This window comes from Pseudoalteromonas aliena SW19 (assembly GCF_014905615.1).
GTDB classification, from domain to species: Bacteria; Pseudomonadota; Gammaproteobacteria; order Enterobacterales; family Alteromonadaceae; genus Pseudoalteromonas; species Pseudoalteromonas aliena.
In genome coordinates this window covers 57,672-115,342 of sequence record NZ_AQGU01000026.1, presented here as the reverse complement: position 1 = coordinate 115,342, position 57,671 = coordinate 57,672, and the positions used below count along the sequence as shown (strand labels likewise).

41 protein-coding genes and 5 tRNA genes (2 of these 46 cut by a window edge) are annotated in these 57,671 nt (G+C 38.9%); 29 read left to right on the top strand and 17 right to left on the bottom strand.

The genetic code is table 11. The annotated features are described in order from the left end of the window. From hppD to bcsR, 9 genes are all read right to left on the bottom strand, one after another. A protein-coding gene (gene hppD, locus PALI_RS11765; RefSeq protein WP_077538966.1) for a 4-hydroxyphenylpyruvate dioxygenase crosses the window boundary here: on the bottom strand, positions 1–223 show its beginning. The gene continues 824 nt to the left of window position 1, outside the view; only the first 223 of its 1,047 coding nucleotides appear in the window; it begins with the start codon at positions 221–223; the stop codon falls past the left edge of the window. A 304-nt stretch (positions 224–527) separates the two neighbouring features. After that, entirely contained in the window at positions 528–3,269 is a 2,742-nt protein-coding gene (locus PALI_RS11760; RefSeq protein WP_193155973.1) for a metallophosphoesterase, read from the bottom strand. Positions 3,270–3,383: 114 nt separating this feature from the next. Continuing rightward, positions 3,384–4,814: a peptide MFS transporter gene (locus PALI_RS11755; protein WP_077537363.1), complete on the bottom strand. Its 1,431-nt coding sequence runs from the start codon at positions 4,812–4,814 to the stop codon at positions 3,384–3,386. 257 nt (positions 4,815–5,071) lie between these two features. Then, positions 5,072–8,890 (bottom strand): cellulose synthase subunit BcsC-related outer membrane protein, encoded by a 3,819-nt coding sequence (locus tag PALI_RS11750; protein ID WP_193155972.1) that lies wholly within the window; start codon positions 8,888–8,890, stop codon positions 5,072–5,074. Continuing rightward, the gene (bcsZ, locus tag PALI_RS11745; RefSeq protein WP_193155971.1) at positions 8,881–10,011 is read right to left on the bottom strand and encodes a cellulose synthase complex periplasmic endoglucanase BcsZ; all 1,131 of its coding nucleotides are present in this window, start codon (positions 10,009–10,011) and stop codon (positions 8,881–8,883) included. Before bcsZ ends, PALI_RS11750 begins: the two co-directional genes overlap by 10 nt. Then, a complete protein-coding gene (gene bcsB / locus PALI_RS11740) occupies positions 10,011–12,257 on the bottom strand; it encodes a cellulose biosynthesis cyclic di-GMP-binding regulatory protein BcsB (RefSeq protein ID WP_193155970.1) in 2,247 nt (748 codons plus the stop codon). The genes bcsZ and bcsB overlap by 1 nt, the downstream gene beginning before the upstream one ends. After that, complete coding sequence (gene bcsA, locus PALI_RS11735) at positions 12,250–14,916, bottom strand: UDP-forming cellulose synthase catalytic subunit (RefSeq protein WP_193155969.1); 2,667 nt, start codon at positions 14,914–14,916, stop codon at positions 12,250–12,252. The genes bcsB and bcsA overlap by 8 nt, the downstream gene beginning before the upstream one ends. Then, positions 14,916–15,629 carry a cellulose biosynthesis protein BcsQ gene (gene bcsQ / locus PALI_RS11730; RefSeq protein WP_138584400.1) on the bottom strand — a complete coding sequence of 238 codons (714 nt, stop codon included), beginning with the start codon at positions 15,627–15,629 and terminating at the stop codon, positions 14,916–14,918. The genes bcsA and bcsQ overlap by 1 nt, the downstream gene beginning before the upstream one ends. A gap of 13 nt (positions 15,630–15,642) precedes the next feature. Then, positions 15,643–15,840, bottom strand: coding sequence for a BcsR/BcsP family cellulose biosynthesis protein (bcsR, locus tag PALI_RS11725; protein ID WP_138584401.1), 198 nt, complete (start codon positions 15,838–15,840; stop codon positions 15,643–15,645). 103 nt (positions 15,841–15,943) lie between these two features. On the opposite strand from bcsR, the gene bcsE reads away from it, so the two are divergent. The 5 genes from bcsE to PALI_RS11700 all read left to right on the top strand — a co-directional run bounded on the left by bcsE (position 15,944) and on the right by PALI_RS11700 (position 21,643). After that, on the top strand, positions 15,944–17,560 hold the full coding sequence (gene bcsE, locus PALI_RS11720) for a cellulose biosynthesis protein BcsE (RefSeq protein WP_193155968.1): 1,617 nt from the start codon (positions 15,944–15,946) through the stop codon (positions 17,558–17,560). 1 nt (position 17,561) lies between these two features. After that, the gene (locus PALI_RS11715) at positions 17,562–17,738 is read left to right on the top strand and encodes a hypothetical protein (protein WP_171037458.1); all 177 of its coding nucleotides are present in this window, start codon (positions 17,562–17,564) and stop codon (positions 17,736–17,738) included. Then, positions 17,735–19,315 carry a cellulose biosynthesis protein BcsG gene (gene bcsG / locus PALI_RS11710; protein WP_193155967.1) on the top strand — a complete coding sequence of 527 codons (1,581 nt, stop codon included), beginning with the start codon at positions 17,735–17,737 and terminating at the stop codon, positions 19,313–19,315. The genes PALI_RS11715 and bcsG overlap by 4 nt, the downstream gene beginning before the upstream one ends. Positions 19,316–19,454: 139 nt before the next feature. Beyond that, positions 19,455–21,011: a transcriptional regulator TyrR gene (gene tyrR / locus PALI_RS11705; RefSeq protein WP_077537372.1), complete on the top strand. Its 1,557-nt coding sequence runs from the start codon at positions 19,455–19,457 to the stop codon at positions 21,009–21,011. Between the two features lie 95 nt (positions 21,012–21,106). Then, on the top strand, positions 21,107–21,643 hold the full coding sequence (locus tag PALI_RS11700; protein ID WP_077537373.1) for a thioesterase family protein: 537 nt from the start codon (positions 21,107–21,109) through the stop codon (positions 21,641–21,643). A gap of 68 nt (positions 21,644–21,711) precedes the next feature. Here the strand turns inward: PALI_RS11700 and PALI_RS11695 are convergent, their stop codons facing one another. Then, a complete protein-coding gene (locus PALI_RS11695; protein WP_193155966.1) occupies positions 21,712–22,365 on the bottom strand; it encodes an OmpW/AlkL family protein in 654 nt (217 codons plus the stop codon). A 263-nt stretch (positions 22,366–22,628) separates the two neighbouring features. On the opposite strand from PALI_RS11695, the gene dapE reads away from it, so the two are divergent. Further along, entirely contained in the window at positions 22,629–23,819 is a 1,191-nt protein-coding gene (gene dapE, locus PALI_RS11690; RefSeq protein WP_193155965.1) for a succinyl-diaminopimelate desuccinylase, read from the top strand. Between the two features lie 154 nt (positions 23,820–23,973). Here dapE and PALI_RS11685 read toward each other — a convergent pair whose 3' ends face one another. Further along, positions 23,974–25,686, bottom strand: a complete 1,713-nt coding sequence (locus PALI_RS11685; RefSeq protein ID WP_193155964.1) for a GNAT family N-acyltransferase — start codon at positions 25,684–25,686, stop codon at positions 23,974–23,976. Positions 25,687–25,848: 162 nt separating this feature from the next. Here PALI_RS11685 and PALI_RS11680 point away from each other — a divergent pair, with 162 nt between their 5' ends. Beyond that, on the top strand, positions 25,849–26,769 hold the full coding sequence (locus tag PALI_RS11680; protein ID WP_193155963.1) for a 2-hydroxyacid dehydrogenase: 921 nt from the start codon (positions 25,849–25,851) through the stop codon (positions 26,767–26,769). 98 nt (positions 26,770–26,867) lie between these two features. After that, a complete protein-coding gene (locus tag PALI_RS11675; RefSeq protein WP_182700797.1) occupies positions 26,868–27,011 on the top strand; it encodes a hypothetical protein in 144 nt (47 codons plus the stop codon). A gap of 125 nt (positions 27,012–27,136) precedes the next feature. Here the strand turns inward: PALI_RS11675 and mnmC are convergent, their stop codons facing one another. Next, positions 27,137–29,146 carry a bifunctional tRNA (5-methylaminomethyl-2-thiouridine)(34)-methyltransferase MnmD/FAD-dependent 5-carboxymethylaminomethyl-2-thiouridine(34) oxidoreductase MnmC gene (mnmC, locus tag PALI_RS11670; protein ID WP_193155962.1) on the bottom strand — a complete coding sequence of 670 codons (2,010 nt, stop codon included), beginning with the start codon at positions 29,144–29,146 and terminating at the stop codon, positions 27,137–27,139. Positions 29,147–29,324: 178 nt separating this feature from the next. Here mnmC and fabB point away from each other — a divergent pair, with 178 nt between their 5' ends. The 10 genes from fabB (at position 29,325) to purF (ending at position 44,684) form a co-directional block, all read left to right on the top strand. Continuing rightward, entirely contained in the window at positions 29,325–30,536 is a 1,212-nt protein-coding gene (gene fabB / locus PALI_RS11665) for a beta-ketoacyl-ACP synthase I (protein ID WP_193155961.1), read from the top strand. A gap of 109 nt (positions 30,537–30,645) precedes the next feature. Beyond that, complete coding sequence (locus tag PALI_RS11660; RefSeq protein ID WP_193155960.1) at positions 30,646–31,767, top strand: 4-phosphoerythronate dehydrogenase; 1,122 nt, start codon at positions 30,646–30,648, stop codon at positions 31,765–31,767. 47 nt (positions 31,768–31,814) lie between these two features. Continuing rightward, positions 31,815–32,831, top strand: a complete 1,017-nt coding sequence (locus PALI_RS11655) for an aspartate-semialdehyde dehydrogenase (RefSeq protein ID WP_193155959.1) — start codon at positions 31,815–31,817, stop codon at positions 32,829–32,831. Positions 32,832–33,175: 344 nt separating this feature from the next. Next, a complete protein-coding gene (locus PALI_RS11650; protein ID WP_193155958.1) occupies positions 33,176–38,479 on the top strand; it encodes a FimV/HubP family polar landmark protein in 5,304 nt (1,767 codons plus the stop codon). 224 nt (positions 38,480–38,703) lie between these two features. Continuing rightward, positions 38,704–39,498, top strand: coding sequence for a tRNA pseudouridine(38-40) synthase TruA (gene truA, locus PALI_RS11645; RefSeq protein WP_077538968.1), 795 nt, complete (start codon positions 38,704–38,706; stop codon positions 39,496–39,498). A 155-nt stretch (positions 39,499–39,653) separates the two neighbouring features. Next, entirely contained in the window at positions 39,654–40,529 is an 876-nt protein-coding gene (gene accD / locus PALI_RS11640) for an acetyl-CoA carboxylase, carboxyltransferase subunit beta (RefSeq protein ID WP_193155957.1), read from the top strand. Positions 40,530–40,554: 25 nt separating this feature from the next. Then, the gene (gene folC / locus PALI_RS11635; RefSeq protein WP_193155956.1) at positions 40,555–41,820 is read left to right on the top strand and encodes a bifunctional tetrahydrofolate synthase/dihydrofolate synthase; all 1,266 of its coding nucleotides are present in this window, start codon (positions 40,555–40,557) and stop codon (positions 41,818–41,820) included. 11 nt (positions 41,821–41,831) lie between these two features. Beyond that, a complete protein-coding gene (locus PALI_RS11630) occupies positions 41,832–42,449 on the top strand; it encodes an SPOR domain-containing protein (protein ID WP_182700792.1) in 618 nt (205 codons plus the stop codon). Positions 42,450–42,644: 195 nt separating this feature from the next. Next, a complete protein-coding gene (locus tag PALI_RS11625) occupies positions 42,645–43,139 on the top strand; it encodes a CvpA family protein (protein WP_077537386.1) in 495 nt (164 codons plus the stop codon). An 18-nt stretch (positions 43,140–43,157) separates the two neighbouring features. Next, positions 43,158–44,684, top strand: coding sequence for an amidophosphoribosyltransferase (gene purF, locus PALI_RS11620; protein WP_077537387.1), 1,527 nt, complete (start codon positions 43,158–43,160; stop codon positions 44,682–44,684). A gap of 274 nt (positions 44,685–44,958) precedes the next feature. Here the strand turns inward: purF and PALI_RS11615 are convergent, their stop codons facing one another. Next, positions 44,959–45,558 carry a Yip1 family protein gene (locus tag PALI_RS11615; RefSeq protein WP_077537388.1) on the bottom strand — a complete coding sequence of 200 codons (600 nt, stop codon included), beginning with the start codon at positions 45,556–45,558 and terminating at the stop codon, positions 44,959–44,961. Between the two features lie 203 nt (positions 45,559–45,761). Between PALI_RS11615 and miaE the strand changes: the two genes are divergently transcribed. Then, positions 45,762–46,523 (top strand): tRNA isopentenyl-2-thiomethyl-A-37 hydroxylase MiaE, encoded by a 762-nt coding sequence (gene miaE / locus PALI_RS11610; protein WP_193155955.1) that lies wholly within the window; start codon positions 45,762–45,764, stop codon positions 46,521–46,523. A gap of 2 nt (positions 46,524–46,525) precedes the next feature. Here miaE and PALI_RS11605 read toward each other — a convergent pair whose 3' ends face one another. The 3 genes from PALI_RS11605 to PALI_RS11595 all read right to left on the bottom strand — a co-directional run bounded on the left by PALI_RS11605 (position 46,526) and on the right by PALI_RS11595 (position 48,684). Then, positions 46,526–47,311, bottom strand: coding sequence for a transporter substrate-binding domain-containing protein (locus PALI_RS11605; protein ID WP_193155954.1), 786 nt, complete (start codon positions 47,309–47,311; stop codon positions 46,526–46,528). 54 nt (positions 47,312–47,365) lie between these two features. Next, complete coding sequence (locus PALI_RS11600; RefSeq protein WP_182700789.1) at positions 47,366–48,103, bottom strand: UDP-2,3-diacylglucosamine diphosphatase; 738 nt, start codon at positions 48,101–48,103, stop codon at positions 47,366–47,368. An 89-nt stretch (positions 48,104–48,192) separates the two neighbouring features. Continuing rightward, positions 48,193–48,684: a peptidylprolyl isomerase gene (locus PALI_RS11595; protein WP_077537392.1), complete on the bottom strand. Its 492-nt coding sequence runs from the start codon at positions 48,682–48,684 to the stop codon at positions 48,193–48,195. Between the two features lie 155 nt (positions 48,685–48,839). On the opposite strand from PALI_RS11595, the gene cysS reads away from it, so the two are divergent. Further along, entirely contained in the window at positions 48,840–50,219 is a 1,380-nt protein-coding gene (cysS, locus tag PALI_RS11590) for a cysteine--tRNA ligase (RefSeq protein ID WP_193155953.1), read from the top strand. Positions 50,220–50,290: 71 nt separating this feature from the next. Here the strand turns inward: cysS and folD are convergent, their stop codons facing one another. After that, positions 50,291–51,145, bottom strand: coding sequence for a bifunctional methylenetetrahydrofolate dehydrogenase/methenyltetrahydrofolate cyclohydrolase FolD (gene folD, locus PALI_RS11585; RefSeq protein WP_077537394.1), 855 nt, complete (start codon positions 51,143–51,145; stop codon positions 50,291–50,293). A 353-nt stretch (positions 51,146–51,498) separates the two neighbouring features. Here folD and PALI_RS11580 point away from each other — a divergent pair. From PALI_RS11580 to lon, 9 genes are all read left to right on the top strand, one after another. After that, positions 51,499–51,575: transfer RNA gene (locus PALI_RS11580), tRNA-Pro, on the top strand. Between the two features lie 58 nt (positions 51,576–51,633). Then, positions 51,634–51,710, top strand: a tRNA-Arg gene (locus tag PALI_RS11575). 23 nt (positions 51,711–51,733) lie between these two features. Continuing rightward, a tRNA-His gene (locus PALI_RS11570) sits at positions 51,734–51,809 on the top strand. A 15-nt stretch (positions 51,810–51,824) separates the two neighbouring features. Then, positions 51,825–51,901: transfer RNA gene (locus PALI_RS11565), tRNA-Pro, on the top strand. Between the two features lie 71 nt (positions 51,902–51,972). Next, positions 51,973–52,049: transfer RNA gene (locus PALI_RS11560), tRNA-Pro, on the top strand. 377 nt (positions 52,050–52,426) lie between these two features. Next, positions 52,427–53,731 carry a trigger factor gene (gene tig, locus PALI_RS11555; RefSeq protein WP_193155952.1) on the top strand — a complete coding sequence of 435 codons (1,305 nt, stop codon included), beginning with the start codon at positions 52,427–52,429 and terminating at the stop codon, positions 53,729–53,731. A 164-nt stretch (positions 53,732–53,895) separates the two neighbouring features. Continuing rightward, entirely contained in the window at positions 53,896–54,513 is a 618-nt protein-coding gene (gene clpP / locus PALI_RS11550) for an ATP-dependent Clp endopeptidase proteolytic subunit ClpP (protein WP_077537396.1), read from the top strand. 132 nt (positions 54,514–54,645) lie between these two features. Next, entirely contained in the window at positions 54,646–55,929 is a 1,284-nt protein-coding gene (clpX, locus tag PALI_RS11545) for an ATP-dependent protease ATP-binding subunit ClpX (RefSeq protein WP_193155951.1), read from the top strand. A 150-nt stretch (positions 55,930–56,079) separates the two neighbouring features. Continuing rightward, positions 56,080–57,671 carry the 5' portion of an endopeptidase La gene (lon, locus tag PALI_RS11540; protein ID WP_077537398.1) on the top strand. 766 nt of this gene lie beyond the right edge of the window, so 1,592 of the gene's 2,358 nt are visible here — the first part of the coding sequence; it begins with the start codon at positions 56,080–56,082; its stop codon lies off the right edge, out of view.

Below are 57,671 nucleotides of genomic sequence, written 5' to 3'. Positions count from 1 at the left end.
GTCCGTGACTTTTAGCAAATTCGGCAGAAAAACCTTCGCGCTCGTTATTTAATAAAAAATGAATATCGTTTTGGTTATAATAAACAATGTCTTTACCTTTGAATTTTTTAAGCTTAGAGAAGCCAAAATCAGTAAATACTTTATCCATATAATCTGCATCAGGTGTGGCGTATTCAGTAAATTCGATACCCACTAAACCTAAATAATTATTTACTTCACTCATTATCATTACTCCCGCAATTAAGCACTGCGATTATGTGTTGTTGTCATATTGCAGTAGATAATCAACCAGAATTTTGCTTAGGGGAAGAGGGCGGCACTATTTAATATGCAGTCGATGTGTAAATTTTATAGGACGGTTATTACTAAGTAATGTGTTTGCAATACAGTTAAATGAATTGAGGTACTGTGGCAATAACTTATATTGCAATAAAAAGACCTCAACGTATTGTTTTTAAATAATATAAATTGCTATTGTGCTGCGTAAAAGCCCCTTTTTTAGTGAGTGATTAAAAGTTTACTTGTACTTAATTGTTTACAGTTAGAGACGCGTTACCAAAGAACTTGTTACGTTGCTCTAACCAAAGGTTAGGTTTTATAACAGGTGCGGTTTGATAATGGCGTTCAATTGCTTGATTCAGAACACGTGTTGATTGCTCAAAGGTTAGTTTTTGCTGTGCGGTGCCCATACTTTTTATTTCATCGCGGGTCATAGCATGGCCAGCATAAAGCAGCGCATTTAAATAACCAGGTACTGTTTCAAAATTGTTATCGGTAAATAAAAGCACTGATTTATTGAGTGCCCAACGGCGATTAATTTCGCCATCTTCTTTTACGCCTACGAGTTCACCGTCAATATATACTTCAAATACGCCATTTGTAGGTGCTGCGTAGAAAACAAATGCAACGCGGTGCCATGTATCTGGTTGAGTATTGCCAAAGTAGCCACTGTCGCTTGTTGACTTTCCGTAGCCGCCACTTGGGTCGATAAAGATATCTGCATCGTCCTCAAGGTAATTACTGGTTTCTGCTTGTATTACCGCGCGGTAAATATCGCTGCCTTCTGAAGGCCAATACAAGTCCATTACAAGTGTATAATCAGAGACCATTCCTTCATTTGCAAAATCACCGTTTGCAGCTGTATTGAGGTCAATCAATAACCCTTCAGTAGGAGAGTGCCTTGAAAAAGCCATTACACCAGAGGGGCCATCTCTCAAATCTGATATGTTTAGCTCGGTTGTGGTTTTATATTGAGTCTCTTCAGGGCCCCAATCTGTTGTTTGTGGGTCGAAATAACTTAGTACCGAAGGACCGAAGTCTGGCGTTAGCGGGCTTGCGTCATTATTAAAATTCCATACCGTAATATCTGTTTTATTATCACATGAAAATAGTTGATTGTTTGTATCAAGGTATAAACATTGGCTGGTTCTAAAGCGTGCATACTGATCGAGCAACCACCACGCTTCAGCAATTGGCTCTACATTTGAGAAAGTCACACCGTTAAAAAATAAATCAGCATTTAAAGCCGCACCTTTAAATAAAGCTACGTCGTAATTTTCTGTCGCTTTTATATCTTCGGGCTTTAGTAAAAACCAGTTAGGTTGACTGGCAAACATAGCGGTTAAATCACTGCCTGATACGGTGACTTTATAAATAGAATTAAATCCAGGTGTATTTGATGGCTGCCTCTCTACGTAAAAGGCTTTGTGGAAATCTTCTTGCGTGAGGGTACCCGGTGTCCAACGCTTTTGTACAAGTTCAGGGTTCAAAAGTGCTGCGCTAATTGAGCTCGAATGCAGTGTGGCTAAGGCGGTTATTTCAGCTAATTGCAAGGGACTAGGGTAATTTTCTGAAATAGCGATTTCTGTTTGTGCATCAGGAGCGTAGCGACCCATAATCGCATTAATTGCTTGTTGAGTTGTTTCATCGAGTTCGCTGACACTCTCGGTTTCAACTGTTTTATAATCAACAATAGGCGCAAACTTATCAGCTAAGTTAAACTTAAGTGTTAAATCGGTAATACCTTTAGCATAGAAATCGGGCTGAACAATAATAGCGCCGTTATCTAACGTCTCGTAGCTTTCACCGCCGTGGGTATGACCACCAAGCACTAAGTCGATACCCGCTACATTGGTTGCCATTTCGGTATCAAGGCCTACACCTAAATGACTGAGCATGACAATATAATCTACGTCGCCGCGATATTGGCTTACAATACTTTGTGCAATCTGCTGCCACTGCCAACTCATTTTAAATTGTTTTATAAAATCAGGGATTGGTTCATCTTGAATTGGTTCATCAAGTTCATTCCATGGCACAGAAGTCATCCCAAATACGCCAAGTGTAATACAACCCGCTTGTACTTTTGCAAACCCCACAGCTGCAAAATCTTGGAGCTGCTGACCTTCGTAACGCGTATTACTTGCCAGTACGATGGCATTCTCGTCTTGTGAATAATTTAATAATTTTTCTGGGCCCCACGCGTAATCATGATTTCCAACAACGCGGACATCAAATTGCATCGCTTTAATTGCTTCTTCGGTTGCGATGCCTTGCGATAGCTGTTCAGCAACAGTGCCTTTTTCATAGTCATCACCACCGTTTGTAAATAAAGTATGAGGTGTTTGACTTGCTGCCTGATTGTAATAGGCTTTTATTCGGCTGAAGTATTGTTCTTGATAGCCAAAACGAGCATGTAAATCTGCAACGTGGACAAACCTTACTGACTGCTCTGTTGCGTTAGCGTCGCAAGTTGGGCCGATATTTGCGAAAGCTTCATTGCGCTGCATTTGTATTGCATAGGTACCAAGTTGATCCACTTGTGCGCTGACTAAACCTTCAGTAACGACTGAATTATTTATATTGACCCATGTGTCGCCAGTTAATCGTGCAATAAATAATTGGCCACCCAGCGCGTATGCTTGAGGTATTTTGATACCGATAGTCGCTGAACTTGTAAATGTGAGTGTGTTTGGTGTCAGGGAATGAATATCTGAGATGATATTTTGGGCTGTTGTTGTTTCATCAGCTACAATGTTTGTGTAAGTAATATCAGTATTATTAGCAACTGCGTTAGCGGGAATCGTAACCGTAAAGTTTTCGTCATCGAGCGTGGCTGATAAACCGGAGGAGACAGTAACATTAAGTTGGCTAGGCTTTGGCGGATCGTTTGGGTTTGGAGTAACAGCGTCACCAGAACCACCGCAAGCGCTTAAAAGTAGAACTAAAAAGGCCAAGCATTTTGCACGAAAAAAAGTAGACGTTTGCATGGTTTGCTGTTCCTAATGCCAGTGTAATGTTTATCTAAACATTGTATCAGCTAACAGAAAACCTATAAAGTGATAAGAGAACCTCCCCTGTAAAAGTACAGAGGAGGTTAATTGTTACTGTTTGTTAGCCGTAACTTCTAGTTCTTCAGCTAAAATATGTTCATGTGTATGAGGTTCGTGTTGACCCTCTGCACCATGCATCCATTTAACTAATTTATCACTTAGTAAATACATAATCACAGCCGATATAACGGCTGTAGCACCTAGGCCAATAAAGATACCAAGTGCATTGTCTAGCGCTTCTTCACCTTCACCTAAGTATGAACCTACAAAGCCAGCAATTTTGTTTGCTACAGCAGTACATAAGAACCAAATACCCATAAGCATCGATGCTAAGCGTAGTGGTGCTAGTTTACTTACCATTGATAAACCAATTGGAGACAAGCATAGCTCACCTAACGTATGGAATAAGTAAAAAAGAACTAACCACATCATGCTAATTTGAAGCGTGTCACCTTGACCTTGAGTCATAAGCGCAAGGATCATAGTTAAAAAGCCTAGCGCTAAAAAGATTAGGGCAATAGCAAATTTAACCGGTGAATTAGGCTCTTTTTTATCAAGTTTTAGCCAGATAATTGCAACCAATGGCGCAAAAACAATGATAAAAATTGAATTTAGAGATTGAAACCATGATGCCGGAATTTCAAAATTAAATAGCATACGATCAGTATAGTCATTCGCAAAAAGGTTCATTAAGCCACCAGCCTGTTCAAAACCCATCCAGAAAATGATACTAAATACACTCATAGTAAAAATAACTTTAATACGGTCGGTTTCAACTTTAGTAAGCGGAACTTTAGTATTTGAAGTTGATTGCTCTCGAGCAAGCTTTGCTGCAGGTACAACCCCAATATCACCTAGGTATTTTTTACTTAGTGCGACTTGCATAGCAACAGAGACCAACATACCAATACCTGCAGCGATAAAGCCAAACTGCCATCCCATAGATGCGGCTACAAAACCAGCAACCAAAGGACCAAATGCACCACCTAGGTTAATACCCATGTAGAATATAGTGAATGCACCATCACGGCGTTGATCGCCTTCGTTGTATAAGTCGCCAACCATTGTTGAGATATTTGGTTTAAATAAACCATTACCCAAACACAGTAGCGCTAAGCCAATATAAAATATGTTTTCTTCTTGGCCTGCTAAATAACTATGTGGAATACCCATAGTAAAATGACCGGCGGCCATTAACAAACCACCAATGATAATGGCTTTACGTTGGCCTAACACGTTATCAGCTAACCAGCCACCAAATAACGGTGTAATGTACACAGCCATGGTAAACGTACCATAAAGGCTTAATGCGTCTGCATTACTCCAACCAAAACCGCCTTCTTGAGTAATGGCTACAAGATAAAGAACCAAAATAGCACGCATGCCATAGTAGCCAAAGCGTTCCCACATTTCTGTACCGAACAACAGGAATAATCCCTTAGGATGACCTAAGAAATCACCTGATTTAGGTAATGAACTCATATTTACTTCCTAACTTTAAGAATTGTTGTAATGGCCTTATAATTTTTTGCTTTAGCTATTTTAGTATTTAGACTTACTAGAATGCTCGACCATCAGTATATTATTTGCAGCTAAGGTAATGGTTTGCTGAACGGTAATACCGCTATAAGGTAAGAGTCACACCCTTATCCTAGCTACAATTGCGCATTAGTATACATAGACCTTTGTGCTAGGGGAAGCATTGCGCGGGTGGTTCGTATAAACTGTATACAATTGTTTTAAAAGTTGGCGTAAGGGGTTATTGGTGTGCCAGGAAATTCAAGTGTTCCATAGACAGGGTTAAAGTAATATCGTATGTAGAGTTGGCCAAAGTTAGGCTCGTAAAAATCTGAACGATCTATCGCTACATAACCGCCAAAAAACCAGTGTGGTGTTATTCTATATTCAAAGCTTCCTTCAAGGTTGTACGACACACCAGAACTTGTATCCCCCTCAAACGCAGGGTTTACGCCTGTCTCAAGTTGACGAACAAACGCCTCTTCTTGCAAGTTTGGATCGTTAGGGAAAAAGTCAATTGCCTGAGTTTTTGTTTGTGAATACGATACGCCAGTTTTTAAACGGTATACAAAATCATTTCCCCAACGTGCGTCATAACTAAATGGTACAGACACGCCTAAGTAGTTTTGCGGACTGTAGTAGCCGCCATGGCCCCATGTTTCTTCACTTAAATTATATTTGTATGCCCAATGTAATAAGCTAGCACCCACCGTAAATTCACGTTTTTGATTACTAATAACACGGTAGTAAGTACCTGCCATAGCACGATAGCGCTGATTATCTTTTACATTTTTACCTTTATACAAAGTGAAATCGGCACTTGACCAAAAGCCCCAATCACCACCTAAATCATGTGAAATATTTGCAGTAAGGCCTGTAGAGCGTACGCCACCCCAAGCTTCTTTTGTATTTGCATCCTCAAGACCCGCATAAGAAAGCACTGAACTTGTTACTGGACGTTTCTCTAGTTCAAGGCTGTAGCCAAAGTCGCCTAAATCGTCTGCATAGTTAACGCCCCATACTATATCTTCAATTAAAAAGCCCAGTGGGGTAGTACCTATATCTAAACGCCAATTTTTATTTTGCCAGCCTAGCCCGATATCTACACCACTTTCTTTTGGGCTTATTTCTTCAATAGCACACGTAAAAATACATAAAGCACCTTGTCCATAACGGCTGCCCGCAAATTGCTCATCAAAACGTGTTGTTTGCGCACTAATTGTTGTGGGGTCTATTTTTACAAATCCTTGGCCTTGCCAAAGTGGAAAATAAGCTTCAATCGGCACTAAACCAGCGCCAAGTGTTGCTTCGCTCTGTGTACTTATTTGGCCGCTAAAATTAACACCCATAGCAATATAAGCTTGATCTTTGTTTTGCTCATCAATTAATTCGCGCTTAGCGCCATTTACATACCAATCATCGGCTTCATCGATTTGTGAGAGCGAGGTATAAAGTTCTTTTTCGCTTAATGTGCGATTAGGAGACAGGGTTTGTGCATACCAAATTTGAGCTTGCTCTGTTTCATTAAAATTACTGGCTACTTGAGCTCCTAAATAACGTAACTCTGGATCGTTCGGCGATTTTTCAATGAGTTTCTTTGCTAGATAGAGTGCATCTCCTGAGTAATTAAAGTCATTAAGAGAGCCCATAATTTGGCGCTGCAAATAACTTTCTTGCGATGTAGTTTGCGTTATGGCTTGCTGCGTTACCTCTTTGGCCCGAAAGTCGTCACCTAGTTCTCTATACGCTTTTGCGATAGACATTAACGCTTGGGGTTCAATGGCTTGATTATTTTTCACCTTTTGCTGATAAATAATCAGCGCGGCTTCACGTTGTTCAAGTGATAAGTTTGCATTAATTAATGCTGTCGTGATCACAGGGTTGTTTTTATACTTTTGGTCAAGTTGATTTAACTTAGCAATTAAATCACTGCCATTGTAGAACTGATTAATATAATTACTTTGTAATTGCAGATACTGATTAACGTCGTTTTCAGATGCATTTTCAGGCAGTTTATAACGTGTAAACCACTGCTTTATATTTAGCTCATTTTTTTGCTCTAATAGCCATTCACCATAAAGTAAATGCCAATAGGGGGAAATCGTTGGCTGAGCAATTAATGCATCATTAATAAGCTTCAGAGCATGTATTTTCTCATCTATTCTATACCAATTGCGAGATAACTCAGCTTGCATTACGGGGGTTAAATTTTGTGCTTCTAGTGCACTTAAATGATAGATAGCCGTGGCTTTATTTTTAGCATCAAGGTAGCGTTCACTTTGAGCAAGCGACTCGTTAAGCTGAAGCTGTTGCTCAAGTGCAATAATATCTGCACTCTTGGCGCTAAAAGGAACATATTGTAAAGACGCAATAGCACCTTGATAGTCATCAATAGCGCGCAGAAAAAGTGCGTGACTGTAACGAAGTTGAGGGTTTAACGGAAATTGCCACAGTACATTATTAAATAGTGTTCGCGCTTCCTTTGTTAAGCCTTTTTGCTGGTATATAAAGGCTAAGTCGTAATATAACCATGGTTGATCTGGTGCTAAGCTTATTGCGTTCTCTAGCGTTTTTTCGGCTAGTTCCAAATTTCCCAATTGTACAAATTTACTCGCTTTGTTACGAAGTTGGCTACTTAGATACTGTGAGTAAGGTTGTTTAATTAGCTCTTTTTGAGTATAGGTTAAGCTGTTGTAAAAAGAGCTTAATGCGAGTTCATTTTGTTCAAGTTCAGCTATTTCAAGTAAGCCCGATAAAGCGCCGATATTGAGTGGATCATTTTTTAAAACAATTTTATATGTAAGTGCTGCTTGAGAGTATTGTCCTTGCGCAAATTGTAATAAACCGCTGTTATATAAAACAGCGTTAGGGTCTTGCTCTAATGTATTAGCTAAATCTAATTTAAGCTTTGCGACTTTGAATTCGCTGCTATTAATTGCATCTTTGGCTTGGCGGATATAAAGCCAAAACTGGGCTGTTTTAGCTAAGTCCTTTAACGTTTCCCTTTGTGCAAAGTCTGCCGTATATTTTTGTGCTTGCGTAAAATACTTGTATGATTTTTTATTATCACCTAAACGCAAATAAAGTATGCCTAGGCTTCGCATTATTGCACCGTCTTGCGGGCGACCATTTACAGCCTTTAAAAGTAGAGGTTCAGCGGCTTTTAAATTATTTTTTTCAAGTAACTTATCACCTTTAACCCACAATTGATAAGCAGGGTCGGCAAGTAAAGTTTGGCGTGTTTTTAGGCTTTTTTTAAAATCTTGATATTGCAACTCACCTTTACTGCTAAATGGGTAAAGCGTGAAGTAATATTGGAACTGTCGATCGGTAGCGCTATTAATTGGCATGTTTGCTAGTGAACCGAGCCAAATCTCCTCTACTTCATTACTAAAACTTGAGGTTGAGCCGTACTTGCCCAAAATACTAATTGCTTTTTTATCACTCGAATCGCGTCTCAGTAAATGCCTTGCGTAGGCTATTTCGACTTGGCCTATATTAGAATAGCTTTTTAATAGTTTATTATATCCGCGCGTAACGTTTTGCCATTGGGAAGAGTCTTGTGCGTACCAGCTTAAATGTTCTAGTTCATAATTGAGTGTGGGATAAACGTTATTAAATATCTTATTATAAATTTGCCGAGCTTGTTCATATCTGCCAGCGCGTGCTAGTAATTTAGCATCTTGAATAGCAGACTTATCTTTACCCTGAATTCGAGACATAACCCGTAGCTTTTCAATACAGGGAGCCTGCTTTATTAGGCCGTTATCTATTTTACTTAATAACAGGTTTGCTTTGTCGGATGCGCCATTGGCAAAATCATAATGAACTAGAGCGCACTGCGTTTCTATACGAGTAGGTGCGATGGCTACGAGTTTTTGTAAGCTGCTTTCAATCAGCTTTTTATTTTGCTGCGCTTCACCAATACTTATTTGACTTAGTAACCAATCAACAGATTGTGTATCTATATCATTGACTGTTTTGGCACTTACCCCAAAGCTAAGTGCCAAAGTGAAAACGAGGACAAACCTTAAGGGCATTCAATGCTCCACATTGGTTGTAGCGTCCCGTCTGCTGTAATTGAAAAACGTTTATTTAACGTACTTGTGCTAAATAAATTAAGTACACTGTCGTAATAACGTGTTTGGGTGAATGACTTATCGACCATTAATTTTTGTTTAATTGCCATAATTAATGATTCATTGCCTTGATCTGCCAATAGAGGTAGTAGCGCTGAGTTGAAGCCCAAAGGACCTGTTTTTTCGGATTTACCTGATTTAGCAAATGTATTTAAAGGTACATACCCACGCTCATTAATCGTTTTTATAAATGGATTAAATTGCGCTAGTAGCTCTTTTTTATATGGTGCATCATTTGCCATCATGCTAGCCCATAAATATACTCTAATAGCATTATAGCTGCCTATATCACTGGTTTTTCTATCATAGTAAAAACCGTTATTAGCATCGTACATAACCCAATCAGGGCTAACACCTTCAGTAGCTGTGTCTAAAATAAGCTTTGCGGAGCCTTCGTGTAACTGATGCCAAGGTGAGTGTGGGTAGAGCTTTTTAAATTGCTGATATATAAACAACGGTGAATAGCTGGGGTTAAGTTTAACGCGTGCGTTTTCAAACTCAAAGCCAGCCGGTGCTGGTAGCAAGGACAAACCTAGGCCAGAAATATAAGCCGTTTCTTCTCGCATTATGCGCTGTGCAAGTACGGCAGCTAAAATGCTGTAGCGACGATCGCTCCAAAGCCGGGCAGCTTGAGACAAGCTATAGGCAATCCATAAATCAGAATCTGATGCCGGGTTTGAGTCTAATATTCCCCCCACATTTTGTTTATTAACCCCCCATTGCCATGCAGGTAAACGGGTACTTAAATCACCCTCAGATAAGTGCTCTTGCGTCCAATTTAATACTAAGTCAAACATTGCTTTGTCGTTTGCGACTACAGCAAAAAATAATGCATAAGATTGGCCTTCAGAGGTTGTAATGTTTTGCTCGCTGCCTAAGTCAATAACACGGCCATCTTGGCTTATAAAGTTATTTTTAAAGACTTGCCATTGGTGCCAAGGTTGGCACTGCTCTACTTGCGCTTTTGCGTTAAAAGTAAATAGTGCAATCACAGCAAAAAATATATTAATGATTGATTTCATTACTTATCTCCTTCCGCTAAGCGTTTGTAAGTGAGTGCTTGGAGTAATCGCCACAGAATAAATGAGATGAGTAGCAGTATTAAAACAGACAGCAGTGCCAGCACAAATGGGTGATCTGATAAATGGAACCAAATTAAAGTATGTACAGGAATATGACCAACAAAGTACTGCTCATCCGTTTTAATTGTTTTAATACCTTGGGAGTTTATAACGGCGGCACTGCCTTTAATTTGAGCAAGTTGAGCTGAGTTCATTAATGCATTATTGAGCAATGTATATGCATTTTGAGATGTTGCACTTAATGATACAATAGAGCGCTCAGAATCAAGCGGTGATTGAAAACCTGTAATAACGGCTATGTCACCACTACTTTTAATACTAACGTGTACTTTTTGTGTTGTTTGCTCATCATACGCGCCATTGTATAAAGCTTGTTTTATAGCGCGTTGATTGTTGCTGAGTAAAACATTTGTGTGTGAACCTTCATCTAAGTTGTTAGCAAGGCTATTGGGTTTTGCGATAACTAACACATCTTTGCCGTTTAGGTTAGCGTCTTCGTTTAAATGGGCAACACTTATTCTATGTGCCGGATAACCCGTTATTGCCCCAAAGTGGCCTGTTAAATTAAATAAAACAGACAGTGCTTTAGCTGATGGTGTTTCATCTATTAACACTAACGTTTGCTGTAAGTCAGCATATTTTGTAAATGGAAATCCGCTATTAGCAAATACATTTAAATCGGGTAAAGCCATATAGTGATCAAACCCACTGACATCAATATGCGAATTTCCATCAATCACTCCATATTCTCCGCCAGCAGGAGCAACACTGCATTCGCCTTTTTTAAGTACAGCGAATCTAAAATCAAAATTTAGCTCATTGCGGTTGGCTAAATTAATGCCATTTAGAGAAAATCCCTCAGTACTTTGAGTCGTATCAGTATTCGCTATTAATGGCAGTAATGTTTGGGTGGTTTTTAGCAGGGTGTCTTTTTTATCTAATAAAAAACCGCTAATAAATTCTTGGTTAATTAGCATATTTAAACGTGAATCTAAGGTTTCGCTTTCTGGCGTATTACGGTATTGCAGAGTAATAGGGATGCCTTTTTCGCGCCATGTAAACAAATCAGGTGCAAAGCGAATATTTAGCTTTACAGGGCCATTATTAAGACCTTGAGTTTGTAATTGCGTTGGGTAATCAATGAGCTCATCAAAATGAACAGGGCGGTCACTTCTGAGCCAACGAGGAGCGTCGTAAGCCTTTCGAAGGGGGAGTTGGTTAATCGCTTCAATACTTGCTGTTCTGCCAGTCATAATTTTATGACCAAATACCAGCCCTGTTACCGCTGTTTTTAAATCTTTTTCGTCGCGACCAATAATTAACAGCATTTTATTATATCTGTGAATAGGGCTTGAGATTAGCTCAACTGTTGGCTTTTCAACATCTGGATAATCTTTTAAAAAATCAGGTTTTGAGTCATTAGTAATAAATACCACGCTATGTTGCTTAGGTGCTTTATTTATTATTACGGGGAAATTAGCCCCACGCCAATCAGCTTGAGCTCCAAACCAACTCGATAATGTGGCGGCTGCTTCTATAGCTTGTGTGTTTGGTACTTTTGAAAATACAAAAGGGAGGTTAAGTTTGTTGTAGTCTTTAGCGTCAAAAAATGGTTCGGGTAGGTATTCTAAGCGACTGTCGATTGCCAATTGCTTTTGCTCAAGTGTGATGTTGCTCGACTTATTTATTTCTGTCCAAATAGAGCGGCTAAAATAGTCTTGGCACTTTAAATCGTAGTAACCAACCAATTCAAAGCGGATTTGATTGTAATCCTGAATGTATTTAGCATTTAGTTCTAGATTGTGACTAACCGTATTTTTCACCACACTTAATTTTTCATTAATGGGCAACACCGTAACTAAATTATCATTAAAATATACTTTTAGATGTGACACATTTGCGATTAACGACGGTGAGTTAGTGTATGAGAAGTTAAGTTTTAAATTTGTACTTAATTTATCAATTCGGTTGGTAAAATCGACACGAGAGTTGTTATTTACTCCGTCAAGCTTATACCCTGTGAAACCCAGCGCTTCAAAATCTAAGCGTAGGCTAGATATTTGAGCGCTTTCTGGGTAACCATTTATAAACATAGATTTATTTTGCATTGGCTCAATAGCGTGTGCGTGCTGCGCGCAGCTAATAAGCAACAATGTTAGAAATGTATTGAGCAACTTTTTAATCATAATTATTATGCACTACCGGTTTTTTTGGAATAAATGAATGTATATAAACCACCAAACGAGTTAATAGTTTTATGGTCGGTTGTAAAGGTCTAGGAGCATGAAACAATAAATTACTAAAGCCTCTTAAACTTGTTTTTTGCACTTCTTTAAAGCTATATGATGGGCGATCATGTTTAAAGTTATTTTGCCAATCAAGCCAGGCATCAGCTCTTGAAAAAGTACATTGTATAAATGCTTTTTGTTTTTCTAATGATAAATCTTTAAGTGTTAAACCAATTTGCATTTTACGCGTATTACATACATAAGTTGTAAATGAAAACTGCTTATTTCCTCGGCTCATTAATAGCTCAACCTTGTCATTGACTCGGCATGAGTGCGCGTGATCTATTTCAATACCAACACCATTATCTGAGTAATCGGTAATTTTAACCTTTAATGTATGGCCATTCGCTAGGCGAATACCAGCAGGAAAATGCGCTTTAATTCGATGTGATTGCCTAACTTGGCGAGCTTCAGCAGCAACTGCAACCGCAGCACCTAAAATGATTATATTATAAATTGCCCAGCCCATACTGATAACTAATACGCCTATTTGAGAAGGATCACCAAAAATCAGGCGTAAAATACCAAAAATAATACCTGCAACATTAATAGCTAAGAGTATAAGGTAAGGTTTAGAAATTCCCCAATCATAATGCTCTTCATCATTTAACCCGCCTTTTTCTGTTACATTAAACTTGCCTTTATTAGGATTAAATAGCGCAACAGTGGTTGGTTTTAATATATACCAAGCCAAAACTGATTCATAAACTTCGCCCCAAAATGAATATCGATATTTACCCTGGATACGAGAGTTAGTCGCTTTTATTTGAATTAATGTCGGTACTACATAAATAAAGATAGCTAAAAAAGGCGCATAAATAATGTAAGCGTTAAAATATATAAGTGCTAAGGGGGCGGTTAAAAATACTATTCGAGGGATGCCCGATAAAAAGTGAAGCATCGCATTTATATAGCATAAACGTTGAGCAAGACTGAGGCCCTTTCCAAGTAGGGGGTTATCGAGTCTAAAAATTTGTGCCATACCGCGAGCCCAGCGAATTCGTTGGCCAATATGGGCCGACAAACTGTCGGTAGCTAAACCTGCTGCTTGCGGAATATTAATATACGCGGTTTTATAACCTGCGCGTTGCATGCGTAATGCAGTATGAGCATCTTCGGTTACTGTTTCAAATGCAAAACCGCCAATATTGTCAAGTGCTTCACGTTTTAATACCGCGCATGAACCACAGAAAAATGTGGCATCCCACATATCATTACCATCTTGAATTAGGCCATAAAACAGCATGTTTTCGTTGGGGATTTGGGTGTGGTTATTTAAATTTCGCTCAAACGGGTCGGCAGAGAAAAAGTGATGCGGGGTTTGTACTAAACACACTTTGCTGTCTTTTAAAAATTGCCCCATAGTCATTTGTAAAAATGATCGGGCAGGTACATGATCGCAGTCAAAAATTGCAATGTATTCGCCGTTAGTAAAACGCATTGCACTATTCATATTGCCTGCTTTTGCGTGTTTACTATCAGGACGAGTTAAATAACCGACTCCAACTTCTTGGGCAAACTCGCGAAACTCAGGACGTTTGCCATCATCAAGTATGTAAACGTTAAGTTTATCTATAGGCCAATCAATACTTAGCGCTGCCAATGTTGTCGGTTTTACAACACTCAATGGTTCGTTATAAGTTGGAATATACACATCGACCGAGGGCCATTTATCGGTGTCTTTAGGCAATGGAATTGGTTTTCGCTCTAATGGATTAATCGTTTGAAAAAAGCCAAGTATTAGAACAAGCCACGCATAAGTTTCTGCTAATAATAAGCCTGCGCCTAAAACAAGCGCAAGAGGGTCATCCCAATTTAAGGTTTCGGTGTAGCGCCACCATAAGTAACGTGAAGATGTTGTTACCGATAAAGTGATCATCACTATGGTCGCCATTTGACCTTTTATCTTTTTTAAAGAGTAAGCTACGAGTAGAATAAAGCTTATAAAAATAGCTTGTGCTTCTAAGCTAAAAGGAATAGTTACAAAAATCGCCAGTAAAAATAGTGCAAATGTAATTACGACGTACCTGACCGATTTGCTTTTCCATACTCGCGCATCTGCTATAGAGTGAAAAGCACTTTGCCTAGTCGTTTTTTGATTTTTTGATAATACACGTTTGAATAACTTGCCTAATTTTAAATCAATCCAGCGGAGTTGCCTGAAAAAGAAATTAACAGAGTGATAGAAGTGATGTGAAACTTTTTCTTTAACATGACTTTTTTTAGCTGTATTTTTCACAAACGCAAGAAAAATACTCTGTAAAATAAAGCGTAATGTATTTGAGTATAAGTGAGTTCTGTAGGGTGACTTTAAATGTGGATAGTTCTGCTTTAACACATAACTAATATTTTTTTTACGGGTCTCAAATTTAAAAAAAAGAGAGCAAAAAATGACTATAAATGGCATTGAAATAGCCTCAATAGCGCTCATTTTATGCTGATTAAAATTACCGTAAAATTTAAACATAATTAAACGCACTAATTTTTGCGTAAAAAACAGACTAAGTAAAAGGCGAAAAGCCTTTTCAAAAGAATGTTTATAAATTAATTGTGCCATTAGAGTGCGGCTTTACTAGCGAGCCATCCAGCTAGCGTTTCAAAATCATCATTAGCAACGCTATACGGTGCGCAATTTAGTGCAACGTTACGATAAGCTGTCGATTCTTTAATTACTTCATCATGGTTTATGAAAAAAGGAGCCATTAGAGGTAGTGTAGATTGCCAAAGTGAGAACAAGTCAAATTCGAGCACTGACGCTGAGTTGTATTTGTTGACTAAAAAAAAGTGATGCCATGCGTTAGTGGTGTTTTTCAATTTTTGTAAACGCTTGTAGATAAGGCTATGACATATTGAATCGCAGTTCACTATTTCAATAACAATATCGTCCTCATCTAAGGTGTAATTATTAATATCTACGTGGCTTGGGCAATCAAAAAGCATCCATGTTGTATCTGGGGTGTCTAATTTTTTGCAATTATTAGCTAATTTATTTAGATCTAAATTAGAAGGCGTGTTGTCTCCGTGAGGTAAAAAAATAACACCATCGTTGTCTTGATGAAAGTGCTTAAGAACGCCTTCAAAACTATTGGCGTTACTCCATCCTTGGGTATTTTTCCAAGGTAAACCAAAATGTAAACACAAGTCACTTTTTGAGTCTAAATCTATAGCGATAACGTGAACAGCTGATTTTTTTAACACGCAGGCAAGGTTAGCTACTATTGCGGTACAGCCGGTGCCACCTTTTAATCCTTTTAAAAAAACTCTTTGCACGTTATAAATTTACCTATTCTTTTTGTATGCTAGTGGTAGCCATAAGTTCATCATTAATTTCTTTCAAAAGCGCATATTTATTAATAGTGTGAATGTTTTTTTGTTTATCTGTAATTTCAATATAATCATCTTTTTTACCACCAAAGCGACGAGCTAGATTTTCTATATCATTAGGTGTTAATTTTGGGGGCTTAAGAGACAAATGTTGCATTACCTATATTCATTAGTTTTATTTTGAGATTTTAACGTTTTCAATGTGTACTATACAATATAGCTGCTTAAACTAGTAAAGTATTTTAAATAAAAGGTCTTCTGTGCATAAACTTAACATAACAGGGTTGGACGCTGCCGCTAGTGAAATAAAATTAGCTGCCAGTTATGCTATTTTGGCTCCCTTTGATAACTTAGCAATAGAGTTTGCGCTACAGTCTGTTGATGTTAGTGGCAAAAATGATGTGTTTATTGTTTCTTCTCAAATAGAGTCCTTTTATGAATCGCCTTTTTCAGATGCACTTTTTGACGTTTATGATCAAGGGCGGGTGCATTCTTTTTCGTTTACTAAAGAAATGACTGATTGGGGAGTAAAGCGTATCAGTCGCGGAGTAATTAAAGAGCTAGGCGCATATAAAAGCATAGAGAACGCCTTAGTGTTTCTTCATTTTAATACAAAGCAATTACACGACTTTGATGATGCCCAACTGACGCAGATCATTACTAAATACAATGTATTTTTAAACACTGTAAATACGAGTTTACTCTTTTTAATATCTGGCCCAGAAGTTGTTAACTTAAGGTTTTTAGTTCGACGTTTAAATAAGTTATTTAGCGGTATTGTTTTTATTGATAATGATGCTGCAGTGCGTGTACTTGAATACGATTATTGGAGCCACAGCACTGGCGTAATTGCGGATAAGCAATACCAGCTAACTTTGCAAAATAATCAATATGTTGTGCAAGAAAATAAAATTGCAGAAAATACCTTTAATAACAACCATTTTAATGATGAAAGTGATGTGTGGCTAGTCCAAAGCTCGGTTCCTGAGGGCACCAAATTGCCGGCTCATTATCGTACTGTGAAAGAAAATAATGATTTATTTAATAGAGGTCCTCGGCTTAAGGCGGCGACATTAGTTTTTTCTGTAACCCGATATACAGATTTAGCATTATTGGCTAAGCAGTGTTTTGAGCTTAGAAAAAACTGTGGTCGCTGGTTGAAACTTGTTATCCAAAATGTTGATGGAATTATTCGCCATCAAGATGAATGCTTATTTTTAACACTCGGTGTGAACTTAATTTTATATAGTTTTTCAGAACCATCGCGGTTGCTATCACAAATTCAATCAATTCAAGGCTTTAAATTTTCAAGGCCATTGCCGCCTTCGGTTGATGATGTTTTGCAATACACAGAAAATACCTTTTCGAAAGGTTACTTGCCGTTTATCGACTTTACTAATCAGGTAGAAAAACACAGTGATTCTGCAGTTAATTTAGGTGTTAGTGGTGTGTTAGTCATACTTGAGTTACTACCTCGCATTGATCCTATTCATCCTCTTCACTTATTTCATATTAAGCGTGAAGGGGATGTATTTAGCGTAGTAGACAATAAGGTTTATCTCTATTTGCATGCATGTAGGGAAAATGATGTAACCAATGCAATTAACCATTTATTTAAATTACAAACGAGTGATTTTTTTTCTCGACAAAACATCATTTCAGATCACTTTTATATACAACAAGAATGTAAGCAGTTACGTCGTTTTTATAAAGATAAGCCGATAGATGATTTTACAAAGCAGCTTAAAGAAAATGAAGACTATAAATTTGTGCCCGATGTAACAAAAAACCTAAATATTGATATTTCAACGCCTGAATTGCTGACTGAAACACGCCCAGATGCAATACCTTTTGTTATGAAGATGAAGGAGCAATAAAGTGAGCTTAAATCAATTTTTAATCACCGGTTTTATTGCGCTTATTCTGGGGGTTTTATTATGCTTAATGAGCACTTATGTTTTAGACAAATTAAAAAAATATTTTTATAAAGTCACATTTAAACACGAAGTTTTAGAGCCCTATACACCAACAAAAAATAAAAAGGAAAACAATTGAAACTCTCAGGCTTAGGGGTGTGGAACCTTTATTTTTTAGTAAAATTTGCATTGTTTTATTACGGGGCGATTAGTTTTGATTTTTTAAGTAACACTGCATTTGCTGCTTTTTTAGCAGTACATTTCAAAAATGTACGAATAGAAAAGTTAAAGCATCTGAGCGCTGTAATACTCGGCGTTATATTACTTTATAAAGATTCTTGGCTACCGCCAATAAATCGGCTTGTTAAACAGGCTGATAACATCCAAGATTTTAATGCTAGTTATTTTGTAGAGTTAGTTGGGCGAGTAATAAATGTAGATATGTTACTTGGATTATTTATTATCATCGTTTTTTTCTGGTATAGCTCACAATGGATCCGATTTACGACTGTGACGGTTATTGGTCTAACCTTTATTGGGTGGAGTCATTACAAAGCAGCTCAGCAACCGGAAATAACTCAGGGTTTAGCTGTAAAAAAGAGTGAAAATATACTCGCAGACCCTGCAATTGTAACGACAGGAAAAAAGTCACCCGATCAACAATTAAGTGATTTTTATCAACAACAACGTCTACTCATGAGCCAGTTTCCTCAACAGGTAGAAGGCGATTTATTTGATGTTATTGTTTTAAATATTTGCTCTATGGCTGTCGATGATTTGAATACAATCGATGTTAGCTTAGCCACTATGTATAAAGATTTTGATATTGTTTTTTCAGATTTTAATTCTGCAACGTCATACAGTGGTCCTGCAGCGATAAGACTTTTGAGGGCTAGTTGTGGGCAAACAAGTCAAGAAGCCTTATTTAACGACACACCTGAGCAATGCTACTTATTTAAAAACTTAGAAAAACTTGGCTACCAACATAATGTAGTAATGAATCATGATGGTCATTTTGATGAATTTAAAGGTTTAATAAATAAATACGGCGGTTTGACTAGTAAACCGTTTAATATCGATGCTATGCCTATTGCTCAATATGGCTTTGATAATAGCCCTATTTATTCTGATGGGGCAGTGTTGAATGGTTGGCTGGATAATGATGCAAAAGATTGCAAGCCTTGTGCTATGTACTACAACACAACAAGCTTACATGATGGGAATCAGTTTGCTAATAGCGCTCGCATGAATAGTCAGCAAAGTTACCCACAGAGGCACGCTAATTTATTTGCTGATATTAATAGTTTTATTAAAAATTTAGAAAAGCGCGGTCGAAATGTAATGCTAATGGTAGTACCTGAACATGGTGCTGCGTTAAAAGGTGATAAGGTGCAGTTTGCAGGTTTGCGCGAAATACCAAGCCCTGCCATTGTGTCTGTACCAGTGGCCATTAAGTTTATTGGCCCTAATGTTCAACCTTACTCGCAGATAGTAATCGATGACTCAACGAGTTATTTTGCTCTTTCGGAGCTGGTAAGCAAAACGCTTCAAACAGACATTTTTGGTGGAAATAATAGCACCGCTAACTTAGTTGAGAACCTGCCGAAAGCCCCAAAAGTGGCTGAAAACGCAGATACTATTATGATGTATGTTAACAAGCGACCTTATATACAGTTAGATGGCGGTGATTGGTCAGTATACCCACAAAGTAATTGATTTTTTATAGGGATATTGAGTGCAGCGGGTTATGTATTTTAACGCTCAGCTTTGTCCAAAAATGTTTACAATAAGCTACCTTCTCAAAGCGACTTAGCGTATTATTCTGCCAATATGGTTTTTCCTACTTTGGGGATGTATGCGTCTAGATATTCACTGTGCTGACAGAATTGGTATTGCTCAAGAAATCCTTAATATTTTAGTTAACTATGGTGTTGATTTAAAAGGTATTGAAGTCGATTCAGTTAACTGTCGTATGTATGTAAGTTTTCCCGAGATTGAATTTGAGCAATTTCAAAAAATCATGCCATCTATTCGTTTAATCGACGGTGTGCATGATGTACGTACAACTGCTTTTTTACCTTCTGAGCGTGAACATAATGAGCTAAATACATTACTGCGCGCATTGCCTGATGGAGTTATTTCGATAGATGCCAAAGGGTGGGTACGCTTGTGTAACGATGCAGCGTGTAAAGATTTACAGTTGCATGAAAAAGACGTTATTGGTGCAAATATTAATAATTTGCTCAAAGGGTTTAATTTTACTCGTTGGTTAGAGAGTAAAGAAGTACTAGGCCAAACTACGCGTGTAGAAGTGGCAGGTGAAGATTTTATTGCTGATATTTTACCAATTGCAGTTCCTCAAGGTAATGAAGGTGATGTGCTTGCTGGTGCGGTAATTAATATTAAATCACAGAGCCGTTTAGGTCAGCAAGTGAGTGCCTTTCGACGTTATGGACAAGAAAGTTTCGCCACTATTCATAACTTTAGTACCGCTATGCGTCGAGTTGTCCGTGAAGCACGCAAAATGTCACAATTAGAAGCCCCAATATTAATTACAGGTGAAACAGGAACAGGCAAAGAGCTGCTTGCTCGAGCTTGCCATTATGCTTCCAACCGATCTGTCAAACCTTTTATTGCTTTGTCGTGTGCATCGTTACCGGATGATGTCGCTGAATCTGAATTATTTGGTTATGCAGGTTATGAAGAAAACGCAGCACCAAAACGAGGTGTTTTAGAGCAGGCTGATGGTGGCACTGTGTTTTTGGATGAAGTGGGTGAAATGTCAACTCAACTACAAACTAAGCTACTGCGCTTTTTACAAGACGGTACCTTTAGAAAAGTAGGAGATGAGAACGAGGTTAAAGTAAACGTACGCATTATTGCAGCTACGCAAAAAGATTTACCGGCAATGGTACAAGAGGGTGTATTTAGAGAAGATTTATATTACAGAATAAATGTTCTAACGTTAGAAATTGCTCCGCTTAGAGATCGCAAAGCTGACGTGGGGCCACTTGCAGAGCACTTTATACAAAAATATGCACAGCAAAATGGCCATCCCGTACCACTTTTATCTCAAGAATGCTTAAGCTTTTTACAAGAATACCCGTGGCCTGGTAATGTTCGTCAATTAGAAAACGCAATTTACCGCGCTGTGTCATTACTCGATGATAGTGAGTTACGTGTAGAGCATTTACAGTTACCTACATTTACGCACGAGTTAGGGTATTTAGAGTCAGATTTTGAGGGCTCGCTTGATCAAGCGGTAAAACGGTTTGAGGCAACATTGCTTCGCAAGCTCTATCCGGCTTATCCGAGCTCCCGCCAATTAGCAAAGCGTTTAGGGCTTAGCCATACCGCAGTTGCAAACAAATTACGTGACTACGGTATTAACCGTAAAACAGTAAAAGTTTAGTAAAATTAACGTATCACTTGATAATGATGAATGATATTTTTTTCAAAAACTTGTGATACACTCAAAATTAACAACAAACTGGTAAGACCTCCCCTGTGAACTTATATATTCGACTGCTTTTATTGTTTTTTAAAATTAAGCGTAATCATCAGTATCAAGGTTTACTTGATACAGTAGATATTGATTACAAAGCATTACCAACAGATTGCGATATAAATTTGCATCTAACTAACTCTCGTTATTTAGCTATGATGGATTTATCACGCACGTGGATGACTGAGCGTGTTGGTTTGCTAAAGCAAATTTTGAAGCGCCGTTGGTTCCCTATCGTTAACGCAACGGCGATTACTTATATCCGTGATATTAAACCAATGCAGCGATACACCATTAGCACTAAGCTTGTAGGCTGGGATCATAAATACTTTTATATCGAGCAAAAGTTTCATTCCGCACGAGGTTTACATGCTATCGCCTATGTACGAGGTGTGTTTAAAAGCAAAAAAGGCGTTATAAGTGTAGAAGAAATGCTTGAAGTGGCGGGCTTTGAAGGTAAAACTCCAATTTTACCAACAGAAGTAATGCATTGGAAAGAAATGCTAGAACAGAAAAAAGTGAATAACCTACCTAAATAAAAAAGGCCTTTCGGCCTTTAACACACATAGTAAGTATAGCTAAGCATTGCTTAGCTATACCATATACTTTAAAAGTTATATTTAACACCAAACATAGCAACAACTGGGTCAAGCTCTACTGTTGAGGTTAATGCTTTAGCACCATTAGCATAGACCGTCGCGTCAGTATCAATATCCATAATAGACACCATTGCATGTAATCCCCAGTTTTCGTCAATTTTATAGTTAGCACCTATTTGTGCTACAAAACCAAATGAATCATCTAGTTTTACTTTTACGTTGTCAGTACCAAGTGTTGTTTTAAGCGCTTGTGACGGTTGCTCATCAAAAAACATTGTATAGTTTATGCCAACACCTACAAACGGTCTTAACGCGTAGCTTGTATCTAAAAAATGGTACTGGGCGATAAGTGAAGGTGGTAATTGTTTTATATCGGCAATTTTATTGCCAGCTAAACCGCCAGTGCCATTTACATCATGTGAGAAAGGAGTTGCTGCAATAAGTTCTAATACCCACTGATCGTTAAATGCGTAATCTATAGTAATACCAAGCTGAGTATCTGAATCACCTTTTAGGCCTAGAGTCGGCGCTTCATTGATTGTAGAGCTACTGTTATCAGGGTTTACGTTAATAGCGCCAACATTTACGCTAAAGTTAGCGTGTGCAGCTGGAGATAGTGCAAGTAAAGAAGTTAGTAATGCAATGCTCATTGTGGTTTTCATGTTGTTCTCCAAGAACTACTTTTTGATTGACGCTATTATTGCAGCCAAAAAAAAATAAAAAATTGTTCTAGATCAAAGTTTCAAATATGTTTGAATGTTGTGAAATGGTTTCTTGATTTAGATTAATGTTAGCGTTAATTTTTTAAAGCAATGATTGACATAGGTAGATTGTGAATGGTCACAAGAATGTATCAGTGTTGACATCGATTAGTCATAATCTAGCGCTTTAATTAAGGCTCTTTAAGCTATTAAGAGTGTTTAATATGTCTTTAGCCACGATTGAAAAAACAAAAAATAACAATGTCTTGCATGCACAGGTCGTTGCGTATTTACAAACACTTATTCAGTTCGAATCAGTGACACCTAACCAAGCTGGTGCAATTGATTGGCTAAATGATCATTTAACTGAGCTAGGATTTAGTTGTGAGCAGTTTAAAGTAAAAGGCGTGACCAATTTGATTGCACATATTGATTTCGCACCAGGCCCTTGCGTTGCATTTTCTGGGCATATTGATGTAGTACCGGCCGCAACTGGCAATTGGTTAAGTCCGCCTTTTGCAGGACGTATTTTAAACGGTGCCGTTTATGGTAGGGGTGCTGCGGACATGAAAGGCGGTGTTGCCGCTATGCTCAGTGCAACAAAAAGCTTAATAAATAGTAATAAAAAGAAAATCGGTTCGCTTTATTGGCTTGTTACCTCTGATGAAGAAGGGGAGGCTGAATTTGGCTCTCAGGAAATAGCCTATAGGCTTGCTAAGCGAGGAGTTATTTTGGATGGTTGTATAGTTGGAGAGCCGACAAGCCATTTGCATGTGGGTGATACGATTAAAAATGGTCGACGTGGAGCATTGTCTGCGCGTATTGTTGTTAATGGTAAAGCAGGTCATGTTGCCTATCCAGAACACACAGTTAATGCGGCGCACATTGGGGCTAAAATAGTTAATCTATTAAGTACACAAACGTGGGATCTTGATGAGACAAGTTCAAAAACGACTTTGCAAGTAACCGGAATTAATATCAAAAATGTGGTTGATAATTTAGTGCCGAGTAACTGCGAAATTACATTTAACGTGCGTTATAGTCATGGTTACAATAGCGATGCAGTTAAATCGCGTGTTACTGAGGCTCTGAATAAGTTTGCGGCTTATTACAGTATTGAGTGGCAACGCCCTTGTGAACCTTATTATACCAGTGCAGCTAAGGATTGGAGTTTACTCTCACATATAGAACACGCTATTTATCAACAAACGAGAAGTTACCCTTTATTAAGTACAAGTGGCGGGACTTCTGACGGCCGATTTTTTGCAAATAACCACACTCAAGTAATTGAGTGTGGTGTGCGTAATCATACAATTCACCAAGTAAATGAAAACGTGCCTATTGAGGATTTATTGAAGATAGACGCTATTTATACTTCGCTACTTAAAAGTATGTTTATCAATTTGAGGGATTAAACCGGATGCTAACGGCGTTAAAATGTCTGCAGAGCAATGCTGGAGCAATTGCTGAGAATAACTAAATAACAAATTTTTTCTTGTTAGCTACATGGTTTTATTCCCTCAAAATAGAGTATTTAATTAAGCGAATTGATATTAAAGGCGTCAGTGTTTATTCTTTCCCGAGATAGCGTTTTGCTTTATTTTCTTTTACATTTTCAAGATCGACTAACACTAAACCATCAATGCAATTATTAAAATCAGGGTCGATACTAAAGCTTAAAAATTGCACCCCGCCAGGCGTACAGAGCTCTGTATATTGTTTAAATAGCGTAGGAACTTGCGCGCCCATGTTGGCAAGTACATGTTTAAGTTCTACAAAGTCTTCTTTTATATCGCTGTCCGTAAATACGGTTTGGCATTGTGTTAGTTGTTGATCACTTAGTTTAAATTCGTTATTTGGCGTAGCAAGTATCTGGTTACTCTTATAATAATGCTGATAGTAATAAACCAACATCGCTTTAGCTTGTTCGGGTAAGGCGTTAGAGACGGTCACCGCGCCAAATAAATAACGATATTGTGGGTAGTTTTTTACAAAAGCGCCAATCCCATACCATAAGTAATCAAGGCTTTTACGCCCCCAATATTTAGGTTGGACAAAACTGCGACCTAATTCAATTCCTTGTTGCAAATAGGGCGCCATTGCATCGGTATAAGTAAACAAGCTAGCGGTATAGAGGCCTTCTCGTCCGTGCTTTTTGATTATGTCTGCTGCGCAAGCTAAACGGTATGCACCGACTAACTCTAGCTGGGAGGGATCCCATAGAACAAGGTGTTGATAGTCCATATCAAACTTATCTATATCACGGCGCTTTCCGCTGCCTTCACCTACCGCTCTAAACGCAATTTCTCTAAGGCGACCCAACTCTCTAAAAACTGGCGAACTACCTATATATTGATAAAGGTGTATGTGCATACCGTCTTGTGTTTTACCAAGTAGTTGGCATTGATCAATTGCTTTTTTGAGCTCTTTTCTGCACTCAGGGACTGCAATAGGCATTTGTGTTTTTAGCGGCAGGGGCTTTTTACTGGTAAGCCTGTAAAGTTGTTTTCGGATAAGGTTTACTACTTCTTTGTCTTTTAGGTTTTCTATTAAATAAGACTCAGGAGGAATAGAAGCACCAATTTCAAACTCTAAAGATTTTTGACGTTGCTTAAACATTTCTTTGACTAACAATAGGCTTGCTAGAGGTTTGTAGATCATTGAAGTGCCATAAAATAGAGGGCTATTTTTAGCTTTAATAAATACAGGTAAAATAGGGCAGTTAGCTTTTTTCGCCATACGTAAAAAGCCGCTGTTCCATTTACAGTCTTTTATTCCGGTCGGGCTCAAACGCGACACTTCGCCTGCAGGGAATATTAATAATGCTCCTTCACTCTTTAGGTGTTGATGAATATTATGCAGTTCTATTTTTTTAGTCATTCCGGATAAGTTATCAACGGGTAATAAGAGTTCATGCATGGGAGTGACTGACATTAACATACGGTTCGCCACGACCTTTAAGTCTTGCCTCACCGTTGAAAGGACCTTAATTAACGCCAATGCATCTAGGGATCCAATTGGATGATTTGCAACAATAACCAATTTACCCTCATTAGGTATATGCTCAGTCTGTTTTGGTTTGTAGCGGGTGTCAAAATCAAGTTCGTCAAGTACCTGTTCTACAAACTCTAATCCTTGTAAGTGGGGATAGGCATCACCAAATGCAACAAATTCTTGCTCGTGTAATAAGTATCCAAGTCCTTTTTTTACTAAACCGGTTACTTTTGGTGAGTTTTTTAGTTGCGGTAAATTTGCTGCTATTACTTTATCAATACTGATCATATTAACCTCTAAAACGCATTGGTATATTTGCCTTTGAGATAGAGTAAAAAAAGGGTGTGACAATTACTTTGCAATTGTGTGACTTTTTGAAGTGCGAATAAGACAAAGCAAAGGCATAATTAGGCGCATATTCATTTGATCAACAATTTTATTGGGGGATGCATGTCGGTATTAATTGCGATTACAGGGCGGGATAACACAAAATTAATGGCGCAGTTGCAAGCTTGTTTACCAACATTGCGTATTGAGCAATGGCCAGAATGCCAAAATTTGAATGACGTAGATTTTGTACTTGCTTGGAAAGCACCTCAGACAATGTGGGCGCAATTACCAAATTTAAAAGTTGTTTCATCATTTGGTGCTGGAGTTGATAGCATTGATTTAACGCAGTTGCCAGAGCATATTAATGTTGTACGCATTGTTGATGAACAACTCGCTGAGGATATGGCCGAATATGTACTTACCCATGTACTAGCGCAAAAATTACGTTTAAAAGACTATTTTATTAAGCAAAGCCAGCAAAGTTGGAAACCAAAGCGTGCCTATAATTATAAACACGTTGGTATACTCGGCTACGGGGAGCTTGGCAAAGCATGCGCTAAAAAACTAATTAAAAATGGGTTTGATGTAAGTGCATGGGCACAAAGTCACAAGGAGGATGCTGATGTAAATATACATAGTACCCAGCACGGACTTGATGAAATGCTTAAAAATACCGATTACCTAGTATGTTTACTGCCACTTACAAAGATGACCTCAGGTATTATTAATCATGAATTAATAGCTAAGCTGCCAGCGCATGCTGTTGTAATAAATGTAGCGCGAGGACAACACGTTGTTGAACAAGACTTATTAAGTGCATTAGATAATGAAATGTTACGTGCGGCTACGCTTGATGTTTTTGACCAAGAACCGCTAAATGATGAGCATCCATTTTGGCAGCATCCTAAAATCACGTTAACACCACATTGTGCAGCATTGTCAGATTTAAACAGTGTTACAGAGCAAATAGCCGATAATATTGAACTATTCATAAAGGGAGCTAAGCTTAATAACCAAGTAAATAGAAAGAAGGGTTATTAAGTTATAACCAAATAGTTAAAAAAACAGCTTGTTAACACATGTAATTTTCATTAGTGTTGAAAGCTATTCTTACTAATAAAAATTATAAATGGGGTATTATGAAATCAAAACAAAGCGGTGTTAAATTAAGCTTAATTATAATCTCTATCATTATTTTAGGTGTTTCAGCGTGGTTCAATCAGGCAAATGCACAAGAAATTTCTGCAGATATAAATGATAGCATACGCATTAGCTGCGTATAATTAATCCCCAAAACATGTGTTGCCAGAAGAGTTATTTTAAAGTAATTCTTCTTACCCACCTTCATCATATAAACGAGTAAAAATAGTATAACGCGCAAGCGGATATTGTTGTTTGCATACAATAATTAAATTTTATTACGAATTAAATCACGTACTATAAACCGAGCTGGATGAATTGCCTGACTGACACGTTCGCTTAATGGGCGAGGCTCATTATTTAAGCAACTGATAAGATGTTCAGCACTTAACGGTGCGCTGCATAAAGCACGTGCCCCAAACCCTGTAAAAATATGCAAACCCTGCTGTGGCTTTTTTAATGGTTCATATTGATAACGCTTGCCCAAGCGTAAATTAGCAAAAGCCTGTGTGTAATCGCTTTGCTCGCACCATTGCCCTGCCATTGGTAGGTGGTCGATAAATGTGCAGCGTACGGCAGCTTTAGCTGAGGTGATATTACCGAGTGTTGTTGCAAATTCACTTTGCTTATAAAAATTAAGAAGTTGCTCTTGATTTAATTGGTTGTCATGGGCTGTAACTTGACGGCTTTTCGTGTTTTTTTCAAATGTGGCCCCCATACAGTGATGCTCTAAATAAGCAGGGGTAAAATAGCCTTTATGGCATAGCACTGTTTTAAGTTTGTTTGACTGTTCACTGGCCTGAACGTGCGAAACTTGACCTCGTACGCCTACAATTGGCAATGCCTTTGTTTGCTCAAATGCATCACTGTGTTCACCGGCACAAATAATGACATCGCTAAAGGGGCCTAGTTGCTCTGTATTAGTTAATAAAAACCAGCCATCCTCGGTTTTTTTAAGCTGTTTAATATCGCAGTTAAATGTACTTTTAAATGGCGTTAAGCTATTTGCTGCATTTAGCATGGCATTGACCAGTTGAGGGGGATTTACCCAGCCACCTTGTTCAAAAAACACGCCTGAATAACCTGTCGTTACACCGGCTATTTCATCGCCTTGCTCAGCGGTTACATTGCGCATTAGCTGGGTTGGCCACAGTTGCTTTTGTGCTAAATTCTGATGCTTATCGGCGAGAGGTTGTTTGACAGCATGCTGTAGTACGCCACACCAATCATGATCAAAACTAAAACCATTAGTGAGTAATTCGCTATATAGGCGCTTTGCGTATAAAAAGCTATGTGCAAATAACTCACTGTGAGGTGAGTTCTTAGCTTGTAAATGAGGATAAATAGCACCTTGTACATTGTGCGATGCACCCATTGCGGGTTGTTCATCTTGGCAAAATAACTGGCTTGCTATACCGCGTTTAGCCAAACTATATAAAATGCAGCTACTGGCAATACCACCGCCAATAACAGCTACATTTTTTAACGTGCTACTATCTTGATTAAAATAAGCAGGGGCTGATTGAGTGTTTTTAACATGCTCAAATTGGCCAATAAGCATATCCCTTTTTTGACCAAACCCGTTGGTTTTTGTTGTGTTGAAACCGGCTTCAATTAAACCTCGACGAACAAAGCCAGCAGCAGTAAATGTTGATAAAGTTGCATTCGCTCTTGAAATATTAGCCATCGATTCAAATAAACTTTGTTGCCACATATCAGGATTTTTACTAGGCGCAAAGCCATCTAAATACCAAGCATCTACAATGCCCGTTTGCGAAAAACTCATTGCATTTATTGATTCAAGCGCATCGCCAAAATATAAATCGAGTATTACACGGCCTTTTTCAAACTCTAGCCTATGGCATCCTGCTAAATTAATAGGGTAGCGTTTTATTAATTGATCGCTAAATGAGCTTAGCGAAGGCCATACTTTTAATGCTTGGCTTAGATCATCTATTTGCAAAGGGTATTTTTCAAATGAAATAAAGTGCAAGCGTTTAACATCTTTATCTAATTGATTTTGAACTTGTTGACGTGCAAGATAGTCAGTAAAGCGTTGCCATGTATTTAAAAAGTTTAAGCCAGTACCAAAACCGGTTTCGGCTATAACAAAATGTGGTTGGTCATGATTTTGTAATCGTGCATCTATATTATTTTTCTCATAAAACACACAATGTGATTCAGCCAAACCATCGCCATTAGAAAAATAAATATCACTGAAGTCATTAGCGAAGGGTGTGCCTAAATCATTAAAGTGTATATGTGCGTTTTTAATCATGAGTTTAAATTTATAGAGTCTATTTTTTTATTATTTTACGGGTTTTCTTTGAAATAGTCTGGCGTTATTTATAAGCTAGCGGTTCAGAGTACAAGTGTACGCTAGAAAGCTGACCACTTAGGTGACTAAATTCGCGTAAAATAGAATGCAATTGAGTATTAAGCTAAGGGAATTACCCATGAGAAGAGCTGTAATTACAGGTATCGGTGTTGTATCAAGTATCGGTAACAATAAAGAAGAAGTACTAGAATCGTTAAAAGCAGGTAAGAGCGGTATCGCTTTTAACCAAGAATTTGCCGATTATAAGTTGCGCAGTAACGTATCGGGCAAAATTGATATTGACGTTAAAGAACATGTTGACCGTAAAGCAATGCGCTTTATGGGCGATGCTGCTGCTTACTCTTATATTTCGATGACGCAAGCAATTGAAGATTCAGGTTTATCTGACGAGCAAGTATCGAACGAACGCACGGGTATTATTGTTGGCTCTGGCGGCGGCTCGTCTAAATGGCAAGTAGAAGCGGCTGATATTTTACGCGAAAAAGGCGTAAAACGTGTAGGGCCTTATATGGTGCCACGCACTATGGCAAGTACGACATCTGCTTGTTTAGCAACACCATTTAAAATTAAAGGTGTTAACTATTCGATTAGTTCTGCATGTGCTACTTCTGCGCATTGTATTGGTAATGCAGTAGAGCAAATTCAGCTTGGTAAGCAAGACGTGGTATTTGCTGGTGGCGGTGAAGAGTTGCATTGGACACTGGCAATGGAATTTGACGCTATGGGCGCACTTTCTACTAAGTACAATGAAACACCCGAAAAAGCATCTCGCACATATGATGCAAATCGCGATGGTTTTGTTATCTCTGGCGGCGGCGGTATTGTTGTTGTTGAAGAACTAGAACATGCACTTGCACGTGGCGCGCACATTTACGCTGAAATTGTTGGCTACGGTGCAACATCAGATGGCTATGACATGGTGGCTCCATCAGGTGAAGGTGCTGCACGTTGTATGCGCCAAGCTATGCAAGATGTAGACAGTATTGATTACTTAAATACGCACGGCACATCTACTCCTGTTGGTGATGTTAAAGAGCTAGGTGCAATTCAAGAAGTGTTTGGTGGTAAGTCGCCAATGATCAGTGCAACAAAAGCAATGACGGGGCACGCCCTTGGTGCTGCTGGTGTTCATGAAGCCATCTTTTCTTTATTGATGTTAGAGCACAGCTTTGTTGCGCCTTCCATTAATATTGATGAGTTAGACGAGCAAGCAGCGGGGTTAGATATTATTACTGAACGTCGTGACGTTGAGCTAAATACTGTAATGTCTAATAGCTTTGGCTTTGGTGGCACAAACGCTACTTTAGTAATGAGCAAATATAAAGGTTGATTAGTTTTTACTAAATACCTTGAAGCCGAGCATTGCTCGGCTTTTTAGTTTGTGTAACGCCTAGGTTGTTCGTTACAATGGAGGCCACAAAAGCTAAACGGATGCAGTAATGAAAATTCTTGCCGATCAAAATATGCCTTTAGTTGAGCAGTACTTTGCAGACTTTGGTGAGGTTGAGCGTTTTGATGGTCGTAAATTGACCCCTGAACAGCTCGTAGATGTAGATGTATTACTTACTCGTTCAGTGACTCGTGTTAATCATGAACTATTAGCACAGGCAAATAAATTAAGCTTTGTGGGCACTGCTACAATTGGTATTGACCATATTGATACGCAATTACTGAATAATAAAAATATTGCTTTTAGCAGTGCGCCTGGTTGTAATGCTGTTGCTGTAGCAGAGTATGTCATTAGCAGTTTATTTGCTCTAAGCCAAGAGAATGCGCGCCCATTAAGCGGTCAAACTATTGGTATAGTAGGTGTAGGTAATATCGGCGACTGTTTAGCGCAAAAATTAAAAGCATTAAATGTAGACGTAATTTTGTGCGATCCAATCAAGTACGAGCAAGGTCTATTAGAAAACCACGTAACGCTTGATGAGCTATTAGCGCAATCAGATATTGTAACTTTTCATGTTCCGCTAGTTAAAAGTGGCGAACATAAAACACTGCATATGATGAATAAAGCCCGCTTAAAAGCACTTAAACCAGGGCTTACGCTAATTAATGCAAGCCGAGGCGATGTAATTGATAATCAAGCATTACTTGAGATAATGCAAGCTGGGGCTGATCTAGATTTAGTGCTTGATGTGTGGGAAAAAGAACCCAATATTTTAACTGAATTACTAGAGCATGTTCGTTATGCCAGTGTGCATATTGCAGGGCATACGCTGGAAGGAAAAGCACGAGGTACACAAATGCTGTATCAAAAATTGTGTGAACTCAAAAGCGTAGAGGCAAGTAAATCGCTTGATGACTTTTTACCCTTGCCAGTTATTACAAGCGCAACGATTACGCAACATTTTAATGAGCAAGACATTGCCCGTTTAGTGCACTTAATTTATGACGTTCGTCGTGATGATGGAATCTTACTTCGTCATTTAGAAAATGATGGTTTTGATAGTTTACGCAAAAACTATCCGGTAAGACGAGAGTTTAGTACTTTATCGCTACAAGGTGAGAGCCCACAACTTGCTGCACTTAGCCAACTTGGTTTTACCATAGCTAAATAATTATTAACTAACGGTGTTATTTTAATATCGTTTATAGAGGAAGAAATATGTCGCAAAAATATAACGTTGCCGTACTTGGCGCTACTGGTTTAGTAGGCCGTCAAATCATTGAAACGCTAGCGGATCGTAAGTTTCCAGTTGATCAGCTTTTTTTACTTGCTAGCAGCCGCAGCGCGGGTGAAGACATAAAGTTTCGTGGTGAGACCATTGAAGTACTTGACGTTGAAGGCTTTGATTTTAGCCAAGCGCATATAGGTTTGTTTTCTGCAGGTGGCAGTGTATCTGAAAAGTATGCACCGATTGCTGCTGATGCGGGGTGTATTGTAATAGATAATACATCGCACTTTAGAAATGATTTTGAAATCCCATTAGTAGTGCCAGAGGTTAACGCTTCAAGCCTAGCTGATTTTAGAAATCGCAATATTATTGCGAACCCTAACTGCTCAACGATTCAAATGATGTTAGCACTAAAACCAATCTATGATGCATACGGAATTGACCGCATTAATGTATCTACTTACCAAGCTGTATCAGGCGCAGGTAAAGAAGCGGTTGACGAACTTGCAAAGCAAACAGCAAATTTAATGAATGCACGCCCTATGGATAATAAAGTATTTCCAAAGCAAATAGCATTTAACGTGATACCTCAAATTGATAGCTTTGAAGAGAACGGCTATACACGTGAAGAAATGAAAATGGTGAACGAAACTCATAAAATTTTGGGTGACACAACTATTGCCATTAATCCTACGTGCGTACGTGTTCCTGTATTTTTTGGACATTCTGAATCAATTAATATTGAAACACGCATGCCTTACGACTTTGAGCACGTTAAGCAGTTATTAAAAGATGCGCCAGGTGTTGAGCTAATCGATGATGAAGGTGATTACCCAACAGCTGTTTCTGACGCTAGTGGTAACGATACTGTTTATATAGGCCGATTACGCGCTGATATTTCTCATCCTCATGGGTTGAACATGTGGGTTGTAAGTGACAACACGCGTAAAGGCGCTGCAACTAACAGTGTACAGATCGCTGAAGAACTTACTGCCAATTACTTATAATTTTTGAGTAAGCAAATTAAGCGGTAAACCACAGTTGTTTGCCGCTTTTAACACATCAAACCCGCCACTTTTTTGCCACTTGTGCTGTTAAACATATAAAGCTACTGATAAACCTCAATAAATTTATACTACAATGATGTTTTTAGACATTTATTTTCAATGTGTTGCGATGGATATTACGCCTCAACTGGTTTATAGTTTGTAATTGGAATAGAGCTTGCAGCAAAAATAGATTGTAATAACAAATATGAGTCAGTTATTTGGCTGATAGCAGCAAGAATAATCAATGTTTATGCGCCAACTTTTTTGGTACAACGTTAACATTTAAACATTAAAGGATCAGCATGCGCGGTTTAGCTACACTTATTTTATTAGCGTCTGCATTGATAGTAACGCCTATTTACTCTCAAGACAGTACCCAGTTGAAGGGGCCTAAAGGCGTTGACTATGGTGCGCAAGAGCGATCTATTGGGCCAATTAAACCAACGGATACTCTTTGGCGTATAGCAGCTAAAGTTCGTCCTGATAACTCTGTCAGTATCTATCAAGTGATGCAGGCTCTGTATAACAAAAACCCCAACTCATTCTTAGAACAAAACCTAAACCACATGCAAAGTGGTGCTTACCTAAAAATCCCCACATTAGCTGAAATTAGAAATGTAAACACACAACTAGCTAAGCAGCGCTCTGAGCAAGACGATGCGTTATGGGAGAAAAAGAAAAATGGTACGCTTACGCAAACAGAAATTAACTCAGCACAAACTAAGGTAACTCAAGCCCGAAAAGTTGATGTAGATGATGCAAAAAAAGAATTACAAAAAGAAATAAAAGAGATTAAGACAGAGCAGGCAACTAAATTAGTTGAACTACAACAACAGTTTAAAAGTTCTGTAAGTAATGTAGAAGAAATTCTCGTTGAAAATAATAATCTAAAAAAACAGCTAACGGGCATCTCTAAAGAACTTGAAAGTGTTCGCCTACAGTTAGGACAAGACAGTGAGATTCAATTACAACTCAAAGAATTAATAGCTAAACAAAATGAAGTACTGGCTCAGCAGAAATTAAACGAAGTTGTGCCAGAAACCGAAGCTGACACTGGAACATTATTATCTAACCCGCTTGTACTTGGTTTATTAATGTTTATTCCAGGCCTACTCGTTATTTTTGCTGTGGTTATGTTTTTGCGAAAAAGAGCCAATAACGAGGCCGATACAGAATCAGATGATGACTTTTTACCACAATCACCAAGCTATAGCAGTAATGATAACTTAGACACTGATACAGATAATGAGTCGGAAGTGCCTGATCCACTCGATGATTTAAGTGTTCAGCTAGATGATAGCTTAGAGAATGAGCTTTTATCTGATGAAGATACCGTATTTGATGATTCATTAGATGATAATTTAGATGATTTTACAGATCAGGATAGCCTACTTGATCAAGGTGACCTTGAAAGTTTATTAAGTGATGACATTGTTTTTGATGATGAAAATACAGGGGATGATGAACTTGATATTTTCATGCAACAAGGTTTTGACAGCCCATCGGATGACAGCTTAGAAGAAGACATTGATTTAGATTTAGCTCCACAACCATCTAATAATGACGATATTTTAAGTAGTGATGAGCTAGATAGCTTATTTGACGAGGATGTAAGCTCATCTGAATTTGATGCACAGCCAAGTGGGATAGAAGACGATGATAGTTTAGATTCTCATGATGAAATAGCAGCATTTAGTGAAGAGCTTGCCGGTGATGATGACTTTGATATTGATGATTTATTAGAACAGACAAATGTGGGCTCTGAAGCTGCAACTGATTCGGTTGTGAAAGAAAATGACGACTTTGATTTAGACGATATCGATAGCTTAATTGATGAAGCGACGGATGAGAATGACGTTGATGATGCATCAACCAGTTCAGCCGATACGCTAATCGAAGAAAATGACGACTTTGATATAGACGATATCGACAGCTTAATTGATGAAGCGACGGATGGGAATGACGTTGATGATGCATCAACCAGTTCAGCCGATACGTTAGTAGAAGAAAATGACGACTTTGATATAGACGATATCGATAGTTTAATTGATGAAGCGACGGATGAAAATGACGTCGATGATGCATCAACCAGTACAGCTGATACGCTAGTAGAAGAAAACGACGATTTTGATATAGACGATATCGACAGTTTAATTGATGAAGCGACGGATGAAAATGACGTTGATGATACATCAACCAGTACAGCTGATACGCTAGTAGAAGAAAACGACGATTTTGATATAGACGATATCGATAGTTTAATAGAGCCGCCGATTGAGGAAGTTGCGCTTGTTGAAGAAACAGAGCCTGCAGAAGAAGCCGCGCTTGTTGAAGAGCCAGAGCTTGCAGAAGAAGCCGCGCTTGTTGAAGAGCCAGAGCTTGCAGAAGAAGTCGCGCTTGTTGATGAGCCAGAGCCTGAAGAAGAAGCCACGCTTATTGAAGAAACAGAGCCTGCAGAAGAAATCGCGCTTGTTGAAGAGCCAGAGTCTGCAGAAGAAGCCGCGCTTGTTGAAGAGCCAGAGTCTGCAGAAGAAGCCGCGCTTGTTGAAGAGCCAGAACCTGCAGAAGAAGTCGCGCTTGTTGAAGAGCCAGAACTTGCAGAAGAGCCAGAGCCTGAAGAAGAGGCTGCACTTGTTGAAAAGCCTGAGCCTGAAGAAGCCACGCTTATTGAAGAACCAGAGCCTGCAGAAGAAGCTGCACTTGCCGAAGAGCCAGAGCCTGAAGAAGAGGCCGCACTTGCTGAAGAGCTAGAGCTTGCAGAAGAAACAGCGCTTATTGAAGAGCCAGAGCTTGCAGAAGAAGCCGCGCTTGTTGAAGAGCCAGAGCCTGAAGAAGAAGCCGCGCTTGTTGAAGAGCCAGAGCCTGAAGAAGAAACCGCGCTTCTTGAAGAGCCTGAGCTTACAGAAGAAACCGCGCTTGTTGAAGAGCCTGAGCCTGAAGAAAAAACTGCACTTGTTAAAGAACTTGAGCCAGTAGAAGAACAAGATGATTTTTCGGACACCTCTGAAACATTGCTCGATCCTGAAGATGCACTAGAAGAGTATAACGATAGTGAATTAAAGAGTGTTGATGAACTTTTAAATGAGTTGCAACAAGTTGAAGACGAAAGCTATGTTGAAACCCCAGAGTGGTCAACAGAAGATCTAGATGATGAAATAGAAGAAGTGGAGGTTGATTTAGGAGATGACCCATTAGCCGATGAGGCTGAGCCAGAGCCTTCACTTGAAGATGAAATTTTAGATACTAGTAACAGCGAAGAGCTTGTTGAATCCTCGGAACAGGAGCTTGATGATACTCCACTTTTAGAAGCAGATAACCAGCTTCCTTCACATTCTGATGAATTAGAAAGCGATAACTTAGAAGATGATGTAAAAGATATATCGCCAAGTCAGACAGAACAAGATCTAGCTAGCGCACTCTCAGCAGGAAGTGACTTAGATAATTTAGATGACGATTTTGATGATGAACTTCTAATTGATAACGACTTTGCTGAACTTGATAATGAATTAGAGGGTGCTGAAGAAACTCAACCTCTAGATCTTGATGACTCGCAAGAAACAGCGCCAGATGATCAAACATCCGCCACCGCTGAGCCGCTCCAAGAAGATGATTTAGATGATGATTTGCTAATCGATGATGAATTGGCTGAGCAGGGTAGTGAATTAGAAAATGAGTTAGGCGATGACGATGAGTTAGCAAATACACCGCCTACCACATTAGATGAAGAGTTACCTGAAAATGTAGACGCCGATACAAAAGATGTATCGGTAAGTCAAACAGAGCAAGATTTGGCCAATGCGCTTGCTGAAGGAAGTGATTTAGATAGCTTAGAAGATGATTTTGACGACGAACTGTTAATTGATAATGATCTTCCTGAATTAGACGCTGAGTTTGCAAGCGACAGGGTGCCAGAAAATACGATAGCGGCTCAAACAGAGCAAGAATTTGAAATAGATGATACTGACAATGATGAGTTATTAGCAAGTTCAGATGAAAATTCGGTGGACGATGAACTTGATAATGAATTAGAAGGTGCTGAAGAAATTCAACCTCTAGATCTTGATGACTCGAAAGAAACAGCGCCAGATGATCAAATATCCGCCACCGCTGAACCGCTCCAAGAAGATGATTTAGATGATGATTTGCTAATCGATGATGAATTGGCTGAGCAGGGTAGTGAATTAGAAAATGAGTTAGGCGATGACGATGAGTTAGCAAATACACCGCCGACGGCATTAAATGAAGAGATTACTGACTTACCTGAAAATGTAGACGCCGATACAAAAGATGTATCGGTAAGTCAAACAGAGCAAGACTTAGCCAATGCGCTTGCTGCAGAAAGTAGTTTAGATAGCTTAGAAGATGATTTTGACGACGAACTGTTACTCGATAACGATCTTCCTGAACTAGACGCTGAGTTTACAAGCGACAGGGTGCCAGAAAATACGATAGCGGCTCAAACAGAGCAAGAATTTGAAATAGATGATGCTGACAATGATGAGTTATTAGCAAGTTCAGATGAGAATTCGGTGGATGACGAACTTGATAATGAATTAGAAGAAGCTGAAGAAACTCAACCTCTAGATCTTGATGACTCGCAAGAAACAGCGCTAGATGAGCAAACATCCGCCACCGCTGAACCGTTGCAAGAAGACGATTTAGATGATGATTTGCTAATCGATGATGAATTGGCTGAGCAGGGTAGTGAATTAGAAAATGAGTTAGGCGATGACGATGAGTTAGTAAATGCACCGCCTACTTCATTAGATGAAGAGTTACCTGAAAATGTAGACGCCGATACAAAAGGTGTATCGGTAAGTCAAACAGAGCAAGACTTGGCCAATGCGCTTGCTGCAGAAAGTAGTTTAGATAGCTTAGAAGATGATTTTGACGACGAACTGTTACTTGATAATGACTTTACAGATCTTGATGCGGAATTAGAAAATTCAGATATCGCTGAACCAACTGATTTAGAGTACTTAGATGAAGATTTATCTGATGAATTAGTTAATGAACAAACTAACGTAGATCGCGAAGCTGAAATAACTCAAGCGAAACAACTCGGCAGTAGTGATATTGCTTCTGATGATGAACTTGATGACGAGTTTATGGCTGAGTTGACTAATACTGATTTTGATTCATTGCTTAATGAATTAGCAGAGCCTGAAGAATTAAGTATTGATGATAGCAGTGAGTTTGATGTTGATTTTGATAGCTTGCTCAAAGAAGATCTAGGGGTTGATGAACCATTAATTATTGAAGAGCCTCAAGTTGAAAGTAGTGATGTTGAGCAACTAGGTAGCGATGAATTTGTAGATATTGATTCATTGTTAGAGGAAAGTGATGATGCCGAACTTGAACACGAACCTTATAATGACGTTAATATGGATGTGGGGTTAGGTGAGTTTGATGCGTTACTGGCTGGTGAAAATCCGACTGACGTAGATGCTGAAAGTGGTGGTTACTCAGCTAAACTAGATTTGGCACGCGCCTATATCGAAATCGATGACTCTGACTCTGCGCTAAAAGTAATTGAAGATGTTATTAACAAAGGCCCTGAAGAAGTTCAAGAAGAAGCGCTTAGCTTAAAAGCCAAATTGAAATAAAAGAACAATAAATACGTTTAAACCCATAATTAGCTTAGCTAATTATGGGTTTTTTTATAGGTATTGATTGGGTTTCAGCACAATTATACCAACCGGCATAAATATTTGAACAATTTAACGAATTAAACAAGCCCCATACATAAGCAGGCTGGTATTACTTTTATTGCATCGTTAGATAGCATAAAATGCCTCGTTCATTAGCACAGTAGGGTAAAACGGTAATTATGCGAGTAGCACTTGGGGTTGAATACAATGGCGTACGCTACAGTGGTTGGCAACGCCAATCACATGTAAATAGTGTACAACAAGAAGTAGAAAAAGCGTTGTCGCGTATTTGCAATCACCCTGTTGAAGTAATATGTGCGGGGCGCACCGATGCAGGCGTACATGGTACAGGCCAAGTAATACATTTTGACACTGAGGCCGACCGTGACATGGTGGCATTTACTTTAGGCATGAATACGTTAATGCCTAAAGATATTGCAATTCGTTTTGCGCAGCCAGTGGCGGAAGATTTTCATGCTCGCTTTAGCGCCACGGCTCGTCGTTATCGTTATATTATTTACAACTCGCCTCTGCGTGGAGCTGTATTAAATGAGGGCGTTACACACTTTCATCATCACTTAGATGAAGTGAAAATGCAGCAGGCATGCCAGTATCTAGTTGGTAAGCACGATTTTACTTCTTTTAGGGCTATTCATTGCCAAGCAAATACGCCTACTCGAACAATTCATCACTTATCGGTGCAACGTATTGGAAACTATGTTGTTATTGATATCAAAGCGAATGCATTTTTACATCATATGGTCCGTAATATAACGGGTAGTCTTATGGACATTGGTTTACATAAACAGCAACCTATTTGGTTAAAAGAGTTACTTGATTGTAAAGAGCGTGCAAAGGCCAGCGCGACAGCTAAAGCCGCTGGTTTATATTTGGTTGACGTTGATTACCCTGAGCAATTTAAAGTTCCTAAGATGCCATTAGGACCATTGTTTTTACCTGATATTGGTATTTAATTTTGGGTATTACTAGTACTTTTTATGCGCATTTCTAACTACTAAGACCAGTTTTTTATACCGTGTTAATGAAATTCATGTTTTAATTGAAAAAATTCGTCTACTAATCGCTATTGGTAGACTCGCGACACAGAACAGTATTAAGAGAGTTGCAAATGAGTTGGCTAGAAAAAATCTTACCTAAAACGACAAAGTCATCAGGTCGTAAAGAAATCCCAGAAGGTGTATGGGCGAAGTGTACGTCGTGTGATTCAATTTTATATAAAGCTGAATTAGAAAAATCATTAAACGTATGTCCTAAATGCGATCATCATATGCGTGTTAGTGGCCGTAAGCGCCTAGAGCACTTTTTAGATGAAGGCGATCGTCAAGAGCTTGGTACACAACATGAGCCAAAAGACATTCTTAAATTTAAAGATTCTAAAAAGTACTCTGATCGCATCAGCTCAGCCCAAAAAGCAAGTGGTGAAAAAGATGCACTTGTAGCTATTAAGGGCCGATTAAAAGGCATTCCGGTTGCAGCTGTCGCATTTGAGTTCTCATTTATGGGTGGCTCAATGGCTTCGGTTGTTGGCGCTCGTTTTGTTGATGCTGTTGATCAATGTTTAGAACATAATATGCCGCTTATTTGTTTTTCTGCATCAGGTGGTGCACGTATGCAAGAGGCGCTTATGTCGCTTATGCAAATGGCTAAAACAAGTGCTGCACTTGCAAAAATGACTGAAAAAGGTCTACCGTTTATTTCAGTAATGACCGATCCGACCATGGGTGGTGTATCTGCATCACTTGCTATGCTGGGTGATATTAACGTTGCTGAACCTAAAGCGTTAATTGGTTTTGCGGGTCCTCGTGTTATTGAACAAACTGTTCGTGAAACACTACCAGAGGGCTTTCAACGTAGTGAATTTTTGCTTGAGCACGGTGCAATTGACATGATTATTGACCGTCGTGAAATGCGTGATACCCTTGCCCGCATACTAGCTAAATTTATGAACTTGCCTTCTACGGAACAAGAGCATAGAGTAGCGTAAATTTCAGCTTTACTGATTACACGCTATGACAAAAACAATTCCTAGCCAATCATCAAGCCTTGATGATTGGCTTTTTTATTTAGAAAGTGTTCACCCTGCAAACATTGCAATGGGCTTAGAACGTGTTGCTAATGTTGCCAACAACATTGGCCTTTTAAACACCTCAAGTAAAATTATTCTTATTGCGGGTACGAATGGTAAGGGCACCACAGCACGTTGCTTAGAGTCGCTATTGCTAGCGCAAGGCTTTAGCGTGGGCACTTATGCATCTCCTCATCTAATTCGTTATAACGAGCGTGTACGAGTTAACGGTGAGGAGTTAGCTGACCAGTTTCATATTGATGCTTTTCATCAGTTAGAGCAAGGTCGTAAAGACACACCACTTACTTATTTTGAATATAGCACGTTGGGTGCGTTGGCTATTTTTAAAGGCTGTCGCGTTGATTATGTATTATTAGAAGTGGGTTTAGGGGGGCGTTTTGATGCTACAAACATTGTAACCCCCTATGCAAGTGTAATTACTACCATCGACTTAGACCATAAAGAATACTTAGGTGATACGCGTGAATTAGTTGCTTACGATAAAGCCGGTATTTTTCGAGAGCATACCCCTGCTATTATCGGTGACTTAAATATTCCTCACACGATGACTGATTACGGTAAAGAAATTAATGCTGAGATGACGTTATCGGGCACAGACTTTATGTTTAAAGAGAGTGCTGATAGTTTTAATTGGCAGTACAAACAGCATAACCTTGAACTGAATAAACCAGCAATCCCTTGTCAGAATGCGGCTACGGCGTTAACTGTTTTAAGTGTTTTAAATTTATTGCCAAGTGAGCAGGTAATAAGAGATTGCTTGGCAAATTTAGTGGTAGAAGGGCGATTTCAGCAGCTAAGCGCTGAGCCTTTAGTATTTACTGATGTTGCACACAATCCAGAATCTGCACGTTATCTGGCTAATAAGTTATTAAAGTTTAAAGATAAAGGCTTTAAAATTCATGCTTTAGCCGCTATGCTTGCGGATAAAGATAAAGCAGGTGTGCTTAAAGAAGTAAGCCATTTAGTAGATGAGTGGTCACTAGCAAGCTTAAGTGGTCCGCGAGGCGATACTGCCAGTAATTTACAAAATGCATTACAAAGTGTACCTCATAATAATACTATTCATAGCTATAATAGCGTGGCAAAAGCACTTGCTATAATTTTACCAAAGCAAAAAATCGACACTGTTTTGATTGTTTTTGGTTCATTTTTTACAGTGGCTGACGCTATTAATTATTTTAAAAAATAGAGGGAATGTCGGTGAACTCAAGTTTTATTAATCGCTTAGTCGGGACAAGTATTGTCGTGATCGCAGCAATCGTGTTTATTCCCAATATACTCGACGGCGAAAAAGTTCATTATAAAGAAGCTTTTAAAGCTATTCCTAATAACCCTGAGTTAAAAACAATCGATCTTCAAAATTCAATAGATGAAAGCATGGCGGATGCCGAGCCACTTAAACAAAATGAAATTGAAGACATAAAAGCCGACGATGAAGCTCTTGAGCAGCAAACTCAATTGACAGAAAGCGATTATGCTTCTCAGCCTAAGGTTATTGAAGCCATAATAGAGCCTAAAGCCCAAGCAAATGCAGAACCAATTAGGGCTCGAAAAAGTGACGAAAACCTCACAAGTATGGCTTATGTTGTGCAATTGGGCAGTTTTTCTCATGCAGCCAATGTAAAAGCACTACAAGCTAAGCTTAAAGAAAAAGGCTTTAAAACGTTCACTAAACCAGTTAAAACACCAAATGGTACATTAACGAAAGTGTTTGTAGGGCCGTCACTTGATAAAAATGAGTTACAAAAACAATTACCTGAACTTAAAGTGCTGACAAAGTTAAATGGTAAAGTAACTCGCTACGAAGTAACAAAATAATTATTTAAATAGCCTTGTTTAGCAAGGCTATTTAAATTTAATTCATTATATTTTTACTGTAATTAACAATATTTATTTTGACATTATATGTTAAATTTTTGTATTCAATTACCGTCAGTTATCTCCCGTTTAAACTTGCATATTGGCAATGTTTGGGTATAGAATGCGCCCTAAATTAGCGACTAATTGGTTCTTATGATCTGGGTTGATTACGCCATTCTTGGCATTATTGCACTGTCTACCATCATCGGTTTAATACGCGGCTTTGTTAAAGAAGCAATGTCATTAGCTGTATGGGCTGGCGCCTTTATCATCTCTAGTTTATTTTACCAATATTTAGCTTCCTTCCTAACAACCATTTCTGAACCCCTTTTAAGAAATGCGGCGGCCATAGCCATATTATTCTTTGCGACGCTACTGTTAGGCGGTTTACTAAACTACATTTTAGGTGAGCTTGTACAGCGTACCGGTTTATCGGGTACCGACCGTGTCTTTGGCATAGTGTTTGGTGCTCTTCGAGGCGTGTTGGTCGTGAGCGCGTTACTCTTCTTTCTTGATGCTTTTACTGGTGCACCTAATACGCATTGGTGGGGCAATTCTATTTTGATTCCAGAATTTGGCTTTGTAGTTGAATGGTTCTTTTCGTACCTAGAAAACAACTCAAGCTTTTTAAATTCAGTAAACCGTTAATCGGCGAGGATAAATTACATGTGTGGTATCGTTGGAATAGTCGGAACATCCCCTGTTAATCAGGCGATTTATGATGGCTTAACTGTTTTGCAGCACCGTGGCCAAGACGCTGCGGGTATTATTACCATTGAGAACAACACGTTTAGCTTACGCAAAGCAAATGGTCTTGTGAAGGATGCTTTTCACACCCGTCATATGAAACGACTACAAGGTACAATTGGTTTAGGCCATGTGCGTTATCCTACGGCAGGCTCTTCTAGTTCATCTGAAGCACAGCCTTTTTATGTGAACTCTCCATTTGGTATAGCACTTGCCCATAATGGTAACCTTACTAATGCAGAGGCTTTAAAAGAGCAGCTATTTTCAGAAGCACGTCGTCATGTAAATACGACATCTGATTCAGAAATTTTACTTAATGTACTTGCTCATGAATTAAGTAAGTCAGATAAGCTAAAGTTAGACCCTGAAGATATTTTTACAGCGGTGAGTGAAGTTAATAACAAAGTCAGTGGTGGTTATGCAACTATTGCGATGATCATTGGCCATGGTATTGTTGCTTTTCGCGACCCTAATGGCATTCGTCCACTTGTATTTGGTAAGCGTGAAACGCAACAAGGCACCGAATATATGTTTGCCTCAGAGAGTGTCGCACTAAAACCAGATGGTTTTGAGTTTATTCGCGATGTTGCGCCTGGTGAAGCTATTTACGTCACTGAGACTGGTGAATTTCATTCATTAAGCTGTGCTGATAAAGCATCTTACTCACCATGTATTTTTGAATTTGTTTACTTTGCACGACCTGACTCAACTATCGACCGCATGTCGGTTTACGCAACACGCGTAAATATGGGCACAAAATTAGGCGAAAAAATTGCACGGGAATGGGCTGATAAAGACATTGATGTAGTTATTCCAATTCCAGAAACGTCATGTGATGTAGCATTAGAAATCGCACGAGTGCTTGATTTACCATACCGCCAAGGCTTTGTTAAAAACCGTTATATTGGTCGTACGTTTATTATGCCAGGCCAAGAGATGCGAAAAAAATCAGTACGTCAAAAGCTAAATGCAATTGACCGTGAATTTAAAGGCAAAAATGTGCTATTGGTTGATGACTCAATTGTTCGTGGTACAACATCAGCACAAATAGTTGAAATGGCCCGAGAGTCAGGTGCTAAAAACGTTTACTTTGCATCTGCTGCACCGGAAATACGTTTCCCTAACGTATATGGCATTGATATGCCTTCAGCAGCTGAGCTGATTGCTCACGGGCGTGAAGTAGAAGATATTAACGTAAGCATCGGCTCTGATGGTTTAATCTTTCAATCGCTACCCGATTTAATTGCAGCGGTTAGCCAAGAAAATCCTGAAATTACTAAGTTTGAAACATCAGTGTTTGATGGGCAATATATTACTGGCGATATTGATCAAGACTATCTAAATCGTATTGATAAACTACGTAACGATTCAGCTAAAAGCACCCGCGAAAGTGCAATGTCTTCAGGGTTAGAAATTCATAACCAAGACGAAAACGAAGCTGATTAATAATTAATAAATATTATACCAATTGCATTAAATAAGTGACCTATTATAGCGCTAAAGAAATAGCACAATAACAAGGCAAAAATTGTGACATATAGTTGTTCTATATGAATGATTTTTAACGCAGTTAGTGAGTTATTTAATACGATAGAATGATCATGTTTTTAATTAAATTGGTATTATTACATATAAAAAAAGGAGCTAATTAGCTCCTTTTTTGCGAAGGAAAGAAAGGGAACATTTCTATCAAACACGACTCTTTATTAGGTAAACTTTATTAAGTAAACATAGGGCTAACAATCCCATTTGTCCAAAGCATCGCTGTTACAGCTAAAATAATAACAAGTAATATTAATCCACACGTTACCACTGAGCTGGCATAAATAAAGCCACGCTCTTCAGGGATGTGCATTAGTATTGGCACGCCTGTGTATAATAAATAAACAGAATAAGCTAATGCCACAATACCGATACATACGACAAACCAAAGCACAGGCCAAAATGCTGAAAGTGCAGACATAAACACAGGTGTTGCAGTATAAGCAGCTAGTTCTAGCGTTTGTGTAAACGTTGGTTTAGCACCGAAAGTAACCGCCATCCAATGGGCTAAATAAGCAAGGGCGAATACGCCAATTATCAGTGCAACATACATCGCACTTGCTATTAATATTGCGCTATCATGTGTTAGAAATACAGGGTTGCCAGTGCCTATGCTCCAGCCTAAATAAACAGATGAGTAGTAGCCCATTATTGAAGGAAATAAAGCGATTAACAAAATGTGCGATAAACTATAGGTCAAACTTTCGTGGCGGTTATCAATTGTTTGCCATTCTTCGAGTGGGTGAGCATAAATGCCCCAGAGGTGATTTAGTATCATAGTGTGTACTCCATACAGGGAACGTATTATTGTTTTGGTTGGTTTATTTTTATACAGTCTATGTACAGTTATGGTTCACTTATTTTGCAAAGTCAAGTTAACTCGTTATTAACAATTTAATGTGCAAACATGTTTTGTTATTTTTAGCCATTTTTCTGTTAAAATAGTGGCCTATCAACCTATTTAAGTAACGAGTAGCCAACGTGCCCCATAGCCAACTTTTAGAGCCTATTAATGAATTTTTATTGTGTAACACGCCTGACGAGTGGGTTGAGCAAGCAATAAAAAAAGAAAACTTATCAATAATCTTAATTGATCATTTAATATGCGAATTAAAAGCCGCTCAAAGCGCTATGTTTTTAATACGTAAATACGCGGTAGATAAAGAGGGGAGCGACGCATTGCTAGAGTGGCTAAAGCCATTTGAAACGCTTATTTATAAACGAGAAGGGAATTGGCGCGATTTAGCGGCTAAAAATAAGCTAACTAAATCAATAATTCCTAAATCGAGTTCACCATACGGGCAAGGTCTAATCGATAAAATGGTTCTATTGATAAAAGAAGAGCTGCATCATTTTTATCAAGTGCTCGAAATTATGGATGAATACGGTATTGAGTATCGAAGTATTACACCGTGTCGTTACGCAAAAGGCATGCTCCGCCATGTTAAAACGTTTGAGCCTGATGCGTTGGTTGATAAGCTAATAGTAGGCGCTTACATTGAAGCGCGTTCGTGTGAGCGTTTTGCAAAGCTTGCGCCGCACGTTGATAAGCGTTTAGGTGATTTTTATATTTCGTTACTTCGCTCTGAAGCGCGTCATTACCAAGATTATTTAACGTTGGCGCAAGAAATAGCTGATTTTGATATTACCGAACGCGTAAACTTCTTTGGTGAAAAAGAAAAAGAGCTAATTTCTACACCCGACACTGATTTTAAGTTTCACAGCGGTGTGCCAATAGCGTAAAGCTAATTTTCTTTTAAAAAATTAATATATTTAGTTATTTTTTCATTGCTGAAATGATGTTTTTTCATGATTTTGGCAATTTCTCCATTTTTAATCAGTATATTAATTCCTCCATTAAATTTGTATAAGCGTTCTTTTGCTTGGTAGCTTGATTGAGAAACGATTAGATACAATTTATGCACAGCAAGATCTGGCGATAAATATTCTATTTTATTTTTACCTAAAGCGATTTCTTTATTGTGCTTAAGCCAATATTTTCCAACTTCTTTAGTACCCGCGACTAAATCAATGCGCCCTTGCTGAAGTAAATACAAGCTTGTAGGTAGGCTTTTAGTAGACGTTATTGCCAACTCAGTATTGCTAGCGAATTCTTGGCTTACAAAGGCACTATCTTCCTTTCCTATACTGTAGGGCTGTAATGATTGAATAGAACCATCGTAATTAACAGTACTTTGTTTTCGTTTAAAAATCCCCGAGTGAGCGACGGCCAGTGGGCGGGAGTAGTAAAAGACTTCATTTCTTTTTGCAGAATAAAAAGCACCTAAGATAGCTGTTTTTCTCTTTTTTTCTAATAGCTTGAGGGCGCGATCCCATGTGGTGAATTCAATCTCACTATTAATACCTTGTGTTTTGAGAGCTGCTTTAGTTACGTCATATAACCAGCCATTTTCGGGAAGGTTTTCGCTAAAATAGGGAGGGTAGTTTTCAGTGACAATCTGCCATGCCTGCTCGCTAAAAACTTTTGTCGGCATGGATATAACTGCGATGAAAATTAATAGCTTTATCATTAAAGTGGCTACTATTATTAAATTGTGTAAATAAATAATAGTCAGAATTTTAATTTATGCGAAAGGCGTGTTAATTAATTCTTGTGAGTGTGGGGTAACGACTAAATAAGAGCCTTGTGTATACCAATCACCCAGTACAGTGCGGGTAAGTGTTTGTTTATTAACTTTGTACGTATGAACATTGGGGCGATGAGTATGACCATGAATCATATTTGTTACATTATGATTGGCAAAAGTGCTAAGCACAGCATCATCTACAACATCTAAAATTTCAATAGGCTTATCAGCTTGGCTTAGTTTACTTTTTTCACGGGCGTTACGCGCTATTTTTTTACGATACCAAAGCGGCATTGCAAGCATTAGTTTTGGCCACCACCAACCTCTGCTTTTTTTTCGAAAATTTTGATATTCGGTATCTTGAGTACACATTTCATCGCCATGCAAAATAACTGTTGGGGTGTTGTATAAATCAATGACTGTTTGTTCAGCAAGTAATGTCATCCCTGCCATGTCTGCATATTGCTTGCGCATAATGAAGTCACGATTACCATGAATGAAATACACGGGAGTGCCACTATCACTGACTGCTTTAAGGTGCTTTGCCACATCGCCACTTAGTGCTGTGATGTAGTCATCCCCGACCCAAACTTCAAAAAAATCACCTAAAATATACAGTGCATCTACTTCTTTATTAAGTATGTGCGTATTTAAAAAATCAAAAAACGCAGCGCTTATATCTGGGCGGTTTTCGCTTAGGTGTAAATCTGCAATAAAGTATGTTTTACGAGTCATAGGGAAGTCTTTTCGATATAAATAAAGCGGGCGTATGCATATTGCACAAACACCCGCTGATACTCCACATTACGTGGATAAACGTACTATTAGCTAACAGTAACGCTTTCGATGATCACGTCTTCAAGAGGCACATCTTGGTGAAAACCAGTACTGCCTGTTGCAACTGCTTTGATCTTATTTACTACGTCCATGCCTTCTACAACTTCAGCAAAAACACAGTAACCCCAACCTTGCGATGTTTCGCTGCTGTGGTTTAAAAAGTCGTTGTTATTCACGTTAATAAAAAACTGCGCTGTAGCTGAATGAGGATCTGGCGTACGTGCCATAGCTAAAGTGCCTATTTTATTAGATAGGCCGTTATTAGCTTCATTCTGAATTGGGTCATTTACGTCTTTTTGTTCCATACCTGGAACAAAACCACCGCCTTGAACCATAAAACCATCGATTACACGATGAAAGATAGTGCCGTTGAAAAAATCAGCATTTGCATACTCTAAAAAGTTTTTAACTGTGTTTGGAGCTTCTTGCTCAAACATTTTAATGGTGATGTCACCAAAATTAGTGTGTAGAACAACCATGTGTTTTCCTATATCCGGTTTAAATATTGGCGCTATTTTATCGTAGTTGGCTAAGATTAACAAAGTAGATGTTTGGTTTGTTATAAAGCGCTAGAGCAGGGGCTTTTCAAGTGGTAACATAACTGTTCTAGTAAATAGTCAAGGACTCAAAGTAAATGGTAAATATATACAACACACTGACGCGACAAAAAGAGCAATTTAAACCTATGGTCGAAGGAAAAATCGACATGTATGTGTGTGGTATCACCATTTATGATTACTGCCATATTGGACACGCTCGTACTTTTGTAGGGTTTGACGTTATTGTGCGCTACTTACGCCACATCGGTTACGATTTAAAATATGTGCGTAACATTACCGATATCGACGATAAAATAATTAAACGTGCGAACGAGAATGGTGAATCAATAAACGATTTAACAGTGCGTATGACAAAAGCGATGCATGAAGATTTTGATAGTTTAAACATGCTACGCCCAGATATTGAACCAACAGTTACAAGCCATATGGATGAAATTATCGTTATGGTTAAGCGTTTGATCGAAAAGGGCCATGCCTATGTCGCCGCAGATGGCGATGTCTTGTTTGATGTATCAACGTTTGAGCAATATGGCGCGCTTTCGCAGCAAGATTTAACGATGTTGCAATCGGGTTCTCGTGTTGAAGTAGCACAAGATAAAGACGATCCACTTGATTTTGTGTTATGGAAAAAAGCAAAAGCAGGCGAGCCATCATGGTCATCACCGTGGGGTGAAGGGCGTCCAGGTTGGCATATTGAATGTTCGGCAATGAGCTCAAAGCACCTAGGCGAGCATTTTGATATTCACGGTGGGGGGTCTGATTTACAGTTTCCGCATCATGAAAACGAAATAGCGCAATCATGCTGTGCAAATAACGGCAAGTATGTAAATACTTGGATGCACACGGGCATGGTGCAAGTAAACAAAGAAAAAATGTCTAAGTCGTTAGATAATTTCTTTACAGTGCGTGAAGTTTTAAAAGCATACGATGCTGAATCTGTTCGTTACTTTTTAATTTCAGGCCATTACCGTAGCCAATTAAATTATTCGCAAGAGAATTTAGACCAAGCGCGTTCATCACTTGAACGCATTTATACAGCGCTTCGTGATGTTGAGCCTACAGAGTGTAGCCTTGAAGGCAATGAGTTTGTTGCTAAGTTTAGAAAAGCAATGAATGACGACTTCAATACGCCAGAGGCATTGCCGGTATTGTTTGAACTTGCCAAAGAGCTAAACCGTGTAAAAGACAGCGATGCAGTTCAAGCTGGTAAGTTAGCGTTTGTACTGCGCAGCCTTGGTGAAGTGTTAGGGGTTGCTCAACAAGCACCAGAAGCGTTTTTACAAGGTGGACAAGGTGACGATGAAGTAGCAACAATTGAAGCATTAATTGTAAAACGCAATGAAGCGCGTGCTAGTAAAGATTGGGGTGCTGCTGATGAAGCTCGTGATGCACTTAATGCGTTAGGTGTAATACTTGAAGATTCAGCCGGTAAAACAACGTGGCGTAAAGCGTAAGCGTTTAAAGTAATTCACGTTCAACTAAAAAGGGTTGCCAAATGGCAACCCTTTTTTGCTTTTTCTAACACTTAGCTGTGGTATTTTTCACATGCTTCAAGTGTGTTTTCAATTAAGCTAGCGACCGTCATAGGGCCAACGCCACCTGGGACTGGGGTAATAAAATGCGCTTTTTGTTCAGCCACGCTGTATTGCACGTCGCCGACTAATTTACCCGTATCTAAGCGGTTAATGCCTACATCGATAACAATAGCACCTTCTTTTATCCAATCTCCTGGGATAAATTCAGGTTTACCGACGGCCACAACTAATAAGTCAGCGCGGCGAACATGCGTTTCTAAATCTTGGGTAAACTTATGGCACACTGTGGTTGTACAGCCGGCTAATAAAAGCTCTAACGACATTGGGCGACCCACAATATTTGACGCGCCAACTACAACCGCATGCATTCCCTTATAACGTACACCGGTAGAATCAAGTAATGTAATAATACCCTTTGGCGTACATGGACGAAGCGCAGGCATTCTTTGTGCTAATCGGCCTATGTTGTACGGATGAAAACCATCTACATCTTTGTGCGGGGTAATGCGTTCTAAAATCTTTTCCGCATCGAGTCCTTTTGGCAGTGGAAGCTGTACTAAAATACCATCAACTTGTGCATCATTATTCAGCTCGTCAATTAAATCTAAAAGAGTTTGCTCATTAGTGTCAGCAGGTAAATCAAATGATTTAGAAATAAAACCAACTTCTTCACAGGCTTTACGTTTTGAACCAACATAAACTTGGCTTGCTGGATCGAGCCCTACAAGTACTACTGCAAGCCCTGGAGCACGTAAACCATTTGCTACACGTTCACTTACGCGTTCTGCTACAGCGCTACGTACTTGTTTTGCGATTGCCTTACCATCAATGATGTTTGCCGTCATGGGTGACCTTTAATTGGGGGTTAATTAACTAGATACCGATACTCTAAAAACGAATACATAATAAAATAGGGGTAATTATGAACATAAAGAAAATACAGTCTTTAGGTCATTCGCTTTATAATGTGCTGACTATTTTCGCAGAAAAGCATTGCAGCGCCAAGTTGCTTTTAAAGTATATGGTATTTGAGTCGTTAAATAGTTTAAAATTCAGCCTTCTATTGTAATATTTAACCATTGTGCACTAAAAATGACCACTTGATTGTTTTTATAAAAAAAACGTTTGACCTAACCCCGTCAAATCACTATTATGCACCCCGTTGTCAACGAGGTCACTCGCAAGCAATAGTAAGTATCGGCGATTAGCGCAGTTTGGTAGCGCACTTGGTTTGGGTCCAAGGGGTCGCAGGTTCAAATCCTGCATCGCCGACCATTTTTTTATAATACAATTATAATCGAATAGCTTATTGGTAAACTATGAAGTTTTCGATGCGCCCATAGCTCAGCTGGATAGAGCAACGCCCTTCTAAGGCGTGGGTCGAAGGTTCGAATCCTTCTGGGTGCACCATTTGAAAACATGTAAATATAGCGGTGATTGTAGCTCAGTTGGTAGAGCCCCGGATTGTGATTCCGGTTGTCGTGGGTTCGAGCCCCATCAGTCACCCCATTTACAAAAGAATATCGGCGATTAGCGCAGTTTGGTAGCGCACTTGGTTTGGGTCCAAGGGGTCGCAGGTTCAAATCCTGCATCGCCGACCACTTTCTTAAAGTGGTCTTAAACTCTCGGTTTAAGTGTTCAGTATGAAAAATGAAGTTAACTCTTCGAATGTCGGCGATTAGCGCAGTTTGGTAGCGCACTTGGTTTGGGTCCAAGGGGTCGCAGGTTCAAATCCTGCATCGCCGACCATTTTCTTATCTAATAAGATGAGTAAATAAAATCCTCAAAACTATAAACCTACTTTTGTTAACCTTTAATCCTATTAAATAATTTGTGTTTTACTGTTTGTAATTTACAGTTAGCCTGTTTTTTATTCAGTTAGCCTCTATAGTCCCTTATCTAGTCCAAATAATTGCCCCCTGTACTCGACTATCATAAATATTAGGTTATAATGCCGCGTCTATTGTTTAACATAGTGCCCGAAGGGCAAAGCAGCAATGGTATCTCATGGTAGCGACGGATGTTTTTAAGTGCGAAAAACCGCTTAAATTTTATCAAGACTCATGCAGATCACTTTGTTTGTAAGGAAGGCGAACAATCGCCAAAATTGAATATTGAGGTAAATCATGCAAGTTTCTGTTGAGACGACCCAAGGCCTTGAGCGCCGTATAACTATCACCGTTCCTTCAGAGAACGTTGAGACCGAAGTAAAAAAACGCCTACAACAACTGTCAAAAACACAGCGTATAGATGGTTTCCGTGCTGGTAAAGTTCCAGTATCTGTAATTAACAAGCGTTTTGGCCCTGCAGTTCGTCAAGAAGTTGCTGGCGAAGTAATGCAACGTAATTTTTACGAAGCAATTGTTTCTGAAAAAATCAACCCAGCTGGCGCGCCTACATTCGCACCTAAATCACTTGAAGCTGGTAAAGATTTAGAGTTCTCAGCTACATTTGAAGTTTACCCTGAAGTTGAAGTTCAAGGTTTAGATAAAATTACTGTTGAAAAACCTGCCGTAACAGTAACTGACGAAGATTTAGCTAACATGCTAGAAACACTTCGTAAACAACACGCAGCGTGGGCTGATGTTGATACAGCTGCTGGCGAAAACGACCGTGTAACAGTTGATTTCGTAGGTACTATCGACGGTGAAGTATTTGAAGGCGGCAAAGCTGAAGACTTCCCATTAGAACTTGGTCAAGGTCGTATGATCCCAGGTTTTGAAGATAACATCGTAGGTAAGAAAGCAGGCGAAGAAGTTGTTGCTGATGTAACGTTCCCTGATGATTACCACGCTGAAAACTTAAAAGGTAAAGCGGCTCAATTTACTATCACAGTGAAGAAAGTTGAAGCGCAAGAATTACCTGAATTAAGCGAAGAGTTTGCAACTAAATTCGGTGTTACCGAAGGCGGCGTAGATGCGCTTAAAGAAGAAGTTAAAAAGAATATGACGCGTGAGCTAGACCAAGCGGTTAAAGCTAACGTTAAAGACCAAGCAATCAAAGGTCTTTTAGCTAACAACGAAATTGAAGTGCCTAAAGCACTTGTTGATCAAGAAGTTGATGCACTACGTCAGCAAGCGGCTCAACGTTTTGGCGGCGACGCGCAAAACATGCCTGAGCTTCCAGCTGAATTGTTCCATGAGCAAGCAGTAACACGTGTTAAAACTGGCCTTTTATTAGGTGAAGTGATCAAAGCTAACGAGATTAAAGTTGATGACGCTAAAGTTGAAGCGTTAATTGCTACAGTAGCTTCTGCATACGAAGATCCAACTGAAGTAGTAGAATACTACAAGGCGAATGATCAACTTATGCAGCAAATGCGTAATGTAGCAATGGAAGAGCAAGCAGTTGAAGCTATTTTAGCTAAAGCAACTGTTACTGATGTTGAAAAAGCATTTGATGACATCATGAATCCAAAGCAAGGCGCTTAATAAGTCATTGACTTAAGCTCTCGCTAACGATTAAATGGCTCGTGCTACTCTGTTTATACAGCGTGCCCGGGCCATTTTAGTTTTTGGCTCTAAATTTGCGAAAAACGATAACTATGCTTCCTTATAATAAGGATAAGTATAAGCGCATAAGGAATTAAATAAGTATGAACACTGGTATTACAGATCCCCTAAATGCATTGGTCCCAATGGTTGTTGAGCAAACACCAAAAGGCGAGCGCTCGTATGATATTTATTCGAGATTATTAAAAGAGCGTATTATCTTTTTAACAGGTCAAGTTGAAGACAACATGGCAAATCTGATTTTAGCGCAAATGCTATTTTTAGAATCAGAAAATCCTGATAAAGATATCTTTTTATACATTAACTCACCAGGTGGTTCAGTAACTGCAGGTATGGCTATTTACGATACAATGAACTTCATCAAACCTGATGTAAGTACAATATGTGTTGGTCAAGCTGCAAGCATGGGTGCTTTTTTACTTACAGCTGGTGCTAAAGGTAAGCGTTTTTGTTTACCAAACTCACGGGTGATGATTCACCAACCGCTAGGTGGCTTCCAAGGTCAAGCATCTGATTTTGAAATACACGCGAAAGAAATTCTGTCGATTAAAGACAAATTAAATCGCTTAATGGCTGAGCATACAGGTCAACCACTAGAGGTGATTTCGAAAGACACTGATCGTGATAACTTCATGAGCGCATCACAGGCTGTAGATTACGGCTTGGTAGATTCAGTGTTCACAAATCGCGATAAAAAGTAAGCGTTTGGTAAGCAGGTTGCCTGTTTACCACTTTGAGTTACTATGCGAAAAAATTAAATTTTGGTATAGTTAAAACGTATTGAAATAGCCACCAACCAATTTGGTGGCCAACGTATAAAATGAGGTAGCTGAATGTCTGACACTCCTACAGACGGCGACAAAAGTAGTAAATTGTTATACTGTTCTTTTTGTGGCAAAAGCCAGCATGAAGTTCGTAAATTAATTGCAGGCCCTTCAGTATACGTCTGTGATGAATGTGTAGAGTTGTGTAACGATATCATCAGGGAAGAAATAAAAGACATTGCTCCAAAGCATGATGCGTCTGATAAATTACCTGTACCAAAAGAGATCCGTAAGCACCTAGACGACTATGTTATTGGTCAAGACCATGCTAAAAAAGTATTGTCTGTTGCTGTTTATAACCATTATAAACGTTTACGTAATCAATCGACGAAGCAAGATATTGAGCTAAGTAAAAGTAATATATTACTAATTGGTCCAACTGGTAGTGGTAAAACACTATTAGCAGAAACGTTAGCACGCTTACTCGATGTGCCATTTACAATGGCAGATGCAACGACATTAACCGAAGCAGGTTATGTAGGTGAAGATGTTGAAAACATCATTCAAAAGCTATTACAAAAATGCGACTACGATGTTGAAAAAGCACAACGTGGTATAGTTTACATTGATGAAATTGATAAAATTTCTCGTAAGTCAGATAACCCATCGATCACACGTGACGTATCGGGTGAGGGCGTTCAACAGGCGCTACTTAAACTGATTGAAGGTACAATTGCATCAGTACCACCGCAAGGTGGCCGTAAACATCCACAGCAAGAGTTTTTACAAGTAGATACATCTAAAATCTTATTTATTTGTGGTGGTGCGTTTTCGGGCTTAGATAAAGTCATTGAGCAGCGAAGTCATAAAAATACCGGTATTGGTTTTGGTGTTAGCGTAAAAGAATCTGCGGCGAGTCGTTCGTTAAGTGAAACATTTAAAGACGTAGAGCCAGAAGATTTAGTTAAATATGGCTTAATCCCTGAGTTTATAGGTCGTTTGCCAGTAGTTGCAACGTTAACAGAGCTTGATGAAGATGCACTTGTTCAAATCTTAAGTGAGCCTAAAAACGCCATTACTAAGCAGTTTTCTGTTTTATTTGGTATGGAAGATGTTGAGCTTGAGTTCCGCGAAGATGCCTTAGCTGCCATTGCTCACAAAGCAATGGAGCGTAAAACAGGTGCACGTGGTCTTCGTTCAATTGTTGAAGGCGTACTGCTTAATACTATGTATGAACTTCCTTCGATGGATGATGTAAGTAAAGTGGTTATTGACGAAACCGTTATTAAAGGTGAGTCAGACCCAATCTTGATTTATGAAAATAATAAACAAGAAAAAACTGCATCAGAGTAGTTTTTAAGCTATTTGCATAAAAAAGGAGCCTTAGGCTCCTTTTTTTATAATTAATTTAATCGAGTTGGGAAAAATTGTTGAACTTTAATTAGGTTATCCCCATATACTTGAGTAATCTTTAAAATAAATAAAGTGCGAAGAGAAAATATAATGACGCTTGAGAGAACCGACCGAGTCGAAATCCCAGTCCTAGCACTGCGCGATGTTGTGGTGTATCCACACATGGTGATCCCGCTTTTTGTTGGCCGTGAAAAATCAATAAAATGCCTAGAAGCGGCAATGGACAAAGACAAACAAATTTTCTTGGTTGCACAAAAAGATGCAACTGTAGACGAGCCTGAGCAAGATGATATTTATCGTATTGGTACTATTGCAACTGTACTTCAGTTATTAAAGTTACCTGATGGCACAGTTAAAGTATTAGTGGAAGGTACACAACGTGCGCAAATAGAAGAATTTGTAGATAACGATGATTTTTTTGTTGCTAATGCTCAATTTATTGAATCTGATTTAATTGATGAGCAAGAGCAAGATGTATTTATTCGCAGCGCTATTAGCCAGTTTGAAGGCTATGTAAAGCTTAATAAAAAAATCCCACCTGAGGTACTAACTTCAGTTTCAGGTATCGATGAGCCTGCTCGTCTGGCCGACACGATGGCTGCACATATGCCGTTAAAAGTCCCTGAAAAGCAAAAAGTGCTAGAAATTTCAAGTGTGACAGAACGTCTTGAATATTTAATGGCATTAATGGAAGGCGAAATAGACTTACTGCAAGTTGAGAAGAAAATTCGTACCCGCGTTAAAAAGCAGATGGAAAAATCTCAACGTGAGTATTACCTCAACGAGCAAATGAAAGCCATTCAAAAAGAGCTTGGTGAGCTTGACGATGTACCTGACGAATTTGAAGCACTTAAAAAGCGCATCGAAGAATCAGGCATGCCAACAGAAGCACAAGAAAAAGCGACCACAGAGCTTAATAAACTTAAGATGATGTCGCCAATGTCAGCAGAAGCGACCGTAGTACGTTCATACATTGATACATTAATTAATGTACCGTGGAAAAAACGTTCTAAAGTTAAAAAAGACCTAGCGGGTGCGCAAAAAATCCTTGATAGCGATCACCATGGTCTTGATAAAGTTAAAGAACGTATTTTAGAGTACCTTGCGGTGCAACAGCGTACTAATAAGCTTAAAGGTCCGATTTTATGTTTAGTAGGGCCACCAGGTGTGGGTAAAACCTCACTAGGGCAATCTATTGCACGCTCAACGGGTCGTAAGTATATTCGTATGGCACTCGGCGGCGTACGTGATGAAGCTGAAATACGTGGACATCGTCGTACCTACATTGGTTCAATGCCTGGTAAGTTAATTCAAAACATGACAAAAGTGGGCGTTAAAAACCCATTATTTTTGTTAGATGAAATAGACAAAATGTCATCAGATATGCGTGGCGATCCAGCATCTGCATTATTAGAAGTACTCGATCCTGAACAAAATAGCCACTTTGCTGATCACTACTTAGAAGTTGATTACGATTTATCTGATGTTATGTTTGTAGCTACCTCAAATAGCTTTAACATTCCAGGTCCATTATTAGACCGTATGGAAGTTATCCGTTTATCGGGTTATACCGAAGACGAGAAGTTAAACATTGCAAAAGAGCACTTAATTACTAAGCAAGTGAAGCGTAATGGCTTAAAAGATCATGAAATTGAAATTGCTGATAGTGCAATCGTTGGTAT

Excerpts from the sequence above, each read along its gene's own strand:
- PALI_RS11760 (WP_193155973.1), bottom strand. The coding sequence starts at position 3,269 with ATGCAAACGTCTACTTTTTTTCGTGCAAAATGCTTGGCCTTTTTAGTT.
- PALI_RS11755 (WP_077537363.1), bottom strand. The coding sequence starts at position 4,814 with ATGAGTTCATTACCTAAATCAGGTGATTTCTTAGGTCATCCTAAGGGA.
- PALI_RS11750 (WP_193155972.1), bottom strand. The coding sequence starts at position 8,890 with ATGCCCTTAAGGTTTGTCCTCGTTTTCACTTTGGCACTTAGCTTTGGG.
- bcsZ (WP_193155971.1), bottom strand. The coding sequence starts at position 10,011 with ATGAAATCAATCATTAATATATTTTTTGCTGTGATTGCACTATTTACT.
- bcsB (WP_193155970.1), bottom strand. The coding sequence starts at position 12,257 with ATGATTAAAAAGTTGCTCAATACATTTCTAACATTGTTGCTTATTAGC.
- bcsA (WP_193155969.1), bottom strand. The coding sequence starts at position 14,916 with ATGGCACAATTAATTTATAAACATTCTTTTGAAAAGGCTTTTCGCCTT.
- bcsR (WP_138584401.1), bottom strand. The coding sequence starts at position 15,840 with ATGCAACATTTGTCTCTTAAGCCCCCAAAATTAACACCTAATGATATA.
- tyrR (WP_077537372.1), top strand. The coding sequence starts at position 19,455 with ATGCGTCTAGATATTCACTGTGCTGACAGAATTGGTATTGCTCAAGAA.
- PALI_RS11695 (WP_193155966.1), bottom strand. The coding sequence starts at position 22,365 with ATGAAAACCACAATGAGCATTGCATTACTAACTTCTTTACTTGCACTA.
- dapE (WP_193155965.1), top strand. The coding sequence starts at position 22,629 with ATGTCTTTAGCCACGATTGAAAAAACAAAAAATAACAATGTCTTGCAT.
- PALI_RS11685 (WP_193155964.1), bottom strand. The coding sequence starts at position 25,686 with ATGATCAGTATTGATAAAGTAATAGCAGCAAATTTACCGCAACTAAAA.
- PALI_RS11680 (WP_193155963.1), top strand. The coding sequence starts at position 25,849 with ATGTCGGTATTAATTGCGATTACAGGGCGGGATAACACAAAATTAATG.
- PALI_RS11675 (WP_182700797.1), top strand. The coding sequence starts at position 26,868 with ATGAAATCAAAACAAAGCGGTGTTAAATTAAGCTTAATTATAATCTCT.
- mnmC (WP_193155962.1), bottom strand. The coding sequence starts at position 29,146 with ATGATTAAAAACGCACATATACACTTTAATGATTTAGGCACACCCTTC.
- fabB (WP_193155961.1), top strand. The coding sequence starts at position 29,325 with ATGAGAAGAGCTGTAATTACAGGTATCGGTGTTGTATCAAGTATCGGT.
- PALI_RS11660 (WP_193155960.1), top strand. The coding sequence starts at position 30,646 with ATGAAAATTCTTGCCGATCAAAATATGCCTTTAGTTGAGCAGTACTTT.
- PALI_RS11655 (WP_193155959.1), top strand. The coding sequence starts at position 31,815 with ATGTCGCAAAAATATAACGTTGCCGTACTTGGCGCTACTGGTTTAGTA.
- PALI_RS11650 (WP_193155958.1), top strand. The coding sequence starts at position 33,176 with ATGCGCGGTTTAGCTACACTTATTTTATTAGCGTCTGCATTGATAGTA.
- truA (WP_077538968.1), top strand. The coding sequence starts at position 38,704 with ATGCGAGTAGCACTTGGGGTTGAATACAATGGCGTACGCTACAGTGGT.
- accD (WP_193155957.1), top strand. The coding sequence starts at position 39,654 with ATGAGTTGGCTAGAAAAAATCTTACCTAAAACGACAAAGTCATCAGGT.
- folC (WP_193155956.1), top strand. The coding sequence starts at position 40,555 with ATGACAAAAACAATTCCTAGCCAATCATCAAGCCTTGATGATTGGCTT.
- PALI_RS11625 (WP_077537386.1), top strand. The coding sequence starts at position 42,645 with ATGATCTGGGTTGATTACGCCATTCTTGGCATTATTGCACTGTCTACC.
- purF (WP_077537387.1), top strand. The coding sequence starts at position 43,158 with ATGTGTGGTATCGTTGGAATAGTCGGAACATCCCCTGTTAATCAGGCG.
- PALI_RS11615 (WP_077537388.1), bottom strand. The coding sequence starts at position 45,558 with ATGATACTAAATCACCTCTGGGGCATTTATGCTCACCCACTCGAAGAA.
- PALI_RS11605 (WP_193155954.1), bottom strand. The coding sequence starts at position 47,311 with ATGATAAAGCTATTAATTTTCATCGCAGTTATATCCATGCCGACAAAA.
- PALI_RS11600 (WP_182700789.1), bottom strand. The coding sequence starts at position 48,103 with ATGACTCGTAAAACATACTTTATTGCAGATTTACACCTAAGCGAAAAC.
- PALI_RS11595 (WP_077537392.1), bottom strand. The coding sequence starts at position 48,684 with ATGGTTGTTCTACACACTAATTTTGGTGACATCACCATTAAAATGTTT.
- cysS (WP_193155953.1), top strand. The coding sequence starts at position 48,840 with ATGGTAAATATATACAACACACTGACGCGACAAAAAGAGCAATTTAAA.
- folD (WP_077537394.1), bottom strand. The coding sequence starts at position 51,145 with ATGACGGCAAACATCATTGATGGTAAGGCAATCGCAAAACAAGTACGT.
- tig (WP_193155952.1), top strand. The coding sequence starts at position 52,427 with ATGCAAGTTTCTGTTGAGACGACCCAAGGCCTTGAGCGCCGTATAACT.
- clpP (WP_077537396.1), top strand. The coding sequence starts at position 53,896 with ATGAACACTGGTATTACAGATCCCCTAAATGCATTGGTCCCAATGGTT.
- clpX (WP_193155951.1), top strand. The coding sequence starts at position 54,646 with ATGTCTGACACTCCTACAGACGGCGACAAAAGTAGTAAATTGTTATAC.